This window comes from Promicromonospora sp. CA-289599 (assembly GCF_050936155.1).
Lineage (GTDB): Bacteria > Actinomycetota > Actinomycetes > Actinomycetales > Cellulomonadaceae > Promicromonospora.
The window spans coordinates 1,080,859-1,138,529 of the sequence record NZ_JBNJNI010000001.1; the positions used below are offsets into that span (position 1 = coordinate 1,080,859).

General features: G+C 72.5%; 50 protein-coding genes (2 of these 50 only partly in view). 22 read left to right on the forward strand and 28 right to left on the reverse strand.

Going from position 1 to position 57,671, the window contains the following annotated elements:
- A protein-coding gene (leuS, locus tag ACQEVI_RS04785) for a leucine--tRNA ligase (protein ID WP_432905789.1) crosses the window boundary here: on the reverse strand, positions 1-151 show its 5' portion. Its footprint begins 2,801 nt before the window's first position; the window shows 151 of its 2,952 coding nt (coding positions 1-151); it begins with the start codon at positions 149-151; its stop codon lies beyond the left edge, outside the window.
- A gap of 138 nt (positions 152-289) precedes the next feature.
- On the opposite strand from leuS, the gene ACQEVI_RS04790 reads away from it, so the two are divergent.
- Complete coding sequence (locus ACQEVI_RS04790; RefSeq protein ID WP_432895238.1) at positions 290-1,600, forward strand: alkaline phosphatase family protein; 1,311 nt, start codon at positions 290-292, stop codon at positions 1,598-1,600.
- A gap of 89 nt (positions 1,601-1,689) precedes the next feature.
- Here ACQEVI_RS04790 and ACQEVI_RS04795 read toward each other — a convergent pair whose 3' ends face one another.
- From ACQEVI_RS04795 to ACQEVI_RS04810, 4 genes are all read right to left on the reverse strand, one after another.
- Complete coding sequence (locus ACQEVI_RS04795; RefSeq protein WP_432895240.1) at positions 1,690-2,349, reverse strand: vitamin K epoxide reductase family protein; 660 nt, start codon at positions 2,347-2,349, stop codon at positions 1,690-1,692.
- 46 nt (positions 2,350-2,395) lie between these two features.
- A complete protein-coding gene (locus ACQEVI_RS04800) occupies positions 2,396-3,625 on the reverse strand; it encodes an MFS transporter (protein ID WP_432895241.1) in 1,230 nt (409 codons plus the stop codon).
- A gap of 79 nt (positions 3,626-3,704) precedes the next feature.
- Positions 3,705-4,400, reverse strand: coding sequence for a metal-dependent transcriptional regulator (locus ACQEVI_RS04805; RefSeq protein WP_432895243.1), 696 nt, complete (start codon positions 4,398-4,400; stop codon positions 3,705-3,707).
- 9 nt (positions 4,401-4,409) lie between these two features.
- Positions 4,410-6,089, reverse strand: coding sequence for a metallophosphoesterase family protein (locus ACQEVI_RS04810; RefSeq protein ID WP_432895245.1), 1,680 nt, complete (start codon positions 6,087-6,089; stop codon positions 4,410-4,412).
- A 385-nt stretch (positions 6,090-6,474) separates the two neighbouring features.
- Between ACQEVI_RS04810 and ACQEVI_RS04815 the strand changes: the two genes are divergently transcribed.
- Positions 6,475-7,026, forward strand: a complete 552-nt coding sequence (locus ACQEVI_RS04815; protein WP_432895247.1) for a hypothetical protein — start codon at positions 6,475-6,477, stop codon at positions 7,024-7,026.
- Positions 7,027-7,031: 5 nt separating this feature from the next.
- Here ACQEVI_RS04815 and ACQEVI_RS04820 read toward each other — a convergent pair whose 3' ends face one another.
- Both ACQEVI_RS04820 and ACQEVI_RS04825 read right to left on the reverse strand, forming a co-directional pair.
- A complete protein-coding gene (locus ACQEVI_RS04820; protein ID WP_432895249.1) occupies positions 7,032-7,901 on the reverse strand; it encodes a Ku protein in 870 nt (289 codons plus the stop codon).
- A 77-nt stretch (positions 7,902-7,978) separates the two neighbouring features.
- Positions 7,979-8,302, reverse strand: a complete 324-nt coding sequence (locus ACQEVI_RS04825) for a glutaredoxin family protein (RefSeq protein ID WP_432895251.1) — start codon at positions 8,300-8,302, stop codon at positions 7,979-7,981.
- A gap of 101 nt (positions 8,303-8,403) precedes the next feature.
- On the opposite strand from ACQEVI_RS04825, the gene ACQEVI_RS04830 reads away from it, so the two are divergent.
- From ACQEVI_RS04830 to ACQEVI_RS04840, 3 genes are all read left to right on the forward strand, one after another.
- Positions 8,404-10,932 carry an ATP-dependent DNA ligase gene (locus tag ACQEVI_RS04830; RefSeq protein WP_432895253.1) on the forward strand — a complete coding sequence of 843 codons (2,529 nt, stop codon included), beginning with the start codon at positions 8,404-8,406 and terminating at the stop codon, positions 10,930-10,932.
- 90 nt (positions 10,933-11,022) lie between these two features.
- Positions 11,023-12,024, forward strand: coding sequence for an SMP-30/gluconolactonase/LRE family protein (locus ACQEVI_RS04835; protein WP_432895255.1), 1,002 nt, complete (start codon positions 11,023-11,025; stop codon positions 12,022-12,024).
- 104 nt (positions 12,025-12,128) lie between these two features.
- Complete coding sequence (locus tag ACQEVI_RS04840; RefSeq protein ID WP_432895257.1) at positions 12,129-13,052, forward strand: NADP-dependent oxidoreductase; 924 nt, start codon at positions 12,129-12,131, stop codon at positions 13,050-13,052.
- Between the two features lie 16 nt (positions 13,053-13,068).
- Here the strand turns inward: ACQEVI_RS04840 and ACQEVI_RS04845 are convergent, their stop codons facing one another.
- From ACQEVI_RS04845 to ACQEVI_RS04855, 3 genes are all read right to left on the reverse strand, one after another.
- Positions 13,069-13,494 carry a VOC family protein gene (locus ACQEVI_RS04845; RefSeq protein WP_432895259.1) on the reverse strand — a complete coding sequence of 142 codons (426 nt, stop codon included), beginning with the start codon at positions 13,492-13,494 and terminating at the stop codon, positions 13,069-13,071.
- A gap of 149 nt (positions 13,495-13,643) precedes the next feature.
- The gene (locus tag ACQEVI_RS04850) at positions 13,644-14,486 is read right to left on the reverse strand and encodes a siderophore-interacting protein (protein ID WP_432895260.1); all 843 of its coding nucleotides are present in this window, start codon (positions 14,484-14,486) and stop codon (positions 13,644-13,646) included.
- Positions 14,487-14,505: 19 nt separating this feature from the next.
- Positions 14,506-15,894 carry an MFS transporter gene (locus ACQEVI_RS04855; protein ID WP_432895262.1) on the reverse strand — a complete coding sequence of 463 codons (1,389 nt, stop codon included), beginning with the start codon at positions 15,892-15,894 and terminating at the stop codon, positions 14,506-14,508.
- 159 nt (positions 15,895-16,053) lie between these two features.
- Between ACQEVI_RS04855 and ACQEVI_RS04860 the strand changes: the two genes are divergently transcribed.
- From ACQEVI_RS04860 to mqo, 7 genes are all read left to right on the forward strand, one after another.
- A complete protein-coding gene (locus ACQEVI_RS04860) occupies positions 16,054-16,689 on the forward strand; it encodes an N-acetyltransferase family protein (RefSeq protein ID WP_432895264.1) in 636 nt (211 codons plus the stop codon).
- Positions 16,690-16,764: 75 nt separating this feature from the next.
- Complete coding sequence (locus tag ACQEVI_RS04865; RefSeq protein ID WP_432895266.1) at positions 16,765-17,982, forward strand: GNAT family N-acetyltransferase; 1,218 nt, start codon at positions 16,765-16,767, stop codon at positions 17,980-17,982.
- 88 nt (positions 17,983-18,070) lie between these two features.
- Positions 18,071-18,289, forward strand: a complete 219-nt coding sequence (locus tag ACQEVI_RS04870; RefSeq protein ID WP_432895268.1) for an SCO4848 family membrane protein — start codon at positions 18,071-18,073, stop codon at positions 18,287-18,289.
- A gap of 96 nt (positions 18,290-18,385) precedes the next feature.
- Positions 18,386-18,937 (forward strand): TetR/AcrR family transcriptional regulator, encoded by a 552-nt coding sequence (locus tag ACQEVI_RS04875; protein WP_432895269.1) that lies wholly within the window; start codon positions 18,386-18,388, stop codon positions 18,935-18,937.
- Positions 18,938-18,965: 28 nt separating this feature from the next.
- Positions 18,966-19,619, forward strand: coding sequence for a pyridoxine/pyridoxamine 5'-phosphate oxidase (locus ACQEVI_RS04880; protein ID WP_432895271.1), 654 nt, complete (start codon positions 18,966-18,968; stop codon positions 19,617-19,619).
- A gap of 103 nt (positions 19,620-19,722) precedes the next feature.
- Positions 19,723-20,391: a maleylpyruvate isomerase family mycothiol-dependent enzyme gene (locus tag ACQEVI_RS04885; protein WP_432895273.1), complete on the forward strand. Its 669-nt coding sequence runs from the start codon at positions 19,723-19,725 to the stop codon at positions 20,389-20,391.
- A gap of 112 nt (positions 20,392-20,503) precedes the next feature.
- A complete protein-coding gene (gene mqo / locus ACQEVI_RS04890) occupies positions 20,504-22,003 on the forward strand; it encodes a malate dehydrogenase (quinone) (protein WP_432895275.1) in 1,500 nt (499 codons plus the stop codon).
- Here mqo and ACQEVI_RS04895 read toward each other — a convergent pair.
- From ACQEVI_RS04895 to ACQEVI_RS04925, 7 genes are all read right to left on the reverse strand, one after another.
- A complete protein-coding gene (locus ACQEVI_RS04895; RefSeq protein ID WP_432895277.1) occupies positions 21,987-23,306 on the reverse strand; it encodes an MFS transporter in 1,320 nt (439 codons plus the stop codon). The genes mqo and ACQEVI_RS04895 overlap by 17 nt on opposite strands.
- Before the next feature lie 61 nt (positions 23,307-23,367).
- Entirely contained in the window at positions 23,368-23,952 is a 585-nt protein-coding gene (locus ACQEVI_RS04900; RefSeq protein WP_432895279.1) for an ArsR/SmtB family transcription factor, read from the reverse strand.
- A gap of 57 nt (positions 23,953-24,009) precedes the next feature.
- On the reverse strand, positions 24,010-24,726 hold the full coding sequence (locus ACQEVI_RS04905) for a nucleotidyl transferase AbiEii/AbiGii toxin family protein (RefSeq protein ID WP_432895281.1): 717 nt from the start codon (positions 24,724-24,726) through the stop codon (positions 24,010-24,012).
- A 59-nt stretch (positions 24,727-24,785) separates the two neighbouring features.
- Positions 24,786-25,484, reverse strand: a complete 699-nt coding sequence (locus ACQEVI_RS04910) for a type IV toxin-antitoxin system AbiEi family antitoxin domain-containing protein (RefSeq protein ID WP_432895283.1) — start codon at positions 25,482-25,484, stop codon at positions 24,786-24,788.
- Between the two features lie 173 nt (positions 25,485-25,657).
- Positions 25,658-27,154: a hypothetical protein gene (locus ACQEVI_RS04915; RefSeq protein ID WP_432895285.1), complete on the reverse strand. Its 1,497-nt coding sequence runs from the start codon at positions 27,152-27,154 to the stop codon at positions 25,658-25,660.
- Complete coding sequence (locus ACQEVI_RS04920) at positions 27,135-28,661, reverse strand: hypothetical protein (protein WP_432895287.1); 1,527 nt, start codon at positions 28,659-28,661, stop codon at positions 27,135-27,137. The genes ACQEVI_RS04915 and ACQEVI_RS04920 overlap by 20 nt, the downstream gene beginning before the upstream one ends.
- Entirely contained in the window at positions 28,658-30,124 is a 1,467-nt protein-coding gene (locus ACQEVI_RS04925; protein WP_432895289.1) for a condensation domain-containing protein, read from the reverse strand. Before ACQEVI_RS04925 ends, ACQEVI_RS04920 begins: the two co-directional genes overlap by 4 nt.
- A 180-nt stretch (positions 30,125-30,304) precedes the next feature.
- Here ACQEVI_RS04925 and ACQEVI_RS04930 point away from each other — a divergent pair, with 180 nt between their 5' ends.
- Complete coding sequence (locus tag ACQEVI_RS04930; RefSeq protein WP_432895291.1) at positions 30,305-31,747, forward strand: hypothetical protein; 1,443 nt, start codon at positions 30,305-30,307, stop codon at positions 31,745-31,747.
- A 20-nt stretch (positions 31,748-31,767) separates the two neighbouring features.
- Here ACQEVI_RS04930 and ACQEVI_RS04935 read toward each other — a convergent pair whose 3' ends face one another.
- Positions 31,768-33,087, reverse strand: coding sequence for a glycosyltransferase (locus tag ACQEVI_RS04935; protein ID WP_432895293.1), 1,320 nt, complete (start codon positions 33,085-33,087; stop codon positions 31,768-31,770).
- A 38-nt stretch (positions 33,088-33,125) separates the two neighbouring features.
- Here ACQEVI_RS04935 and ACQEVI_RS04940 point away from each other — a divergent pair, with 38 nt between their 5' ends.
- Entirely contained in the window at positions 33,126-34,601 is a 1,476-nt protein-coding gene (locus ACQEVI_RS04940) for a hypothetical protein (RefSeq protein WP_432895295.1), read from the forward strand.
- A 16-nt stretch (positions 34,602-34,617) separates the two neighbouring features.
- On the opposite strand, the gene ACQEVI_RS04945 is transcribed toward ACQEVI_RS04940, so the two are convergent.
- Positions 34,618-35,046 carry a hypothetical protein gene (locus tag ACQEVI_RS04945; RefSeq protein ID WP_432895297.1) on the reverse strand — a complete coding sequence of 143 codons (429 nt, stop codon included), beginning with the start codon at positions 35,044-35,046 and terminating at the stop codon, positions 34,618-34,620.
- Positions 35,047-35,222: 176 nt separating this feature from the next.
- Here ACQEVI_RS04945 and ACQEVI_RS04950 point away from each other — a divergent pair, with 176 nt between their 5' ends.
- A complete protein-coding gene (locus tag ACQEVI_RS04950; RefSeq protein WP_432895299.1) occupies positions 35,223-37,043 on the forward strand; it encodes a cholesterol oxidase substrate-binding domain-containing protein in 1,821 nt (606 codons plus the stop codon).
- 1 nt (position 37,044) lies between these two features.
- Here the strand turns inward: ACQEVI_RS04950 and pntB are convergent, their stop codons facing one another.
- The 3 genes from pntB to ACQEVI_RS04965 are packed head-to-tail and all read right to left on the reverse strand — an operon-like array spanning position 37,045 to position 41,415.
- Positions 37,045-38,466, reverse strand: coding sequence for a Re/Si-specific NAD(P)(+) transhydrogenase subunit beta (gene pntB / locus ACQEVI_RS04955; protein WP_432895301.1), 1,422 nt, complete (start codon positions 38,464-38,466; stop codon positions 37,045-37,047).
- Positions 38,463-40,097, reverse strand: coding sequence for a Re/Si-specific NAD(P)(+) transhydrogenase subunit alpha (locus ACQEVI_RS04960; RefSeq protein WP_432905792.1), 1,635 nt, complete (start codon positions 40,095-40,097; stop codon positions 38,463-38,465). Before ACQEVI_RS04960 ends, pntB begins: the two co-directional genes overlap by 4 nt.
- A 52-nt stretch (positions 40,098-40,149) precedes the next feature.
- Complete coding sequence (locus ACQEVI_RS04965; RefSeq protein WP_432895303.1) at positions 40,150-41,415, reverse strand: cytochrome P450; 1,266 nt, start codon at positions 41,413-41,415, stop codon at positions 40,150-40,152.
- Between the two features lie 335 nt (positions 41,416-41,750).
- Between ACQEVI_RS04965 and ACQEVI_RS04970 the strand changes: the two genes are divergently transcribed.
- Positions 41,751-42,512 carry an IclR family transcriptional regulator gene (locus ACQEVI_RS04970; protein ID WP_432895305.1) on the forward strand — a complete coding sequence of 254 codons (762 nt, stop codon included), beginning with the start codon at positions 41,751-41,753 and terminating at the stop codon, positions 42,510-42,512.
- Between the two features lie 70 nt (positions 42,513-42,582).
- Here ACQEVI_RS04970 and ACQEVI_RS04975 read toward each other — a convergent pair whose 3' ends face one another.
- Positions 42,583-43,509 (reverse strand): diacylglycerol kinase family protein, encoded by a 927-nt coding sequence (locus ACQEVI_RS04975; protein ID WP_432895307.1) that lies wholly within the window; start codon positions 43,507-43,509, stop codon positions 42,583-42,585.
- A gap of 9 nt (positions 43,510-43,518) precedes the next feature.
- Complete coding sequence (locus tag ACQEVI_RS04980; protein WP_432895309.1) at positions 43,519-45,153, reverse strand: FAD-binding oxidoreductase; 1,635 nt, start codon at positions 45,151-45,153, stop codon at positions 43,519-43,521.
- 64 nt (positions 45,154-45,217) lie between these two features.
- Between ACQEVI_RS04980 and ACQEVI_RS04985 the strand changes: the two genes are divergently transcribed.
- Positions 45,218-45,808, forward strand: a complete 591-nt coding sequence (locus ACQEVI_RS04985) for a TetR/AcrR family transcriptional regulator (RefSeq protein ID WP_432895311.1) — start codon at positions 45,218-45,220, stop codon at positions 45,806-45,808.
- Between the two features lie 44 nt (positions 45,809-45,852).
- On the forward strand, positions 45,853-47,454 hold the full coding sequence (locus ACQEVI_RS04990) for a glycerol-3-phosphate dehydrogenase/oxidase (protein ID WP_432895313.1): 1,602 nt from the start codon (positions 45,853-45,855) through the stop codon (positions 47,452-47,454).
- Here ACQEVI_RS04990 and ACQEVI_RS04995 read toward each other — a convergent pair.
- The 3 genes from ACQEVI_RS04995 to ACQEVI_RS05005 all read right to left on the reverse strand — a co-directional run bounded on the left by ACQEVI_RS04995 (position 47,451) and on the right by ACQEVI_RS05005 (position 51,869).
- Positions 47,451-48,191 carry a phosphatase PAP2 family protein gene (locus tag ACQEVI_RS04995; protein WP_432895315.1) on the reverse strand — a complete coding sequence of 247 codons (741 nt, stop codon included), beginning with the start codon at positions 48,189-48,191 and terminating at the stop codon, positions 47,451-47,453. The genes ACQEVI_RS04990 and ACQEVI_RS04995 overlap by 4 nt on opposite strands.
- 117 nt (positions 48,192-48,308) lie before the next feature.
- A complete protein-coding gene (locus ACQEVI_RS05000; RefSeq protein WP_432895317.1) occupies positions 48,309-50,726 on the reverse strand; it encodes a glycosyl hydrolase family 95 catalytic domain-containing protein in 2,418 nt (805 codons plus the stop codon).
- Between the two features lie 78 nt (positions 50,727-50,804).
- Complete coding sequence (locus ACQEVI_RS05005; protein ID WP_432895319.1) at positions 50,805-51,869, reverse strand: LacI family DNA-binding transcriptional regulator; 1,065 nt, start codon at positions 51,867-51,869, stop codon at positions 50,805-50,807.
- A gap of 97 nt (positions 51,870-51,966) precedes the next feature.
- On the opposite strand from ACQEVI_RS05005, the gene ACQEVI_RS05010 reads away from it, so the two are divergent.
- The 4 genes from ACQEVI_RS05010 (at position 51,967) to ACQEVI_RS05025 (ending at position 57,182) form a co-directional block, all read left to right on the forward strand.
- Positions 51,967-52,896, forward strand: coding sequence for a carbohydrate ABC transporter permease (locus tag ACQEVI_RS05010; RefSeq protein WP_432895321.1), 930 nt, complete (start codon positions 51,967-51,969; stop codon positions 52,894-52,896).
- Positions 52,897-52,899: 3 nt separating this feature from the next.
- On the forward strand, positions 52,900-53,823 hold the full coding sequence (locus ACQEVI_RS05015; protein ID WP_432895323.1) for a carbohydrate ABC transporter permease: 924 nt from the start codon (positions 52,900-52,902) through the stop codon (positions 53,821-53,823).
- 87 nt (positions 53,824-53,910) lie between these two features.
- The gene (locus ACQEVI_RS05020) at positions 53,911-55,254 is read left to right on the forward strand and encodes an ABC transporter substrate-binding protein (protein ID WP_432895325.1); all 1,344 of its coding nucleotides are present in this window, start codon (positions 53,911-53,913) and stop codon (positions 55,252-55,254) included.
- 110 nt (positions 55,255-55,364) lie between these two features.
- The gene (locus tag ACQEVI_RS05025) at positions 55,365-57,182 is read left to right on the forward strand and encodes a glycoside hydrolase family 35 protein (RefSeq protein ID WP_432895327.1); all 1,818 of its coding nucleotides are present in this window, start codon (positions 55,365-55,367) and stop codon (positions 57,180-57,182) included.
- Positions 57,183-57,311: 129 nt separating this feature from the next.
- Here the strand turns inward: ACQEVI_RS05025 and ACQEVI_RS05030 are convergent, their stop codons facing one another.
- Positions 57,312-57,671, reverse strand: partial view of a carbohydrate ABC transporter permease gene (locus ACQEVI_RS05030; protein ID WP_432905795.1) — the 3' end only. 561 nt of this gene lie beyond the right edge of the window; 360 of the gene's 921 nt are visible here — the last part of the coding sequence; its start codon lies beyond the right edge, outside the window — the gene reads right to left on this strand; it ends in the stop codon at positions 57,312-57,314.

Here is a 57,671-nt window from a genome sequence, read left to right on the forward strand (position 1 = left end):
CCGTAAGTCGCCCGTTCGGGTTCGCCGCGTGGAAGGTTCCGCGCTCCTCCCAGACGTCCTGCCAGCGCAGCTCGATCTGCTGCGCGAGGGTCGGGGTGTAGCGGAAACGGGGCTCGTCCGGAGACGTGGTGCGCTCGGGTGCGTCGGGCATGGTCACCCGCCCGAGTCTACCGACCGACGGGGTCCCCGCCCTTCGCTCGTCCACAGGGTGAAGGTTCATCCGACATTCGCTCGCACCTCCCCCGAAGTTCCCTGCTCGAGTGCTCGAATTGCCCGCATGATGCCCTCGTTGCGAAAGATCCTCGCCGCCAGCATCGCCGCCACCGTCGTGTGGACGGCCCCGACCGCCATCGCCGCGCCGTCGCCCGCGGACGACGCCGGCTCCACCTCCTCGACCGCGGGCCACGGCAGGGCGGACCACGTCGTCTTCCTCGCCCTCGACGGGTTCGACGTCGAGTACCTCGACCTGGTCCGCTCCGGAGCAGCGCCGATGCCGAACCTGCAGGGCCTCCTGCGCCGGGGCAGCGTCACCACCTCGACCGGCGTGATGACGTCGATCACCAACCCGTCGTGGTCGTCGGTGGCGACCGGCGCCTGGCCGGAGACCCACCGCAACACCGCCTACTGGTTCGACCCGGCCGCCGGCACGGCCAGGGGCCAGCAGCGTGACCTCGCCGTGCAGACCATCGCCCAGTCGATCCGCGAGCAGGGCGGCACCGTGTTCTCCGCGCAGTGGTTCATCCTGCAGAACTACGGCGTCACCTACGGCGACCCGGACGGCCTCTACACCCAGCCGGGTGGCGACTGTGCCCGCCGCACCGACGACGCCGTCGCCGTGCTCCGCGGCGAGCCCGTCAGCTCGGGCGGGCAGCTGGTGACCACCAACGGCATACCCGAGCTCATGACCGTCTACTGCGACACCCTCGACGCGATCGGGCACGAGGGCGGCGCCGCGGATCCGCGCATCCCCGGCGCCCTCACCGAGATCGACCGGCAGCTCGGACGCATCGTGCAGGCCACGAAGGACGCCGGGACCTACGGCCGCACCGCGTTCGTCATCACCGGCGACCACGGCATGACCACGTTCGACCAGGGCTTCGGCGCCGAGGCGCTGGCCGCGATCGAGGCGGCGGGCTTCGCTCCGCAGATCCTGACCAGCGGCCAGTCGCCGGCCCCGGGTACCGACGTCGCGATAGTCGTCGGCGGCGTCGCGGACGTGCGGATCATCGGCGAGCGTGCGGGTGACCCGGTCGCCGTCCGGCAGCTGCAGGCGTCGCTGGAGGCGCTGCCGCAGGTGCGGAACGTCTTCGACGAGGCCGACCAGCGCCGGATGCACATGAGCCCGAACTACGGCGACCTCGTCGTCGAGCCGGAGCCGGGCTGGTCGTTCGGCGCCACGCCCGCCGGGCCTGCCGGTCGGCACGGCGCCACCACGGAGCTGCACGTTCCGCTGGTGCTGGCGGGTGCCGGCGTCCGGCCGGGCGCGCACCCCTGGCGGCCGCGCCACATCGACATCGCGCCGACGATCTCGGCGCTGCTGGGCTACGCGCCGCCGTCGGGCAGCGAGGGCAGGACGCTGCGCGAGTCCCTGAGGCGCTGACACGACGCGAGCCCCGGGCCCTGTCGTCCGGCAGGATCTCCCGGGGCTCGCTTGCGCAGCCACCGCGATGGTGCGGCCTGCGTGTCAGCTCAGAACGAAGCGACCAGGTCGTCGCCCACAGCGAGCATCAGCCACGCCACGGCCGCGATGTAGCCGATGATCAGGATGATGACGTGGTTGCCCACGACCGCGTCCCGCAGACCGGCGCTCACGGGCAGGTCACCGGACCGCACGCCTCGCACGATCTGGTACCAGAGCAGCGGCCACATGATAGTCCACACGACCATGCAGTAGGGGCAGAGCGCGACGATCACGTAGAAGCTCGTGTACATCAGGAAGAAGACGAGCACCTGGCCCAGCACGGTCCCGACCAGCAGCGACAGCCAGTACCAGCGCGGCAGGCGCGTGCCGAGCAGCAGCATCACGCCTGTCGTGATGACGACGGGGAACGCCGCGACGCCGAGGTACGGGTTCGGGAAGCCGAGCAGCGCGCCCTGCCAGGAGTCCATGGCGGCGCTGCAGGTTACGAAGAGGTTGATGCTGCAGGACGCCGTCCGCTCCGGCTCGACGAACCCGAGGTACTTCTCCCAGGCGAGCGCGAACGAGGCGATGAACCCGATGCCTCCGAGCACCACCAGGAGCAGGCCCATGGTCCGCGCGCCGAGCGGCGGGCGGTCCTGTGCCGCAACGTCGTTCTGGTCGCTGATCGAGCTGTCCGACGACGTCGTGGTCGCCCCGTTATCGGTCACGCGCCCAACGCTACCGGCGAAGTCTGGGACATTGCTGAAATCGAGGTCACCGAACTGTCTCGGCCGGCTGGTGGGCGACCCGCTGCCGGCCGAACGCCAGGATCAGTGCGAGCCCGAGAACGGTGACCACCGCCCCGGCCCAGGCGGGGGCCAGGTAGCCCCAGCCCGCGTCGATCACGACGCCACCCAGGAACGCTCCTGCACCGTTGGCCACGTTGAGCCCGGCGTGGCACAGAGCCGCGCCGAGCGACGGCGCGCCGGGAGACAGGTCCATGAGCCGGGTCTGGAAGGCGAGGCCCAGGATCTGCGACGTCACACCGAGCAGGAACAGCGAGACCAGGGCGGGGACCACCCACCCGCCGGTCAGGGCGAACAGCACCAGAGAGGCGGCGGTCGACACGAAGCCGATCACGACGGCGCGCAGCACGCCGCGGTCGGCCAGCCGGCCGCCGATCTGCATGCCCACGGTCATCCCGACGCCGAACAGCGCGAGCACCCAGGGCACCGCCCCACCGGGCAGCCCGGTCACGCCGGTCATCGTGGGGGCCACGTAGGTGTAGACAGCGAACATGCCGCCGAACCCGATGGCGCCCGTCACGAACGCGAACCACAGGGGCACGTTCCGCAGCGTCGCCAGCTCGGTGCGCACCGAACGCCCCGGCCCGCCTGCGGCGTCCGGCACGAGCCGCCACAGCCCGAGCAGGGTCGCGATGCCGAGCGCACCGATCAGCAGGTAGGACGTGCGCCACCCGAACGTCTGGCCGACCCAGGTGGACAGCGGGACGCCGACGATGTTCGCGATGGTCAGGCCCGTCATCATGGTCGCGACGGCACGTCCGCGCTGGGCCGGACCCGCGACCGCGGCGCCCACCGCCGCACCGACGCCGAAGAACGCGCCGTGCGGCAGCCCCGCGAGGAACCGGCCGACGACGAGCCAGCCGATGTCCGGCGCGGCCGCGGACAGCACGTTCGCGAGCGTGTAGGCGCCCATCAGCACGAGCAGCAGGCGCTTGCGCGACATCCGCGCCGCGGCGACGGTCAGCAGCGGCGCTCCGACGACGACGCCGAGCGCGTACGCCGTGATGGTGTGCCCCACCTGCGGGTCGGTCGCGCCGAGGTCGGCACCGACGTCGGGCAGCAGGCCCATCGCGGCGAACTCGGTGGTGCCGATGGTGAAGCCGCCGACGGCCAGCGCGACGAGCGCGGGCGCCGCGCGGCGCATCGAGCTCACGCCGGGCGTCTCGTCGGGCGCAGGCTGGGAGGGGCTGGTCGCCATGGGGTCTCCAGGAGTGTCGTATCGATTCGGGGGACCGTCGGCGACACCGGCGACGAGCAAGAGGGGAACGGAGAGGAGACTACTCCTGCGTGACCCACACGCGGGAAGCCGCCAGCAGGCCGAGATCGGCCACCCGCTCGGAGTCGTCGGCCACCTGCCAGGACACCGCCACCGTGCCGGCGAACTCACGCCGCGTCGTGACCTCCACCCGCATGTCCAGGTCCAGACCGAGCTCGGCGAGATAGCGCAACGCCTCGGGGTCGGCGTCGGAGATGCGGACCACGATGCCGGCGTCACCGGTGTGCATCGACGACAGGGGCACGGCGGAGGGTCGCACCACCGTGCCGTCGGCGGCAGGGATCGGGTCACCGTGCGGATCACGCGACGGGTTGCCCAGCCGGGCGGCCATGCGTTCGACGAAGACGTCCGAGACCGCGTGCTCCAGCACCTCCGCCTCGTCGTGCACCTCGTCCCAGCCGTAACCGAGCTGGTCCACGAGGAAGGTCTCCAGGAGCCGGTGCCGGCGCACCATCACCAGCGCGAGACGGCGCCCGTCGTCGGTCAGGCGGATCGCGCCGTACCGCTCGTGCTCCAGCAGGCCCTGCCCGGACAGGCGGCGCACCGTCTCCGAGACCGTGGAGGCGCCCACACCCAGCCGGTCGGCGAGATGCTTGGTGGTCACCTTCTCGTCCGACCACTCCTGGGCAGACCACACCGCCTTCAGGTAGTCCTGGGCGACGGGCGTCAGCTCGGCCGGGTCGGTTGTGATCTCCACACGCCAAGCCTAGTTGTCCGGCGCGGACGGCGACGGGGACGACCCGATGCCGGACAGCACACCACCGAGGCCGTCCCCAGGAACCTCGTCGGGCAGCGGGACCGTGGGCGGCATCGGCTGCCGCTCGCCCACCACCGCCTCCCCCTCCGTGGTGACCTCGACCAGCTGCCAGTCCACGAACTGACGACGCTCGGGGTCGAACCGCAGCACGGTCATCTCCGACGAGTCCCGCAGCGGCCCCACCGACGTGTTGCCCTTCGTCGCCCCGCCCGTGCTCGCGTTCACGTACCGCACGCCGTACCCCACGACGTCCGGCCCGATCCGCTTGTGCATGTGCCCGGAGATCTGGAACGGCACGCAGCCCGACTCCAGCGCCGCGTCACCCACCGAGGGCTGGTGGACCAGCAGCAGGTCGACACGATCCTCCGCGGTGAACCCGCCGAGCCCCGGCTCCCCTGCCGCCTCGCACGCCACGTCGCGCAGCCGGTCGCCGGCCTCCTCCGGCGTCTCCTCCCGGGCCATCACCGTCCCGCCACCGATCCGCGTCTCCAGCGGGTCCCGGTCGCCGAGGATGCGCACACCCTCTACCTCGACCACGTCGCCGTCCAGCACGATCTGGCGGTTCGCGAGCTCCGTCGCGGTCGTCAGGCGGGAGTCGTGGTTGCCGTCAGCGACCACGAACGGGACCCCGTCGGGCACGGCGGACGCGAACGAGTCCACGCACACCGACTCCACGCTCGTACCGTTGATGGTCGTGTCCCCGGCATTCAGCATGACGTCCGGCCCCAGCCGGTCGGCCAGATCACGGATGAGCGGCGTCATGCCTGTGTTGCAGTGCAGGTCCGAGACCAGCAGGAACGTCACGTAGTCAGGGCCCTGCGGGCTGGCCGAAGCGGAACCCGTCGGTACCGGACCGGTTTCCTCCGCCTCCTCCTGCTGCGCGACCCGCGCGTCCCACGTCTCGTTCAACCGCTCACGCGCCCCCGCGTAGAACACCTCGTTCGCCTGATACGTCTCGACCAGCTGACCGCTGTACGTGTCGATGACGCTCGCCAGCCGGCCCGTGATACGCGCACCCTCCAGCGCCGTCCCGGCGAACACCGGCGAGGCGGGCAGCGCGGCCCTGTCCTCCGGCCCTGCGCTCGCCGTGACGGTCACGGCCACGAGCGCGGCGACGAGCACCCCGCCGGTGATCTTCCCGGTGCGCGGGGCGAGCGTCCGGCCGAGCTCTTGGCGTCGAGCGGGCCCGAGCAGGGCCCGCAGGCCGAACCCGGCCGCGACCAGCACGACTGCCGCCACGCCCGTGCCACGGACCGCGTCCCAGATCAGCGCCCACGCGACGGTCCGCACCGTCTGCTGCGGGCTGTCGAAGAACTGGAGGTACCCGTCGAGGTCGCCCACGAGCGCGTCGAAGCTGGCGGTGTCCACCGCCGAGAGATCGGCGGGGATCTCGTGCACGGTGATCCGCACCCCGAGCGTGAACGGCAGCGGGGAGTCGGTGACGACGGTGCCGAGCGGGCCGAGGTCGGCGACCAGTCCGTCGTCCGCGGTGACCGAGTACGTGGCCTCGTGCGGGCCGAGGCTCAGGTCTGCCTGCGCGGTGGTGATCCCGAACGTGAGGGCAACGAGGGCTGCGGCTACGCCGGTCAGGGTCCAGCGCAGCCAGAGGGGCGGTTTGGTACGACTCATCGGCTCTACCTTGTCATGGGGCGCGGTCATGGGGCGCGCCCGCCGGCGGCTTGCCTGGCACACGGCTGGCTGATGGTCCGGTGGGTCGATGGTCCGGTGGGTCGATGGTCCGGTGGGTCGATGGTCCGGTGGGTCGATGGCGGACGGCGTCGGGCAGCCAGCGGTAGGCAGCCGACGACGCCGAACCGAAACTTGATGTTGTTCCCCGGCGCCGAACCGATGCGGACGAGTCGCTGGGCACCCACATCGACTCGGAACTTGCGGCTCGGCATCCAGCCTGACGATCAGCTTGCGGTTCGGCGGCGTGTGGTGGCGGCATCGACGGGCAACTTGCGGTTCGGCGGGTCGGTGACTGGTCTGCCGGGGCGGACGGCACGATGGCCCGGTGTTCACGCTCCGATCCGTCTGGCGGCCGACCGCACCTGTGGCGCGCGTGTGGTCGGTGCTGGCCGACCCGCGGTTCACCTGGCCCGACTGGTGGCCGGGTCTCACCGCCGCGGCGACCCGCCCCGTCGTCGGGCCGGACGGGCTGGCTGCGGCCGGGACCTGGGCTGACCTGCGGGTTCGGAGCCCGCTCGGGTATTCGCTACAGTTCCGGCTCGATCTGAGGCAGACGACGGCGCCGTCGGACGGCGAGCCGGGTCGCGCGCTGCTCGACGTGTCCGGTGACCTGGCGGGGAGTGCCGAGGTGACCGTGCGGGCCGTAGGAGACGGTGGGGGTGGTTCCGGGGTCTCGACGGGCTCGACCAGCGGAGGGTCGACCAGCGGAGGTCCGACCAGCGAGGGGTCGACCGAGGTTGAGCTTCTCTGGCTGGTGTCCCCGGTCCCCGCCTGGTTCCGCGCCACGTCGCGGATCGCCCCAGGGCCGCTGTCCTGGGCCCACGCCCACGTGATGCGGGCCGGCGAACGGGGCCTGGCGGCACGGCTGCATGGCTGACCCGGTCAGCCGGCCTTCTGGGGCTTCGACCCGGATTTCGGCTTCGAGGCAGTCTTCGACGCCGAGGCCGGTCGCGAACCGGACTTCGACTTCGACTCCGCGACGCTGCGCTTGAGCGCCTCCATGAGGTCGACCACGTCCGCGCCCTCGCCGTCCTCCTCGGCTGCCTCGCCGAACGTCGCCGCCGTGTCGACGGACTCGCCCGACTCGAGCTTGGCCTCGACGAGCTTGCGCAGCTGCACCTGGTACTCGTCCTCGTAGTCCTCGGGCGTGAAGTCCGCCTCGAAGCTGCTGACGAGCTGCGCCGACATCGTGAGCTCCTTCTCGGAGACCTTCGCCGGCTCGTCGAGGGCCGGGAACGCGGCCTCGCGGATCTCGTCGGCCCACAGAAGGGTCTGCAGCACGAGCACCTCCTCGCGCACGCGCAGCGCGGCGAGCCTGGTGCGCTGACGGAGCGCGAACTTCACGACGGCGGTGCGGTCGGTCTCCTCGAGCGTGCGGCGCAGCAGCACGTACGCCTTCGTGGACTTGGAGTCGGGCTCGAGGTAGTACGTCCTGTCGAGCATGATCGGATCGATCTGCTCGCTGGGCACGAACTCCACCACCGAGATCTCGCGGTCCCGTTCGGCCGGGAGATCTGCGAGGTCCTTCTTGGTGAGCACCACCGTGCGCTCACCGTCGTCGTAAGCGCGGTCGATGTGCTCGTACGGCACCACCTCACCGTCGATCTCGCACACACGCTTGTACCGGATACGTCCGCCGTCGGCGTCGTGTACCTGATGCAGCGGGACGTCGTGGTCCTCGGTCGCGCTGTACAGCTTGACCGGAACGTTGACGAGGCCGAAGGTCACGGCACCCTTCCAGATCGCCCTCATCCTTCTATAGTGCGCCCCAAGCGCACCACATGCCCAGGTTTCGGTCTGGGCCGACGATCGCCGACCGTCGCCGACGGTCAGAGACCCGCGCGGTCCAGCTTCGCGCACAGCTCCGCGTTGGTGGGCTCCACGAGCTGCTCGCCGTCGGGGAACACCAGCACCGGGATGGTCTTTCGCCCGGTCAGGGCCTCGGCCTCGTCCGCGCGGGCGGGGTCGGCAGCGAGGTCCACGTAGACGTACTTCACGCGGCGGACGTCGAGCACCGCCTTGCTGCGACGGCAGTCGCGGCACCACTCGGCACCGTAGACGGTGAGCTGCTGCGGTCGGGCGATCGAAGAGGTGTCCCCTGCAGTCGCCATGGGCGCTGCCAACACGTCGATCACGAGGCTGTCCGAAATCACTCGCCGGAGCCTAGCGGAGTAACCGTCACCGTCACGACCCTCCGGTACGTGATCTCGCATACCCCTGGGCGCGAGTCCGTGGCCGGCTGCACGATGGTGTGATGGCGTCCACACAACAGACGGTCATGGTCGAGGGGCACCGCCTGCGGCTGAGCAACCTCGACAAGGTGATGTACCCGGCGTCGGGCACCACCAAGGGCGAGGTGCTGCACTACCTGACACAGGTCGCGCCGGTGCTGCTGCCGCACGCCGCCAACCGGCCGGCGACCCGCAAGCGGTGGCCCGACGGCACCGGCGGGCAGATGTTCTTCCAGAAGAACCTCGACGCCTCGACCCCCGACTGGGTCAAGCGCCGGTCGATCCAGCACAAGACCTCCGCCAACGACTACGTGCTGGTCAACGACCTCGCGACCCTCACATGGCTTGGCCAGACCGCGACCCTCGAGCTGCACACCCCGCAGTGGCAGTTCGGCCGCACGGGAGCCCGCCTGGACCCCGACCGCCTCGTGCTCGACCTCGACCCCGGCCCCGGAGCGGGCCTCGCCGAGTGCGCGGAGGTGGCCCGCTGGGCCCGCGAGATCCTGCAGGGCATGGGCCTGGAGCCCTACCCGGTGACGTCCGGCTCCAAGGGGATCCACCTGTACGCGGCCCTGGGCAAGGCGCAGGACACCCGCCTCGACTCCGACGCCGTCTCCGCCGTCGCGCACGAGCTCGCGCGCTATCTCGAGGCCGAGCACCCGGACCTCGTCGTCAGCGACATGAGCAGGAAGCTGCGGTCGGGCAAGGTGCTGGTCGACTGGTCGCAGAACAACGGCAGCAAGACCACCATCGCGCCCTACTCCCTGCGCGGACGCGAGCAGCCGTGGGTGGCCGCGCCCCGCACCTGGGAGGAGCTGGAGGACCCCGACCTGGCCCAGCTCACGCCCGAGGAGGTGGTGGCGCGCATCGAGGCCGACGGCGACCTCCTCGCGCCCCTTCTCGAAGGTCACCTCTCAGCGCTGGAGCCGACGACGGAGCGGCTGGCCACCTTCGAGAAGCTGGGGACCTACCGGGCCAAGCGGGACCCGGCGAAGACTCCTGAGCCGTTCGGGCCGGACGGACAGGTCTCGACAAGCTCGACCACCGGACGGACAAGCTCGACCACCGATGCGCCCACCTTCGTCATCCAGGAGCACCACGCCCGCCGTCTGCACTGGGACTTCCGCCTCGAGCACGACGGCGTGCTGGTCAGCTGGGCACTCCCCCGCGGCGAACCCACCGACCCGGCCAAGAACCACCTCGCCGTGCAGACCGAGGACCATCCGCTGGAGTACGGCTCCTTCGAGGGCACGATCCCGGCCGGCGAGTACGGGGCCGGAGAAGTCACCATCTGGGACTCCGGCACCTACGAGCTCGAGAAATGGCGCGACGACGAGGTGATCGTCACCCTCCGCTCCGCCGAGCGCGGCGCCCGGCGGCTGGCCCTGATCCGCACCGGCGGCCGCGACGGCGACGCCGAGAACAACTGGCTCATCCACCTGACGAAGTCCCAGCCAGGCTCCCCCGCACCGCTGGGTGCTGGATCTTCGCCCTCCCCCACGGGTCGAACGGGGCGAAGAGCCAGCACTCAACCGGGCAAGGACGGGAGGGTGCGGCGGCCCATGCTCGCCACCAACGCCGCGCCCGGCGAGCTCACCGAACCCGACGACTGGATGTTCGAGATGAAGTGGGACGGGTTCCGCACCCTCGCCCACGTCCAGGACCCCGAGACCGTGCGCCTCATGAGCCGCTCCGGCCAGGACCTCACGGTCACCTTCCCTGAGCTGGTGGCGCTCGCGGGCCAGGTCGACCCGTCCCGGCTCCCCGTCGTGCTCGACGGCGAGATCGTCGCCCTCGACCGGGACGGCCGCCCCGACTTCCGCCGCCTCCAGCAGCGCGCCAACCTCCGCAAGGAGCACGACGTGGCGCGCGCCAGGGCCCGCGTCCAGGTCGACCTCATGCTCTTCGACGTCCTTCAGGCTGACGGCGACGACGTCACCCGCGAGCCCTGGACCGCACGGCGCGAGCTGCTCGAGTCCCTCGTCACCCCCCACGCCCCCATCCACCTCCCACCCGTGTTCGACGGCGACCTCGACGCCGCCATGCGCACCTCCCGAACCCTGCGCCTGGAGGGCGTGGTCGCCAAGCGCCGCACCTCCACCTATGCGGAACGCCGCTCGCGGGAATGGCTCAAGCTCAAGCACAGCGCGATGCAGGAGGTGGTCATCGTGGGCTGGCGCCCGGGCCGGGCGAACGCCTCGGTGCTGGGCTCGCTGCTCATGGCGGTGCCCGAGCAGGGCGCGGACGGCGACGGCCTGCGCTACGTCGGCCGCGTCGGGACGGGCTTCACCGAGCGCGAGCGGCGGGAGATCACCGCCCGGCTGCGGGCGATGGAGCGCAAGACGCCGAGCGCGGCCGGAGTGCCGAAGGAGGACGCGTCGGACGCGCGCTGGGTGACACCCCGGCTGGTGGGCGAGGTGACGTACGCCGACTGGGTGGAGGGCAGCGACGGCGCATCGGGCGAGCGGCGGATGCGGCACTCCGTGTGGCGCGGCTGGCGGCCGGACAAGTCGCCGGACGAGGTGGTGGCGGAGCCGCCAGGGCAGGCGTGACGCGGCGCCGCTTGGCACACTTTTACTGACAATTCCTATTCTTCTGCGGGCCACCGACGTACCGTGTTGCGCGACGGACGGAGGACACGGATGTTCAGCTACCCCAAGCGTCTGGCCGCCCCTACGGCCATCCTTGCCGCGATCACGCTCGCGGCCGTCCCGGCGACAGCGGTCGCCGCACCCGGAGCCGCCCCCAGCGACTCCACCGCACGCCAGCTCGCGCCGCAGCCCGCCCACGGCCTGCGCGACCCCTTTCCCCAGATCGAGCTCCCGGACCGCATAGAGCTGCCCGACGGCTTCCGGCCCGAGGGGATCACGACGGCGGGCCCGGCCGCGTGGTTCGGCTCGCTCGCCGACGGCGACATCTACCGCGCCGATCTCCTGACCGGTGAGGGCGAGGTGATCAGCCAGGGACCCGGCTCGCCGTCGGTGGGGCTCACCGTGGACGCGCGCGGTCGCCTGTTCGTCGCGGGCGGCCCGGGCGGCGGCGCGCGCGTCGTCGACGGGCGCTCGGGCGAGGTCCTCGCGACGTACGACTTCGGCGGCGGCTTCGTGAACGACGTCGTCGTGACCCGCGACTACGCGTACTTCACCGACTCGCAGCGCGCCGTCGTGCACCGGCTGCACCTCGGACCGCGCGGCCGGCTCACGGACACGCACGACGAGCTGGCGCTGCACGGCGACTGGGAGCAGGTCGACGGGTTCAACGCCAACGGCATCACCACCGCGCCCGACGGCAAGAACCTGCTCGTCGTGAACTCGACGACAGGCGACCTGTTCCGGGTCGACCGGGACAACGGGCATGCGGACCGGGTGGACCTCGGTGACGCGCGGCTCACCAACGGTGACGGGATGCTCCGGACCGGTCGCACGCTCTACGTCGCGCAGAACACCAGCAACCAGGTGGCGACGGTGCGACTCGACCAGGCGGCATCGAAGGGGCGGGTGGTGCAGACCCGCACCAGCGACGACTTCGACACGCCCACCACGATCGCCCGCTTCGCGGGTGCGCTGTACCTGCCGAACGCCCGGTTCACCACGACCCCCGAGGACGACACCGAGTACTGGGTGACGCGGCTGCCGCTGCACTGAGTGACGGGCACTGAACGAACCGGGCCCTGTGCACGCGGGCCCTGTGCCCCGGCCCGCCCGGCGGTCGCGGAATAGCCGCGTCCGCCGGGCGGGTTGTCGCTGGCATGCGAGCCATCACGTATTCGAAGTTCGGCAGTGCCGACGTCCTCGAGCTCACCGACCAGCCCGACCCGCACATCGGCCCCGACACCCTGCTCGTCCGGGTGAAGGCGGCGTCGGTGAACCCGGTCGACTGGAAGATCCGCCAGGGCTACCTGGAAGGTCTGATCGACACGGTGTTCCCGGCGGTCCCGGGCTGGGACGTCGCGGGCGTCGTCGAGCAGGTGGGCCTGGACACCGCTGAGTTCCAGGTGGGCGACGAGGTGTACGGCTACGTACGCAAGGACACCGTGCAGGGCGGCACGTTCGCCGAGCTCGTCGCGGCGCCCGTGCGCACGCTGGCCCGCAAGCCAGCGGAGCTGAGCTTCGAGGAGGCGGCAGCGGTGCCGCTCGCGGGCCTCACCGCCTATCAGGCGATCCAGCGTGCGGGGGTCGCCGAGGGGCAGACGGTGCTGGTGCACGCCGCGGCCGGCGGCGTCGGCGCGTTCGCCGTGCAGATCGCCAAGGCGCTCGGCGCGCGCGTCATCGGCACCGCGAGCGAGGGCAACCACGAGTTCCTGCGCACGCTCGGCGCCGAGGCCGTCACCTACGGCGACGGCCTCGTCGACCGGGTCCGCGCCATCGCGCCCGACGGCATCGACGTCGCCCTCGACTTCGTCGGCGGCGGGGCGGTGGCCGCGAGCGCCGAGCTCCTGGCCGACGGCGGCACGATCGCGTCGATCGCCGACCCCACCGCCCGTACCGAGCACGGCGGGCACTACCTCTGGGTGCGCCCGTCCACGGCGGGTCTCGACGCCCTCACCGCGCTCTTCGACGCCGGCGAGCTGACCGTGGAGATCGCGCAGGTCTTCGACCTGGCCGACGCCGCGGACGCGCACCGGGCCAGCGAGACGGGCCACACGCGCGGCAAGGTGGTCGTCCGGGTCTGACGCCGGACGCCGGGGCTCATGCGTCGGCCGCTCCGGTCGGCGCCGGCTGTGCGGCGGCCTCGGCCTCCGAACGCAGGACGCAGAACTCGTTGCCCTCGGGGTCGGCAAGGGTCACCCAGCCGCTGCCGGGGCCGTACTGACCGCGGTGGTCGCCGAGCACCGTTGCGCCGTGCGCGACGAGTCGTTCGATCTCGGTGTCCCGGAGGTCTACCCGGGGGCGCAGGTCGAGGTGGAGCCGGTTCTTGGCCGACCTGCCCTCCGGCACCTCGATGAACAGGACTGACACACCCTTGCCGGCCGGGTCCACGATCATGCACTCGTCGTGGCCGGGCAGGTTCGGGTCACCGGGTACGTCCTCGTAGCCGAGCACCGGTTTCCACCACTGGGAGAGCGAGTAGGCGTCGGCGCAGTCCACGGTCACGTGCGAGATGAAGGAAGTCACGCCGGGACCCTGACACACCCGCCCGCCCGCACCAACCCTTTTCCCCCGCCCCCGGCCGGCCCTCCTCAGGACTCGAGTGGTCGGCAGAACGTCAGGTGGTCGGTACCTCGAAATGCCGACTACCTGACATTCTGCCGACCACCCTCGGCTCAGCCCGGGGAAGAGCGGCCGTGCCGCCAGTAGCCCACGAAGTCCACCTGTGCCTTGGGTACGCCGCGCTCGTTGACCAGGTGCCGCCGCGCGCCGGTCGCCAGCGACGACTCGCCGACGGTGAACGCGTACACGTCGGCGACCGGCCCGGCCGGCTCGAGCTCGTGCAGCTCCGCGAGCGCGGCCTGTCCCGGGACGGCGTGCGCGTCGGACCGCACCACCCACCGGACCTCGACGCCGGACGGCGCCCGGAACTCCTGCTTGTCCCCGGCTGTCGGCACCTCGATGAGGGCGGTGCCGCGGGCGTCGTCCGGAAGCGACTCGCAGATGCCGGCTACGGCGGGCAGCCCGGACTCGTCGGCCACCAGGAGCATCCAGCCGTGCGGGTGGTTCGCGTCGAAGGTGATGCCCTGATCGAGGATGCCGACGCGCATCCCCCGGTCGGCGGCCTGGGCGAAGCCGGCCCCCGGACCCGAGGCGTGCTCGGGGTCGCCCGGGGTCTCGTCCCCTGCTGCGTGCAGCACGAAGTCGACGTCTATCTCGTTCAGGTCGGGCCGCGCGGCGCGGACGGTGTAGTTGCGCACCCAGGGGCGCTGGGCCTTCGGGGTGGTGAGGTATTCCGCGTACCAGAGCCCCGAGGTCCGCTTGGGCAGGCGCAGCATGTCCTGTCCGGCGCGGGGCAGGAAGAGGCGGAACCACTGGTCGTAGCCCGCCGGCGTGAGGTGGGCGAGATCGTCACCACCGAGCGTCACGCGCATCATGTTCGGCGTGACCCGCTTGGTGTTGACGACCTCAGCCATCACGACATGCGGATCGACCGCTTTGCGCCCCTTGAATGCCATGCGCTGAGGTTAGGCACACCTAAGTCGGTTTGACCAGTGTCTGGTTCGGATCTACCCCACGTGCGTTCCGGATCCCCGCCAGGGACAGCAGCCCGCCGACCACGAGCAGGGCCGCGGCCACGAGGAGCGCGCGGTGGAACGAGGCGACGTCGAGCACGCCGCCGGTGATGATGCCCGCGAACGCCACGGTGAGCAGCCCGGCGACCCGCGAGACCGCGTTGTTCACCGCGGAGCCGATGCCGGCGTCGTGGGCCGGGACGGCGCCGAGGATGGCCGCCGTCAGGGGCGCCACCGTGATCGAGAGGCCGAGGCCGAACACGAGCTGACCGGGCAGCACCTGGGTCGGGTAGAACGCGGTCTCGTCCATCGAGAGCATCAGGAGGAACCCGGCCGCCGCGACGATCGGGCCCAGCGTCATGAACAGCCGCGGCCCGTACCGGCCGGCGAGCGTGCCGAACCAGGCCGACAGCAGGATCATCGCGAGCGTGGTCGGCAGCTGGGCCACCCCGGACCACGTCGCGGAGTACCCGGCGACCTGCTGCAGGAACAGCGTGAGCACGAAGCCGCCCAGCGAGAGCGCACCGTAGATCGCGAAGGTCGCGAGGTTCCCCCACGCGAAGTTGCGCGCCTCGAACAGGCGCAGCGGCAGCATCGGGTCGGCGGCCCGCCGCTGGTAGAGCACGAACGACACCAGCATCACCGCACCCGCGAGGACGGACACCAGGATCACCGGCGAGGTCCACCCGAGCCGCTCCCCCTCGATGAGCCCGAACACCACGCCCGCGAGGCCGAACGCGGCCAGCGCGGCTCCCGGGACGTCGACCCGCCGGCCGGGCTCGCCCTCCGCGGCGGGCACCCCGCGCAGCAGCCAGAGCGTCACGGCGATGACCGGAACGTTGATCCAGAACACCCAGCGCCAGGAGGCGAGATCGACGAGCATGCCGCCGACGAACGGGCCGACGATCATCGCCGCGGTCGTCCACGACGTCCACCGGCCGATCGCACGCGACTGCGCCTCGCCGCCGAACGTCGCGACGATCAGGGCCAGCGAGCTCGGGACCAGCAGGGCGCCCGCCACCCCCTGCAGCGCGCGGGCGATGACGAGGACGGGACCGGTGGGGGCTATCGCGCACAGCACCGAGGCGACAGCGAAGCCCACGAGCCCGGCCGCCAGCACCTGGCGCCGTCCGTAGACGTCGGACACCGAGCCGGCGACGAGCATCAGCGCGCCGAGCGTCACCAGGTACGCGTCGACGACCCACTGCTGCAGGGCCAGGGCCTCCACGCCCTCACCGCCGAGCTCTCCCGCGATGGCGGGCAGCGCGACGCTCACGACCGTGCCGTCGAGGAACGACACGAACGAACCGAGGATCGCGACGAGGAGCACCCGTCTCTGGAGCGTGGTCACGAGCCACACGCTATGCCCAGCCACCGACAGACAGACATCCGGACGCGGCTTCGCCTACGGCGCGCCGTACTCGCCGCGCGAGGCGTACCCGCTCGGCCCACGGTCGTCAAGCCCGCGCTGCGATCATCGCGTCCGGCCTGTTCAGGGCAGGATCCGTCCATGGACAGCATCGTCCGCGTCGCGACTCCAGACGACGCCGCAGCCTGCGCCGCCATCTACGCCCCGTTCGTCGCCGACTCGGCGGCGACCTTCGAGACCAGCCCGCCGGACTCCCGCGAGATGACGCGCCGGATCGAGCGGTTCTTCGGCCGCGAGACGTGGCTCGTGCTCGAGGCGGACGGCGTGTTGGCCGGCTTCGCGTACGCCAGACCGTTCGCGGACCGCCCGACGTTCCGGTGGACGCTGGAGACCAACGTGTACGTCGCCGCAGACCACCAGCGGCAGGGCGTCGGTCGCACCCTGTACAGCGCGCTCCTCGCGCGGCTCGCACGCCGCGGGTACCACCGCGCGATCGCGAGCATCGTGCTGCCGAACGACCCGGCCATCGCGCTGCACGAGGCGGCGGGCTTCCACCGCGCGGGCTCGTTCGAGAAGATCGGCTGGAAGCTCGGCCAGTGGCACGACGCGGTGCTCTTCCAGCGCGACCTGGTGCCCGACGACGGCTCCGCCCCCGGGGACCGCCGAGCCGACGCGGAGCTGCCGGGGCTGCTCACACCGGAGCCGCTCGAGGTGACGCGCACGCCGCTGTTCCGGCCCCACCCCGCGGAGGATCTGGTCACCTACTTCGGCGACTGACAACCTGGAGCCGGTCCGGAGCTCAGCCTCGAATTCGGATGGATGCGCAAGAGCCCAATGTCTAGGGTCGCCTCCATGAGCCTCACCGTGCGACCCGTCAAGTACGCCGACCAGCCGGACTACACCCGCCTCGGCGGAGAGGCGTTCGGCACGCCGGGCGACGGCCGTCCGGTCCCGACGCGCGAGGAGTGGGAGGCCGCAGGCTTCCGCGAGTGGGGTGCGTTCGACGACGACGGCCTGGCCGCACGCCTGCGCGTGTACGGGTTCACGTCGTGGTTCCACGGCGCACGGGTGCCGACAGCGGGCGTCGCCGGGGTCGCCGTCGAGCCCGAGCGCCGCGGATCCGGCCACCTCGGCCGGCTCTTCGACGCCGCGCTGGAGCAGGCGCGGGAGCACGGCGAGGTGATCTCCACGCTCTACCCCACGGCGCCGGGCATCTACCGCGGGCTCGGCTACGAGGTGGTCGGCTCGTACGACGACGTCGACGTCCCCCTGCTGAACCTGAACCGCGTCGCGGCACCCGAAGGGGTGGTCACGCGCCGGGCGGGCATCGCCGACTTCGATGCGATGGTCGCCGTCCACCACCGGTGGGCCGCCGCCCAGAACGGTCCGGTGTCGCGGGCGGAGAAGCCGTTCTGGACCCCGCCGGAGAAGTTCTTCGCCGACTACACGGGCGTCACCCTCGCGATCGACACGACGGAGGGCACGGCGGGCGAGGTGATCGGCTTCGCGAGCTGGATCCGCGGCGAGGGCTACACGCCCGCCACCGCCCTCATGGAGGTCGACGACCTCATCGCCCTGACGCCCGATGCCGCCCGCGCGCTGTGGCGCACGCTCGGCAGCTTCTCGACGGTGGTCGGCACGGCACGGGTGTCGACGTCGGGCCTCGATCCCGCCTGGCTGGTGCTGCCCGACCTGACCTCCACGGTGCACTCGGCCCACCCGTACATGCTGCGGATCCTGGACGTGGCCGGGGCATTGGGCGGCGTCCGCTCGCCGCTGGAGGGCGCCCGCGTCCCGTTCGCGGTCCGCGGCGCGCGGGATCTCGACGGAGCGTGGACGCTCACGGTGTCCGACGGCGTCACGCACCTCGAGCGCGACGCCCTCACGATCGAGGACGCGCACCACCAGCGACCTGTGCTCAGCCCGAACGGGCTGGCGCTGCTGTACGCGGGCGCGCAGTCCGCGGCGAACCTGCGGCTGGCGGGCCACCTGACCGGTGCCCCGACCCACGACACGGCCCTGACCGCCCTGTTCCCGCCACGCCAGCTCCACGTCCGCGACTACTTCTGACCCGGACGGCTGTTGACCATGCACTTGCTGCCAGGACCGGGGCATCCTTGGCAGCAGGTGCATGGTCGATCGCCGTCATACTGGGGCCGTGGATATCCCGGTTGTCTGGTCCGTCGTGCTCATTGCCACCGCCGCCTGGAACCTGCTCATCTGGCCGCGGTTCTGGCAGCGCATCGCCGCCGACCCCCGGTCGCGCGACGCCGACGGGCGGGCGACGAGGTTCCTCACCGTGCACAGCGTGCTGATCGCGGTCTCGCTCGCGCTCGCCCTGGCGGTCGGCGTGCTGGGCGTCATCACCCTGTTCTGAGCCACTACCCGTAGGACGCCCAGGTCACGCACCTGACCTGGGCGTTCAGGGCTCTCTTGGTTGCGCACCATACCTGGAGGTAGGTATGGTGCGGCGATGAGCACGCCGACCGCACGCGACCGCCTCATCGACGCCGCGCAGGACCTCTTCGCCGTCCAAGGGGTCGGGCCGACGAGCCCCCGCGCGGTGCTGGCGGCCTCCGGCGTCGGACAGGGCAGCCTCTACCACCACTTCCCCACCAAGCACGACCTCGCCGTGGCTGCCGTCGGCGCGACCGTCGACCAGCTCCTCGCCCGGGCGATGACGACGCTGGGCAGCGACTCCCCCGCGATCCAGCGGCTCGTCGCCTACCTCGAGCGGCCGCGCGACGCCCTGGCGGGCTGCCGGATCGGCCGCCTCACCGCCGAACAGGCAGTGCTGGACGACGACGGCCTGCGCGACGTGCTCGCCGCCTACTTCGTGCGCCTGCTCGGCGTCCTCACCACGATCTTCCGCGAGACCGGGCTGCCCGACGACGTCGCCCGCGACCGGGCGCACGCCGCCCTCGCGATCATCCAGGGCGGCTACGTCCTGGCCCGCGCCACGCAGGACCCGGAAGCCCTGACCGCCGCGGTGCGCGGCTTCGTCGGCCTGCTGACCGACGGCTGACCAACCGGCTGACCAACAAGGAGGACACGTGACCTTCCGCGAGCGCCTGCGCGCCCTGCCCACCTTCGCCCGGCCGGGACTCCCGGCCTTCGACCCGGACGCCGCGCCGCCCACGCCGCACGAGCTGTTCGTGACCTGGATGGACGAGGCGATCGAGGCGGACCTGCTCGCGGCGCACGCCATGACGCTCTCGACGGCCGAGCCGTCGGGGCGGGTGCATGCGCGGACCGTGGCGCTCAAGGACGTGACGGCGGACGGCTGGTGGTTCGCCTCGCAGTCCTCGGGTCCCAAGGGCCGCGACCTGGCGGCCAACCCGCATGCGGCGCTGACGTTCTTCTGGCCCGAGCTGGGCCGCCAGGTCAAGGTGACGGGCAGCGCGGCGTCGGCGGGCGAGGAGGCGAGCCGTGCGGACTTTCTCGCGCGACCCGACGCCTCGCGGGCCGCCGGGATCGTCAACCGCCAGAGCGAGCCGCTGGCGTCCCGGGAGGAGTACGTGCGGGCCTTCGCGGAGGCCCTCGCCGTGGTCACCGCCGACACCGAGCTGACCGCCCCGGAGTGGACCGCGTACGTGCTGGCCCCGACGGAGGTCGAGTTCTGGCAGGCGCCCGACGACGGCCCGCACACCCGTCTGCTGTACCGGGCCGAGGTCACCGGCTGGGCCCGCGGCCTCCTTTGGCCCTGACCCCACCCGGCCCACCAACTTGTCAGACGTACAGGTCACCCGGCTGACCTCCACGTCTGACAACCCGATCCGATCGTATGACTTCCTTGGAGGGACCAACACCGTGAGCACCACCAGCACCGTCTCGCACGCCCTCGCCGATTCCGACACGGGCCTCGGCACGCTGATCTCCGCCGTCGGGCACCTGACCGACGCTGACCTCGCCGCGCCGTCGACCCTGGAGGGCTGGACGCGCGGGCACGTGCTGTCCCACGTCGCGGCGTTGGGCAACGCGCTGCGCGGCCAGGCGCAGGCCGCCGAACGCGGCGAGGTGGTCCCCGTGTACGCGAGCCAGGAGGCCCGCGACGCCGGGATCGAGGCGGGCTCGGGCCGCACGGTGTCCGAGCACCTCGCGGTCCTCGGCGCCCTGCGCAACGACCTGGCGAGCGCCTGGCCCGAGCCCGGGTCGCCGCTCTGGGCCGCTCCCAGCGGGTACCGCGGCGGCCCCCTCTCGGGCTGCGTGCTCGCCTGGTGGCGCGAGGTGCGGATCCACTCGGTGGACGCCCTGGCCGGCACGTCCCAGGAGGTCGGGTACGAGACGTGGGACGACACCCTGTGCGCCCACCTGCGCGAGTTCCTGGCGGTGCGGCTGCCCGACGGCGTCGCCGTCGACAACATCGCCGGTGACCCGCGGGACGTCACGGCGTGGCTCGCCGGGCGTACGCCGGCGAACCCGCTGCCGGGCGAGCTGCCCGAGCTGGGGCCGTGGCCGTCCGCGGTCCCCGCTCGCTGAGCGGGAGGTGCGGCGGCGGGCGCTGTGAGCGTGAGGGAGGTCACGGATCGCATCACGTGATTCACGCCACAGCGCTCGTTCAACTTTTCACAAGCCCGCTAATGTACCTGTCGTGACTTCTTATCTCCAGACAGCCCCGCGTCCCTCCGAAGAGGTCGACGTCGCGCTGATCGGCGGGGGGATCATGAGCGCCACCCTCGGCGCGCTGCTCACGATCCTCGAGCCGACCTGGCGTATCGGAATCTACGAGCGCCTGGACGAGGTGGCACTCGAGTCGTCGAACCCGTGGAACAACGCGGGCACCGGCCACGCCGCACTCTGCGAGCTGAACTACACGCCCGAGCGCAAGGACGGCTCGGTCGACATCTCCAAGGCGGTGAAGATCAACGAGCAGTTCCACACCTCCCGCGAGTTCTGGAACCACCTCCTGACCGCCGGCCTGATGGAGGGCACCGACTTCATCAACGTCACGCCCCACATGACGTTCGTGCGCGGCGCCGAGAACGTCGACTTCCTCCGCCGCCGCTACGAGGCGCTCAGCGCGCACCCGCTGTTCAGCGACATGGAGTTCAGCTCGGACCCCGAGGTCATCGGGCAGTGGACGCCGCTGATGACCCAGGACCGCGACGCCGACGAGCCGATCGCGGCCACGCGCGCCGCCGCGGGCACCGACGTCGACTTCGGGTCGCTGACCAAGAAGCTCGTCGAGTTCGCTACGGCGCACAACACCGAGCTGCACCTGAACCACGAGGTCCGGGGCCTGAAGAAGCTGCGGGACGGGCGCTGGCGCCTGAACCTGCACGACCGGTCCTGGAACGCGGGCACCCGCCGTCGTACCGTCCGGGCGAAGTTCGTCTTCGTCGGCGCGGGCGGTGGCGCGCTGCCGCTGCTGCAGGCTTCCGGCATCAAGGAGGCGCGCGGGTACGGCGGCTTCCCGATCTCCGGCGAGTTCCTGCGCACGGACAACCCGGCCATCGTGTCCCAGCACCAGGCCAAGGTGTACGGCAAGGCCGACGTCGGCGCGCCGCCGATGTCCGTGCCGCACCTGGACACGCGCATCGTGGACGGCAAGAGCTACCTGATGTTCGGCCCGTACGCCGGGTTCAGCCCCAAGTACCTCAAGAAGGGCAAGTACCTGGGCCTGATCACGTCGCTGCGCGCGCACAACGTGTTCTCGATGCTGGGCGCCGGCGTGAAGAACCTCGACCTGACCAGCTACCTGGTGGGTCAGGTCGTGGCCGCGCCGGAGACCAAGTTCCACGAGCTGCAGCGGTTCATGCCGACCGCGCAGCCGGGCGACTGGGAGAAGATCACCGCGGGCCAGCGCGTCCAGGTCATCAAGTGGGTCAAGGGCAAGGGTGGCGTGCTGGAGTTCGGCACCGAGGTCGTCGCAGCCCAGGACGGCACCATCGCCGGCCTGCTGGGCGCGTCCCCGGGTGCGTCGACCGCCGTCGCCGCCATGACCGGGCTGCTCGAGCGCTGCTTCCCCGAGCGGTACGCCGAGTGGAAGCCGCAGCTCACCTCGATGATGCCGAGCCTCGACGGCGGCGCGGACTACGACGCCGCGGAGCTCACCGGCGGCATCGACCGGCGGGTCACCGCGGGAGCCTGACCGCCGCCGCCGAACGGGACGGCTGGCCGCCCAGCCGTCCCGTCGGCAGCTCCCGCATCCGCGCCAGGGGCGAGAGCAGCACGCCCCAGCACGCGAGGCAGTGCACGGCCGCCATCACGAGGATCGTCTCGCGGACGCCGATCTCCCCGCCGAGCCAGCCCGCGACGACGCCGGCCGCCGGCATGGTGCCGAAGTTCACCACCTGCATCACCGTCATCACCCGGCCGCGCAGGCCGGCCGGCACGTACCGGAGCCGCCACGCGTTCCGGATCACGTTGCCCGCCACCACGAACAGGCCGGTCAGGAAGCCGCCGGCCGCGGTGATCACCGCGCCCGAGCCCGGCAGGCCCGCGCCGACGAGCAGCGCGGCGGGGCCGCAGAGCACCAGCAGTGTCGTGGAGGCCCGGCCGCTCCCGAGGAACCTGCTCAGATACGGGGCGACGACGGCGCCCACCACCCCGCCTCCACCCGCCACCGCGAGGACAGCGCCGACCCCTGCCTCGGTCAGGTGCAGGTCGCGCACGAGGAACAGGACCAGGAGCGCCCCGTACCCCGTGAGCCCGAAGTTGGACAGTCCGCCGATGCCCACGAGCCACGGGATGTAGCGGTCGCGGCGCACCAGGTCCACCCCCTCGCGGATGCGCGCGAGCAGGGGTTCGGCCGGGCCGTCGGGCACCTTCGCCGGACGGGGCAGCCGGATCCGCCACAGGCACACGGCGGACCAGAGGAAGGTCGCGGCGTCGAGCGCGATCCCGGCCGCAGCCGTGAGCCACTGGGCGAGGAGGCCGCCCAGACCCGGCCCGGCCACCTGCGCGGCGGACTCCGTGCCGAACAGGCGCGAGCTCGCGGACTCGAGCTGTTCGGCGGGCACCACCTCGGGCAGGAACACCTGGTACGCGGTCCGGAAGAACACCGTGCAGACCCCACCCACCAGACCCACCACAGCTATGTGGGTCAGCGTGAGGACCTCGAGCGCGAAGGCCAGCGGCAGGCTCCCGAAGGCGGCGGCGGACACGAGGTTCGCGACGATCATCACCCGCCGGGCCGGGAGCCGGTCCACCCACGCGCCCGCCGGCAGGCCGATCACCAGCCACGGCAGCCACGTCGCGGCCGCGATGAGCCCCATCCAGGTAGGACCGGCGTCGAGCTGGGTCACCGCGAGCAACGGGAGCAGCGTCGAGCTCGTCGCGTTGCCGACGAGGCTCACGCCCTCGCCCAGCCAGAGCAGGCCGAAGGCTCGGTTGCGCCCGAGAGGCCGCGCGGCGGAGGCGGTATCGCGGGGAGGCGCTGTCGACGTCGTCATATCGACAGGCTAGACGTACAAGACTTCTTGTACAAGTGTCCTTGTTCAGTTGAGGACTGGGTCAGGGCTGCGAGGGGAACGCTCGCGCGAACAGGAAGACGTGCTCACGCCCCTCCATGCCGTCCGAGGCGTCGACCGCCCGGCTCCGCTCCTTCCAGCGTCCCACCACCGCGTTGATCTCGTCGCCGAGCTCGCTCAGCTCGTCCGGGGTGAGCCGCAGCCAGGAGTCCGTGGCGAGCTCGGCCCGGCCCCACTCCTCGTTCGTCTCGGAACGCTCCAGCCAGGCGCGGGCCCGCTCGACCTGACGCGCCAGCATGAACTCCTCCGCGGCCACCGCCTGCCGCTGGCTCTCGGCGTCCTGCGGCAGCGTCGACCGGCCCCAGGTGATGGACCGCGCCGCACGGCGCCACCAGCGCTCCCGCCCGTCGCGCGCCAGCTCCGGTGCCTCCTCGACGAGCCGGGCGGTCGCCAGCACCCGCATGTGATGGCTGATGCTCCCGACCGCCAGCCCGGTGCGCTCGGCCAGCGCCGACGCCGTGGCGGGCCCCTGCGCCGTCAGCGAGTCGAGCAGGCGGGAGCGCGCGGGGTTGGCCAGGGCGGAGACGGCCCTGGCCTCGGTGAGCGTACGGACGTCGTCGGAAGCCATGTAGGCAGGGTAGGACGGCGCCAACGGCGGCGTCGCCCCGCGGCGACCAGTCCCGGCCTAGTCGTCCAGCCGCGCAAGCAACAGCTCGATCACGGCCTCCGCTGCATCCGGGACCGAATAGCCGGCCGGGACGGTGACAAGCAGGCGGTCCAGGTCCGTGGCGAACGTTGGATCGCCGACCTTCCGACGAAGATTTGCGATCGCCTGTGCAGATGTGAGGCCGTCCGGGCGGTAGGGTCCAACGCTCGCGAGGATCTCGTCAGGCAGCAACGCCATCTCCGTCAGAGCCAGCCACAGGTCGAACAGGTCCCGGCCCTTCGACCTCTGGTACAGCGCACGAATCTTTGTCGCGACGAGCTCCGCCGGGTGGAACGTCAGGATCTTGGCGCTTCCGGTCCACCACTCCGAGTCGACTGAGTGTTCCAAGCGCTGCAGCGCTCGGGCCGGTGACCGCTCATGTGTGTTCACCTCGATCTTGAGCCGCAGTGGAACCCCGGAGTCCGATACGGCGCGCCAAAAGACCTTCGGGTGCTCCGAGACACGTGTCCGAACCTCGAAGCCCAGGCCCTGGCCCGCCTCGGTCAGCGCTGCCATCAGCGGCTTGATCCCGCCCTGCGTCCTGCGCACATAGTCCAGGTCTTCGCTGTACCGATAACCGGTGACCAGATGCAGCTTGTGCAACGCAGTGCCTCCGCGAAAGACCAGCTCCTCGCCGAGATACTCGTGCTCGGCGATCACGCACATGGCACGGGACAGCAGCAGGTCCTGTTCCACCTGATCGACTGTCGGCCAAGGGTGCGACACGGACCAGGCGGTAATGGCAGAACGAGGGATCACAGGTCGGGCTCCACAGTGGTGTTCAGGCGGACGTTCCAGCGGCCGTCGAGTGGACCGACCTTTCCTCGGGTCGGGTCCAGACGCGCCTGCCCCCCGGCTCGTTCACGCACGGCATCCGCGACCGGTCCGAGAGCCGTGTCTCCGAACCGTTCCAGCAACCAGCCGATGCGTTGCAGGGCGGCAGCCGGATACTCGCGCGCGACCTCCACTAGAGTGCCAGGGTCGAAGCTGTCCTGCTCGGCGAGTTCCGCAATAACGGTGGCGGCGTTGTCCATTCCGGCCGCCGCCTGCACATCGGCAGCGATGTCGAGCATCGTCGTGTGCACCGTGGAGATCTGCACGACACCAGTCCGCGTGACCCGACGCTCGATCGGGACCCGCATCACCGCAGACCTCGTGAGGAACTCGAACCGGGTCCGTCCGACCTGACGGCCTCTGAGGCCCTTCGAGGTCGCCACCTGGAAGACCTGCGGGGCCTGGTGTGCCGCCCCGTGCAGCTCCGCTGCAGCCAACCAGCCGACGTAGTACCGAGCGTCGGCGTAGTCCATCATCGCCGCCACGATCTCTATACCGGGCGGCGCACCCCAGGTGCGGAACTCCGGCGGTACAGGGACCCAGAGACCACGCATCGGCGATACCCATTCACCACGCTGTGCGGGCACGCGAAGGCGGACCCTTACCTGCTCCTCAGGCACAGCGAGGATGGTGGCGACTTCGGTCGCCGTCAGGTGTGTCACCCCCCGGGCCAATGCCCAGTCAGCAAGCTTGCTTGCCTTAGGCACCACGGACCGCGCTGCGCCCTCCATAACACAGAACGATACACTTTATGTATCTTTCCGCAGAATCACGGGCGCACCCGTCGTGTTGCTCAGCCCGTAGCCAGCTCCGTAAGTCGTGCCGCCCAGCGGTCGAGCAGAGCGTCGATCGTCTCCACCGCGACGTCGGTGCGCGGCATGCGCGCCCGGACCGCCACGCCGTCGTCGGTGCGGGACACCCAGATCTGCAGGTCGTCGGCCCGGGTCGCGGCCGAGACGTGGTGCGCCCGCCGTTCGGCGGCCGCCGCGTGGCCGGGGAGCCGGCGATAGTCCAGATAGGACATCTGGAAGATGTCTCGCCGCGGGAACCGTAGGGGCTGCGGCAGCGTCTCGACGAGCTGTTCCAGCGGGACCGCGGACAGCGCCCGCGCGGCCCGCAGCGCCTGGCCTGTGGCGGCGAGCGCCATGTCCGTGACGACGCCGGTCCCTGCTCCGGTCGAGGCCCAGGCTCCCGCCGGCACCGGGGCGTCCACCTCGATGCGCAGCGGCACCGTGGTCGTGTGCCAGCCGACGGCCCGACGCGCCGACTCGTCGGCTCGGGTATGCACCGGCAGGAGCGTCTCCAGCACGGTGGGGCCGCCGAGGTCGGCGACGGCCCGGGCGAACGTGGCCAGCACGGCGGCCGACGTCGATGCACCGGCCCCTGCGGCGCGTCCGGCGACGGCGTCCGCGGTTGTGGAGTCAGCCAGGGAGCGGACGACGGTGCGTTGGGGTGCCCGCTCGCCGTCGGGCACGCCGAGCGGGAGGGGGAACACGGGCAGCGCCCAGCCCTGGTCGCGGAGGAATCCGTGCCAGGTCGCGAGCCGCGGGTCGTCGGCGCCGACAAACACCGGGCCGACCGGGTCGTTCGCCGGCAGGGTCAACGCGTCCGGCAGGGTCAACACGTCCGGCAGGGTCAACACGTCCGGCAAGGCCGGCGCGTCCGCGGACGGCGCCGCAGCCACGGCCCCGGCGCCCGCCGCGACCGCTCCGGCCATGGCGAGGACAGGCGCCGCGTGCCGGGCATGCTCCGCGTAGAGCGTGGCAAGCTCCTCGACGACCACGGTCGTGGACCACGCGTCGGTGTGCAGGTGGTCCATGCCCAGCACGATCGTGGAGCGGTCCGGGCGGCTGATCCCCGCAGGCAGGAATGCCGGGTAGCCGAACGGCGCGCACCGCCGGCCGAGCTCGGCGACCAGGTGCGCGCGGGTGGCCTCGACAGTGCGGGTGGCGGGTCCGTCGTGGCGCTGCCAGACCAGGCTGCCGGGCTCGTGCTGCACGAGGCCGACGTCAGTGCCCAGCCGCCGAACCGCCTCGACTCGCAAGCCCGGGTGACCGACCACGAGGTCCCGGAAGGCTGCCTCCAGGGCATCGACGTCGACGGGCCCGTCGACGTCGAACGCGGCGGTGATCCATACGCTCGGCTCGCCGCGCTCCGCCCCGAGGAGGTGGTTGCGCTGGTTGAAGGTGATCGGCGCGGGCTCGGGCACCAGGCCTGCTCCCGGCGTGACGTCCCAGGTGAGGACCTGGCCCGGCGCGGGCTCCCAGAGGTCAGCCGAGAGAACCCGCACCGGTCGCCTCCAGGCGCTCGTCCCGGACGCCGCCGGCCGCCGAAGGCCCGCCGACCGCCGCCTCGAACGTGGCGGCCAGCTCGGCGATGTACCGGTCGACGGCGGCCTGCGCCGCCGGCGCGTCCGGACTCTGCGTGACGAGATACAGCCGCTCGTGGTCCCGGTTCACCCACAGCGACGCGTTGGCGGTGCAGCCCTCCCCCGTGAAGTGCAGGCCGTTGTCGTAGGCCGGTCGGCCCGCGCCCGGGAACCGGCGCAGGTCCAGGTAGCTGATCAGCTGCGGGCTGCCGAGCGCGTCGGGGTCGAGCACGCCGTCGGCCAGCATGACGCCGAGCGCGGCGTGCACCGGGACCTTCGCCACCTTCCTGGCCTGCCGGAACGCCGCGTCGGCGGCTTGCAGGACCGCGGTGAACGGTGCCGGCCCGCCGTCGTCGGCCACGGGGAACGTGACCGGGGCGAAGTTGCACAGCCAGCCCTGGGTGGTCTCGAAACCGGGCCCGCGCGTGCCGACCACGGTGACGCCGAACCAGTCGGTGGCGCCGGTGAGCCGGGCGTCGGTGAGCGCGATGCCCGCGAACACCGCACCGGTGAAGCGGGCGCCGTGGGCGGCGGTGAGCTCGTCCAGGCGGGCGAGGCCTGCGGCGTCCAGCAGGGTCGCCGATCGGATCCGCACCGGGGCGGTCTCGCCGGGTGGCAGGCCGAGGTCCAGCGCGAAGCCGGGTAGGCGGCCGCCGTGCGCGGCGACGGCGTCGGCCCACGCCCGGATCTCCGGGGCGTCCGCGGGAGTCGCTGCGGCGAGGGCGTGCTCCGCCTCGGCGTGGGCGAGGAAGGAGCCCGCGGTGTCGGGGTCCGGTCTCGACAGGCTCGACCCGCGCGGACCGCTCGACGAGCGGGACGGGTCCAGCTCCTCCGCGTACAGCTCCTCGAGCTCGCTGAGCACCATGAGCTGTGACGCCCCGTCCGTGAACGCGTGGTCGCACCCCCAGAACAGGCCGAACCCGTCGTCGGCGACCACGGCCCCGAGGGCGAACGGCGCCCAGGCGTCGGGGCGGCAGACGGCGACGAACGTCTCGGTGAGGTGCGTGGTCACCCAGTCGTCCCACGAGCCGCCCGGCCGCGGCGCGAACGCGGGCACCGCGACCGGCTCGAAGGCGACGGCGTCCGCCGGTACCAGGTGCCGCACGGGCGTACCGCCGGCGGCGCACGCGTCGACGTCGAACCAGGTGCGCAGGCCCTCGTGCCGCCGAACCAGCCGGGTGAGCGCGCGGGCCAGCGCCGCGCCGTCGAACACGCCGTCCAGGTAAGTGGCCGTGCCGGTCCAGGCGCGGTGCCGGCCGCCGGACGCCCGGCGCGCCGCATAGGCGCGCAGGTGGTCGCCCTGGAGGAACGACGGCGGTCCGGGGTCCACCGGAGCCGACGCCGCGGCGGCGCGCGCCTGCTCCGTCGGCCGCACGTGCAGCACCTGGCCGGGCCTCGTGGTCCACGTGCCCATCGTGCCGAGGATCATGCGACCGCCTCCCGCAGGCTCGCCGTGCCGAAGGCCCGGAAGCAGTCGCGGAGCTCCGCGACCAGCGCGTCCATCGCGGCGTGCGCCTCGGGGGTGTCCGGGTACCTCGTGGAGACGTTGAGCCCGTCGTGGGTGCGCAGGAACCACAGGTAGAGCTCGTCGGTGCCGTACGCGGGGCTGCGCAGGGTCCGTGCCTCCCAGGTGCTCCAGCGTTCGGCGCCCGGCACGAACCGGGTGTCGACGTACGACACGGCGAAGTGCGGGCCGTCGGTGATGCCGCCCAGCTCGGCGATGCGCGCGAACGAGTACCGCACCAGGGGTTTGCCCGCGGAGACCGCCGTGTGCACGCGCTCGATGGTCGCGGTCAGGGCGTCGCCGTCGATGACGGGGGTCTGCTCGCCCTGGCCGGCGGAGACCGTACGCAGCACCGGGTCCACGCCCCCGAGGTCGAGGTCCACGGGGCACAGGCCCACGTACCAGCCGACGGCGGCCGCGTGCTGCGGCGCGTACCGGGTGTGCATCGGCAGGACGAACCGCAGCCGGTCGGGCCCGTGCACCCGCCGCGCGGCCTGCGCGAACGCGGCGAGCACGCCGGACTGGGCGGAAGCGCCGCGGGCGCGGCTGCGGGCGCTCAGGTCGTCGGTCTGGTCCGCCGTGGCGAGCCGGTACGACCGGGACGCCTGCGGGCGGGCCGCCTCGGCGGCGTCGAGGGCCGGGCGGGTGACCCCGGTGCCGTAGCGCGGAAAGGTCACCTCGGGGCCGAGGAAGTCGAGCCAGCGGCGCACCGGCTCGCCGTCGGCGGCCAGCGTCATGGCGAGCTTGCGGTCCTCGGCGGAGAAGTCCACGTGGGAGCCGACCTCGAGGGCGCGCAGGTCGGCGTCGGGCACGCCCTGGCGGGCGGCGTCGTACAGGGAGACGATCTCCTCGAACCACAGGAGCTGGGAGTACGCGTCCATCACCGAGTGGTCGGCACCGAACGCGAGCACGAAGTGGTCGGCGCGCTCCGGCCCTGAGTCCGGGTCCGGGGCCGCCGGGACGACGCTCGCCAGGACGCAGTGCGGCCAGGCGGTCGGCGAGACGTCGGCGAGCAGGCTCGGCAGCAGCGCGGTCACCTGGTCGGTGGTCAGGTCGCCGACCACCAGGTCCCGGATCGCGACGGCCTCCGCGGGGGCGGTCACCCGGCGCCAGCCCTGACCGGCGTCGCGGGTGACGGTGGCCCGGAGCACCTCGTGGCGGCTCATCCACGCGTGGATCGCGCGGCGCAGCGGCTCGGCCTCGTACGGGCCGGGCACCCGCAGCACCGACCCGATCCACGAACCCGGCGCGGAGTCGCGCAGGTGCGCCTCGTGCCCCGGGGACAGCTCTCTGGGGTCCTGCAGCCAGCGGCCGGCGTCGGCGCGCGGCGTCCATGACGTCACGGTCCCGGCCGGCAGGTCGTAGGCCGAAAGCTCGGTGTATTCCATGCGTGCGGATCCCTAGATCGTTCTGTGGGCACGGCCAGCACGACGTCGGACGAGTTCCGCGGACCCCTTGCGGCGACAGTTATACCGGATATAGCGGGTGAAAGTCAGCCTCATGGGTATGGTTCACCCGAACTATGACGGTTACCCCAGAACGGGACCGGCCCGAGACGGAGGACGAGCGTGCCGAACCAGGCGTCCGCGCTACGGCTGCAGTTTGCCGACGACATGTTCCTGCGCAGGCACGACGGCGAAGCCAGTCCGGCCGTCAACCAGGTGCTGTGGCGCCTCGACGGTCCGTACGACGCGGGCCGTCTGCGCGAGCTGGCCGAGGGGCTCGCCGCCGGGTCCCTGCACCGGCGGGTCGTGCGCGCTCGGGTGCCCGGCGCCCGGCACCGGTGGGCACCCGCGGGCACGCTGCCCGCGCTCGACCTGCAGACGACGACCGTCGCCGAGAGCGCCGTCGGAACCTGGGCGCAGGCGCAGGCCGACCTCCCCCTCGACCCCGCCCACGGCCACTCCTGGCGGCTCGCGGCGGCGGACGTGGTGGCGGACGTGGTGACGGACGTGGTGGCGGACCCCGCAGCGGGTGCTGGTGGGGGCGGCTCCGTCGTCGGCGGCATCGTGTCCCTGACCTGCGCACATGCCGTCGCGGACGGCGCCGCGCTGATCGACGCCCTGGTGCGCGCGTCGACGCACGCCGCCCCGATAGTGGTCCCGGCGCCCGAGCGCGGGACGCGAGCGCTGCTCGCGGATGCCGCCGACGCCGCCGCACAGGCCGCGGCCGTCGCGCGCTGGGCGCAGGCGCGGACGCGCCAGGCCGCACGCGGGCGGCGGACGCCGCCCGCCACTCCGCAGGCCGGGCCTGGTACGCCGTTGGTCGAGCCTGTCGAGACCCCGGTTCCGACAGGCTCGACCAACGGGGGTTCAACCAGCGAAGGCGGGGACCGCTGGCGGGCCCCCGTGCTGCATCTCGAGCTCCCGGCCGACCAGGTGGCGCAGGTCGCCGCCGAGCACGGCGGGACGCCCAACACGTGGTTCGTCGCGTTCCTCGCCCGCCTCGTGCACGCCACGGGCCGGTTCCCGGGCGAGCCGGTACCCGTCGCGCTCCCGGTGTCCACGCGGGGCGAGGACGACCCGCGCGCCAACTCCACGAAGATCGCCCGGGTCACGATCCCGGCCGACGTGCTCGCCACGCGCGACCTCGGCTGGGTGCGGGCGGCGACCAAGGAGGCGTACACCGCCGTCGGCCGGGCGGAGCCTGGCGTGTCGCCCGTACCGCTCGAGCTGGTGCAGATGCTGCCCGACACCGTCGTGAGCAAGCTGCCGCAGCCGCCCGTCGCCGCCGCGCTGGCGTCCAACCTCGGCACTCCGCCCGACGGTTACACGCAGGCGCCCGGCGGCGCGGTCCGTGCGGTGGCCACGCTGTCGCACTACCAGGGGGCCGGCGCGGCCGAGCTGCGTGCCGCCGGTGGTGGGCTGGTCGCCTTCTGCACGACGGTGGGCCACACGACGGTGCTCAGCGTCGCCGGCCTGGACCCCGACCGCGTGGCCGATGCCGACGCGCTGCGCGACCTGGTGCTGGCCGAGGCGGACGTCTGGCAGATCCCGGCGGAGCCGTGGTGACGGTGCGCCACGGCACAGCCTCAGCCGGAGAGAGCGCCGGAGAACACGCCGGAGACAGCGTCGGCCGCCGCGGCGACCGCCCGGTCGGCGGGCACGAGCCGCGCGCCGAGCGCTACGGCCCGGGCAGCGGTCGCGTCGTCGAGCACCTCGGCGAGGGCCCCGGCGAGCACGCCGGGCTGTGTGAGCGTGCTCGCGCGGCGCGCGACCCCGACCCCGGCGCCCCGCAGCAGGTCACCCCACATGGGCTGGTCGGCCGAGTACCAGCCGACGACGGCGGGCAGCCCCGCCCGCAGCACCGCACCGGTGGTGCCCGCACCGCCGTGGTGCACCGCCGCGCGGCAGCGGGGCAGGACCGCCGCGTGGTCGACGGCGCCGACCACGCGCACCCGCCTCTCGTCCACGCCGGAACCGGGGACGCCGCCGTCGGCCGCCGAGAAGTCGTTCCAGCCGGCACTGACCAGCGCCCGCACCCCGAGCTCGGCGCACGCGGCGTCGACGGCGGCGAGCAGCGCGAGCAGGTCCGCGACGGGCATCGAGCCGAATCCGACGTAGACGGGCGGGTCGCCGTCGTCCAGCCAGGCCGCGAGGCCCTCCTCGAGATCGGCACCGGAGCCGGCCTCCCCGAGGCGGGCGCGGGCGTCGTCGTCCAGGGCGAGGAAGCCGGTCAGCGGACGGCGCGGACCCCACTCGTCCGCCAGGCCGGGGACGAGCGCCGGGTCATAGGCCTGGACCTCCACGACTCCGGCGTCGCGCAGCCTGGTGGGCAGGTGCACGCGGGCCCTGCCGAGGCCGAGCTCGCCGCGCTGGTCGTTCTCGGCGCGCCGGGTCAGGTCCCAGCGCACCCGCTCCCCCAGCGCCCAGGCGGCGCGCGTGGCGCCCGGCCCGCGCAGCCCGCTCACGGGCGACACGACCCGGTTGGCCCGGACCGGGCAGTAGTGCAGGGCGGCCATGCCGAGCCCGCGCCGCTCGGCGACGGCGGCGGCGACCTCCTGGCCGAGCAGGCCGGTCACCACCGTGTCGGCGCGGCCGACGTCGTCCAGCAGTGCCAGCAGGCCGGTGCGCAGCTCGTCCCAGCCCGCCGCCGCGACGGCGCGCAGCGCGCGCACCCGCCGCACGGGGTGAGGCGAGCGCATATCGCGCCGCACCAGGTCCGAGCCCAGCAGGGCCGCCGAGTCGATGCCGAGCGGCACCGGGTCCAGGCCCAGGCGTTCGGCGAGCGGCACGAGGTTGGGCGCGACACCGGTGACCACCTCGTGCCCGCGGCGGCGCAGCTCCAGACCTACCGCGAGCGCCGGCTGGACATCTCCTCGACTGCCCACCAGGGCCAGGACGTGACGCACGCGCGCACTCTACTCACCCGCCACCCACCGGAGGCCCCGTGACCAGCCCAGGGACCAGCCCAGCGACCACCACCGACGGGGCGGCCAGCAACCGCCTCACCTACGACGACGACCTCTTCCTCCGCACCCGCCGCGTGCTCGGGGTGGCGGTGGTGAACCAGACCGTCTGGCGTCTGCCCGCGCCGCTGGACGCCGCCGCCGTGCGCGTCCTGCACAGCGGCCTGGCCGACGGCCCGCTGCAGCGGGTGGTCCGGCCTGGCCGCCTCCCCGGCGCCCGGGCGCGCTGGTCGGCCTCCACGGTGTCGCTGGATCCGACGATCGAGTCCACCCCCGTGCCCGACGACGCCGTGCTCACCTGGGCGGACCGGCAGGCGCAGGCGAACCTGGACCCCGAGCACGGTCCCACCTGGGCCCTCGCGGCGGCGCCGACGGCGAGCGGCGGGAGCGTGCTCAGCTACATCACGTCACACGTGGTCGCCGACGGCGGGATGCACATCGGCGCGTTCCAGGCAGCGGTCGCGGCCGCCACGGTCGCAGCGGGCAAGGCCGCCATCGGCCGGACGGCCCCGGACGTGCGGCCCGCGGGCGCCGCGGGCGTGCCCGGGTCGCCGTCCGCCCGCAGGCTGCCCAAGGAGGGCGAGCGCATCCGGACCGGTCTCGTCGCCGACCTGCGCGACGCCACCGGGCAGGCGCGCGCGGCAGTGGACGGTCTGCGGCAGGCGGCCAGGCAGGGACCGGTGCCGCCGGTGCTCGCGCAGCAGTCGGCGGACCGGCCCCGCCCCGAGCCGCGCACCGACGACACGCAGCCCGCCAACCCGCCGGTGGTCGTCGTCGACACCGATGCCCCGACCTGGCACCGCACCGCGCACGCGGCCGGCGGGACGGCGAACAGCCTGCTCATCGCCGTCTGCACCGAGATCCTGCTCGCGGCCGGTGCCGCGACCGCGGGCATGCCGGTGCGCGTCTCCGTACCCGTCAGCCTGCGCGGCAAGGACGACCTGCGCTCCAACGCGACGTCCGGCGTCTCGATCGCCGTGGACACCACGGTGACCCCCGCGCCCGAGCGAGCCGGGGTCGTGACCGACATGGCGCAGATCCGCGCGAGCGCCGCGGCCGAGTTCCGGGCCCTGACGTCCGGCACCCGGGTGGACACCCTCGGTCCGCTGAAGCCGCTCATGCAGATGGTGCCCGACGCCGTCGCGAGGCGTGCCGCGCGAGACGCCACCGCGCCGCTGTGCCTGGCCTCGAACCTGGGCCGGCTGCCCGCGACGTTCGCCGCACCGCTGGGCACCTCGGCCTCGAGCGTGCTCATGCGCGGGGTCACGCAGGGCCTGACCCGCGGTCGCCTGCGTCAGATGCGCGGCGGCCTGGACTCCTGGTGGTCCGAGCACGACGGCGTGGCGACCCTGGTGGTCCTGGGCCTGGACGACGACAACCTGGGCGAACCGGCCCACATCCGGGCGGCGATAGAGAGCGTCTACGCCCGCCACGGCCTGCCGGCCCGCTTCTGGTAGCGGTCGGACGGCGGGGTCACGCCGTCATGTGGACCGGGGGGTGGCCGTTGGTTCGTGGTACCGGCTTGGGTGCGGGCTTCGGAGCCCGCCGGAGCGTCACCAGCACGCCGGCCGACGCCGCCGCGAACACGAGCACGCCGAAACCCGTGGCCCAGGCGTCGAGGTCGGCGGTCAGCGCGAAGGCGACGATCGCCGCCACGGGGACGACCAGGCCGATGAGCACCGAGTACCGGGCATGGAGGAGCACCCGCGCCGTCCGCGCGACGAACCAGCTCACGACCGCCCAGGTGAGCAGCGTGAGCGTGGTGCCGACGACCGACGCGAACACCTCGCCGGCGTTGTGGGCCCCGGCGGGCGGCCCGAAGTAGAAGAGCTCAGTGGTCGCGACAAGCACCAGGAACCCCACGATCGCGACCGTTCCGGTCACGAGAGAGCGTTTCAACACGCGGCCTCCGCACTGAGGATCTGCACCGGACTCTCCTGGCGCGCCCTTTATACCAAGTCGTTGCCGCGCGATGTCAGCGCGTCACCGTCAATTCACCCACAGAAGACCACAGGAAAGCAAAATGTGCGGCTCCGCCAACCCTGGTGTCGCACGTCGGATAATCGTACATTTGCGTCATGTCCGATCAGTCGGAACGTCTCCTCGGTCCTGCACCTTCCGCCGAACCCGCCGAACCCGCCGGAGCCGCCGGACTCTCCCGCCGTGGTGTCCTGCGCGCCGCGGCCGCCGGAGCGCTGAGCCTCCCGTTCGCGGCCGCCCTCGCGTCCCCGGCCACCGCCGTCACCATCCCGGCCGCCACCGCCGCCGGGGTCCCGAGCGCCGCGCCCGAGCTCCCCGCCGGGCTCATGCCCTACCGCTCCCCCTACATCAACTGGGCCGGCGAGATCACCCACGGCGGGCTCTGGGCCTGCGCGCCGCGCACCGGACAGGACCTCGCCCGCCTCGCCAACTGGGCGCGCGCCAACGGCTGGCGGCTCCGCGCCCGGGGCAAGTCGCACACCTGGTCGCCCCTGACCATCACCCAGGGCACCGAGCCGGACGCACCGATCCTGCTGCTGGACACCACCGTGCACCTGACGCACATGGAGCTCACGGCCCCGCCCGCCGGTGCTCCCGGCGCCGTCCGGGCACAGCCCGGCGTGACCATCGAGACGCTGATGGCGTTCCTCGCCGACCACGGGCTGGGGGTCACCAACACTCCCGCACCGGGTGAGCTGACCCTCGGCGGCACCCTCGCCATCGACGCCCACGGCACCAGCGTCCCGGCCGACGGCGAGACCGCCCGCCCTGGCCACACCTACGGCAGCCTCAGCAACCTCGTCCTGTCCCTCACCGCCGTCGTCTGGGATGCCGACGTAGACGCCTACGTGGTCAAGACGTTCCACCGAGGGACCGACGAGGAGTGCGAGGCGCTGGCCACCCACCTCGGGCGCGGCCTCGTCGCCGAGGTGGTGCTCCAGGCCGGCAAGGAGGTTCCGCTGCGGTGCCAGAGCCGCGTCGACCTCACCGCCGACGAGCTGTTCGCCGCCCCGGGCAGTGCGCTCGCCGCGCGCGGGAACACCTTCGCCGACTTCATGGCCGGGTCCGGGCGGGTGGAGACGATCTGGTTCGCGTTCACGGACAAGCCCTGGCTCAAGGTGTGGAGTCTCAGCCCCGAGCGCCCCCGCACGTCCAGGCGGGTGTACGCCCCGTACAACTACCCGTTCAGCGACGTCATCCCGACACCGGTGTCCCGCCTGGTCGGGCTGATCGTCGGTGGTTCATGGCATCTCGCACCCGTGCTCGGCGCCACGCAGTACACGGTGGCGGCGACCGGGCTGACCGCGACCCTCGCGACGGACCTCTGGGGTCCCGCGTACATGCTCCAGTTCTACCTACGTCCCACCACGCTGCGAGAGACCGCCAACGGGTACGGGATCCTCACCAGCCGCGCCGACGTCCAGCGTGTCGTCTCCGAGTTCGCCGCCTACTACGAGCAGCGGCTGGCGGCCTGGGCCGCCGAGGGCAGGTTCCCGGTCAACGGGCAGGTGGAGATCCGGGTCAGCGGCCTCGACCAGCCCGGCGACTCCGCGGCGCCGGGCGCACGTCCGCCGCTGCTGTCCGTCGTCCGCCCGCACCCCGACCACCCGGAGTTCGACTGCGCTGTATGGGTGGACGTGCTGACCCAGCCCACCTCGCCCGGAGCCCACGAGTTCTACCGGGAGCTCGAACAGTTCCTGATGAGCACCTTCGACGGCGGCTACGCGCTCGCGCGCGTCGAGTGGTCGAAGGGCTGGGCCTACACGGACGACGCGGCCTGGGCCGATGACGACGTCATCGAGTCGGCGATACCCGCCTCGTACGGCGCCGGGCAGTGGTCGGAAGCCGTCGCCGTCCTGGACCGGCTGGATCCGCACGGGGTGCTCGGCAACGAGTTCACGGACCGGCTGGTGCGCTGAGTCACAGCGCCGCCACTATCAGCTCCACCTGGTCCTTCGCGTCCCCGAAGAGCATCGCGGTGTTCTCCCGGAAGAACAGGGGGTTCTGCACGCCGGCGTACCCCGTCGCCATGGACCGCTTGAACACGACCACCTCGCGCGCCCGCCACACCTCGAGCACCGGCATGCCCGCGATGGGCGACGCCGGGTCGTCCTGCGCGGCCGGGTTCACCGTGTCGTTGGCGCCGATCACCAGCACCACGTCGGTCGCCGGGAAGTCGTCGTTGATCTCGTCCATGCCCAGCACCTGGTCGTAGGGCACCTTCGCCTCGGCCAGCAGCACGTTCATGTGGCCGGGCAGCCGGCCGGCCACCGGGTGGATGCCGAACCGCACGGTGATGCCACGCGCGGCGAGGCGGGCCACCAGATCGGCCACCGGGTACTGCGCCTTCGCCACCGCCATGCCGTAGCCCGGCACGACGATGACCGAGCGAGCGGAGGTCAGCCGGTCGGCGACCTCGGCCGCGGTCGTCTCCCGGTAGGAGCCCGGTTCGACGGCGCCGCCCTCGACGGCGGTGCCCGGCTCCGCGCCGAACCCGCCGAGGATCACGCTGACGAACGACCGGTTCATCGCCCGGCACATCAGGTAGCTGAGGATCGCACCCGACGAGCCGACGAGCGCACCCGTGATGATCAGCAGGTCGTTGCCCAGCATGAACCCGGCAGCGGCGGCGGCCCACCCGGAGTACGAGTTCAGCATCGAGACGACGACGGGCATGTCGCCCCCGCCGATCGCCGCCACCAGGTGCCAGCCCAGCGCGAGCGCCACCACGGTCATGAGCAGCAGCGGGACCAGGCCTGAGCTGCCCCCTGTGCTGCCCGCCGCGACGAACCACCAGAGCAGCGCCCCGCACGCGACGACGGCGGCCAGGTTGAGCCAGTTGCGGCCGGGCAGCATCAGCGGCGACGACCGCAGGCGCGCCGACAGCTTCCCGAACGCCACCACTGAACCCGTGAACGTCACCGCTCCGATCAGCACGCCGAGGAACACCTCGACGTGGTGCACGGTGGTGCCCGCGCCGGTCGTGCGGGGCTCGGTCAGGTAGGACCCGTAGCCGACGAGCACCGCCGCGGCGCCGACGAAGGAGTGCAGCAGCGCGATGAGCTCGGGCATCTGCGTCATCTCGACGGTCCGCGCCCGCCAGGTGCCGACGGCCGCGCCCACGAGGAGCACGAGGAGGATCAGTCCGGCGGTCACGCCGACGGGCCGTTCGGACCGGTCCAGCGCGAGCGCCACCGTCGCCGCCAGGGCGAGCCCCATGCCGGCCATGCCGAGCAGGACGCCGCGCCGCGCGGTCTCCTGCTTCGACAGGCCCGCCAACGACAGCACGAACAGCACCGCCGCCACGAGGTAGACCGCCTGGACCACCGACTCGACGGTCATCGCCTGCTCCCCTCGGTGGTGTCGCCCCTGCGGAACATCCCGAGCATGCGGTGGGTCACGAGGAACCCGCCGAAGATGTTGATGCTCGCGACCGCCGACGCGAGCACGGCCAGCGTCGTCACCACCGGGTTCGACGAGCCGATCTGCAGCATCCCGCCGACGAGGATGATCCCGGAGATGGCGTTGGTCTGGGACATGAGCGGGGTGTGCAGGGCGTGGCTGACGTGCGAGATCACGTAGAACCCGACGACCACGGCGAGCGCCAGCACCGTGAAGTGCGCCGCCTGGTCGGCGGGTGACGCCGCCACGGCGAGCGCGGCGAGCGTCGCGGCGAGGCCGATCAGCACCGCCCGCACGGCGGGGTGGGCCGGCTTCCCCGTCGGTCGGGCCCCGCCCCCCGTTGGCCGAGCGTGTCGAGACCGTCGCGAGGTCTCGACGGGCTCGCCCGACGAAGCGGGCTTTCCCTGGACAGGCGCCGACACCGCTACCGGCGGTGGCGGCCACAGCACCTCGCCGCCGGCGGCCACGGTCATGCCGCGCACGACGACGTCGTCCGGGTCGAGCGCGAGGCGGCCGTCCCGCCCGGGCGTGCCGAGCTGGACCAGGTTGGCGACCGCCGTGCCGAGCAGCTCGGAGGTGTGCCGGGGCATGCGGTCGGGCAGGTCGGTCCAGCCGAGGATCACCACGCCGTTGTCGCTGACCACCCGCCTGCCCGGGACCGTCAGCTCGCAGTTGCCGCCGCCCGGCGCCGCGAGGTCGACGATCACGCTGCCCGGCCGCATGTTCGCGACCATCTCGGCGGTGATGGTCGTGGGCGCGGCGCCGCGCACGAGCGCCGTCGTGATGACGATGTCCGCGGCGGCCGTCTCGACGGCGTATGCCCGCTGCGCCGCCGCCTCCTGGTCCGCGGTGAGCGCGGCGGCGTAACCGTCGGCGCTGACCTGCTGCGCGGCGTCGTCGGCCCGGACGACCGTCGCGCCCATGGACTCGATCTGTTCCGCGACCTCTGGTCGGACGTCGAAGGCGCGCACCTGCGCGCCGAGGCTGCCCGCCGCGCCGATGGCCGCGAGCCCGGCCACGCCCGCGCCGATCACGAAGACGTTGGCGGGCGGGGTGGTGCCCGCCGCGGTGACCTGGCCGGAGAACATGCCGCCGAACTCGGCAGCCGCCTCGACCACTGCCCGGTACCCCGCGACGTTCGACAGCGCGCTCAGCACGTCGAGCGACTGCGCCCGGGAGATGCGCGGCACGGCGTCCAGGGCGAGGGCCGTGACGCCGCGGTTCGCGAGCGCGCGCACGAGGTCGGGGCGTGCGGCGGGAGCGATCTGGGCGATCAGCACCGCGCCGATCCTGAGCCCGTCCGGGCCTCGGGCGCCCGGCCGCAGCCCGGCGGGGCCGGGTGTGGCCAGCGCGTCCGGCGCCCGCGTGATCGCCACGATGTCGGACGCCCATGCCTCGGCGTCGGACACGACCGCCGCACCCGCCGCCTCGTACGCCGCGTCGGGGAAGCCCGCGCCCGCTCCGGCGCCTGCCGAGACCGCCACGTCGTAACCGAGGCCGACCAGCCGGGCGGTCGTCGTCGGGGTGGCGGGCACGAGCGGCCCGCCGTCGTCCGGGATACCGATGCGCATGTGACCCTCCTCGCTCACGTGCGCAACCTACCGCCTACCGCCAGCACACCTGTTATGCCGAGTTCACCGGTGGCTGGAACGTGACCGGAAGACTCACCGGCTGGCGGATCCACAGGGTCTGGTCCCAGGCGACGTCGGCGGCGGGGATCCGCAGGACGATGTCGAGCCTGCGCAGGATCGTCTCGACGGCGATCCGTGCGACGACGCGCGCCGTGCGGGGCGCCGGGCAGGCGTGCGGGCCTGTCCCGAACGACACGTGAGCGCGGCTGCCCACGTGGTCCCAGGGGTCCCCGGTGTCCATCCGCGGGTCCGTGTTCGCGGCGTAGATCGCGAGGACGATCGGGTCGCCGGCCGCGACGAGCTTGCCGTCCAGCACCACGTCCTGCCTGGCGAACCGGGGCAGGGTGTTGATGGTCGGCGTGGAGCGCCACAGCACCTCGTCCATGGCGTTGTCCAGGTCGATGCGGCCACCGTGCAACCGGCCGGAGAACCGGGAGTCGGCGAGGGCCAGCAGCAGGGTCTGCGCCACCCACGCCGTCAGGGTCAGGTTGCCCGCGAAGGCGACGGTCAGCAGGGTGTGCGCCACCTCGACGTCTTCCCGCATGTTGGGGTGCGCCACCAGGGAGCTGGCGAGGTCCCGCTGGGGAAGCCTGCGACGGGCGGCGACGAGGTCGCCGAGCATCCGGTCGACCTCGGCCACCGCGGGTGCGGCATCGGCCCCGCCGCCGGCGACCCGGCGCGTCAGGTCGAACAGGCGCTGCCCGTCCTCCGGGTCGAACCCGATCATGTCGGCGACGACGAGGAACGGGATCACCGACGCGTACTCGAGCATCAGGTCCGCGCGGCCGCGGTCCTCGAAGCGGTCGATGAGCAGGTTGCACAGGGAGCGCGTCTTCGAGGCGGTGATGCCCTCCGAGAGCTGCTCGAACGCGTCGTCGAGGGGTTCGCGCAGGCGCTGCCGCAGCGCGCCGTCGGTGTGGTTCGCGGCGAAGCGCTGGTGCGACGTGAGGATCGGGCGCAGGCCCGACGTCACGGGGAGGCCACCTCGGGCGTGGCCGTTCCAGGTCTGCGGGTTGGTCGCGAAGACGTGCTCGTTGCGCATGATGTCGTAGACGAGCCGCTGTCCCATGACGAGCCAGGCGGCCACGCCGGGCTCCAGCTCGACGGGAGCGACCTCGCCCCACTCGCGCTCGAGCTCGTCGTAGAACACCCGCGGCTCCGGCATGCCCGACGCGTGGACCAGTGGCTTCAGGTTCGAGATCTCGCTGAGCCGGACGGGCTTGGCGCTTCGCCATGGATGGTCCTGCGTGCTGCGCATGTCATCGAGCAATGGGGCCGGCCCTCTCGTGGTGGGACTCAAGGTGGGAAGCTGACCCGAGCTGCCGGGCCGAAGACCCGAGGGTACTTGCCGGATATCATCCAATTCAGGTAAATTCATGGATTCGCCGTATCTGTGCAGTCGTCGTTGATCGCCCAGGGTGATCCCGCCCGTGTTCCCACCATGCATCGTGACCTCGGCCACGCCCGTGGCTACGATGTCTGCGAGGGCACACACACTGTCGCACCCTCGATCCACCCTGTCGAGACTCCATCCGGACGGGATCAGCAGTCGAACCGACCGTCGGCATCCCCACCGACGAGCAAGGGGGGCACGTGGCACTCGACGCCGACCGGGAACGCCCGGACGACCTGGTGCAGAGCGTGGCGCGCGCGTTCCGCGTCCTGGAGGTCGTCACCCGGACTCCGGGCCTGCCGGTCAAGGCGATCGCACGCCGCAGCGGGCTCAATCTCTCGACCACGTACCACCTGGTGCGCACGCTCGCGTACAAGGGCTACGTCACCCGCCTCAAGGACGGCACGTACGACGTCGGCGACCAGGTGAGCCAGCGGTTCTACGAGCAGCTCGGCTCGCTCGGCCGCGGACCCGGCACCCGTGAGGTGCTGCGCCACCTCGCCCAGACCACCGGCTACAGCGCGTACCTCGGGCGCATCAGCGCCGGCCGGGTGGTCGTCGTCGACTACTCGGAGGCCCCCGGTTCCCCGTACCTCGAGGACCTGGAGCGCGGGCTCGACGTGTCCGCGCACGCCACAGCGCTCGGGAAGGCCCTGCTGCTCGGCATCTCCCGCCGGGAGCGCTACGACCTGGTGCTCGAGGCCGGGATGCGCAAGTTCACCGCACGCACCGCCGGCGACATCACGGCGCTCGACGCACAGCTCGCGCGCATGCGGCCGGACAACGTCGTCGAAGAGCACGGCGAGTTCCGCGACGACATCACCTGCGCCGCGCACCTCGTCCCCCGCCGAGCAGGCGACGACGCCACCTGGGCCGTCGGGCTCAGCATCCCCGGCGAGGCGGTGCCGCAGCAGGCCCGCCGCGAGCTGAGCCTGGTCGCCGGAGACCTCGCGACGGTCTGACCTCCCAGTCCTCCGTTGAGTGCGTGATATCTGCCCTCTCGACGGCCGTCTGAGGGCAGATATCACGCACTCAACGGGGTGGGTGAGGGACGCACAGGGTGAGAGAGTCGCGGTTTGTTGACAGCGTGAGCGGGAGCTTGCCGGCCGGCTCGCCGTCCGCGTAGGCGACGAGGCCCGCCGGGGACTCCAGCCGGACCACCGGTGCGCGCAGCGTGGTGACGTCGGGCCGACCGACGTGCTTGCCCGCCTTGATGAGGGCATCGAACGCGAGCACCTTGAACCGGCCGACGGCGTGTACCAGGGTCACGTCCAGCAGCCCGTCCGCCGGGTCGGCGTCGGGACAGATCGGCACGCCCCCGCCGTAGTACCGGGTCAGGCCGATCGCGAGCATGTACCCGTCCTGCTCGAGCGCCGGTGCGCCCGTCCGGCGCAGCCGGTAGGCGAACCGGCGCAGCCGCAGCCACTCCAGGTAGACGGCGACCTTGTAGCGGGCCGGGCCCGTCGGCCAGGTCATGCGGTTCGTGCGCTCGTTCGTCAGCGAGTCCAGCCCCGCGCACAGCACCGTGACGAAGTGCCGCACCGTGCCGTCGTCGGCGGTGACGGTGCCCGTGTCGACACGACGACGGGCACCGTCGAGCGCGAGGTCGGCGGCGGCCGCGGCGTCGTCCAGCGGGATGCCGTGCTCGCGGGCGAGGTCGTTGCCCGTGCCGCCGGGGATCACCGCCAGCGGGACACCGGACTCCAGTACGGGCGCCAGCACCGACGAGACGGTGCCGTCCCCGCCGGCCACCACGAGCACGTCGGGGCCCTCCTCGACCGCTCGCCGGCCGAGCGTCGCCGTCTCCTCCTCGCTGGCACCCTGGTAGACCCGGACGTCGGCGCCCCGGGCCCGCAGCCGCTCGATCGCGACCTGGCCGCTGTCGGCGCCGACACCGTGCCCCGAGACGGGGTTCACGAGCACCGCGATGTGCCCGGCCCTGCCGACCTGCTCAGTCATGGCGGAAACCTACCGGAGCCGACGATCGACGAGGGCTCCCGGATTCATGATCCCGGCGGGGTCAAGCTCCGCCTGCACCGCGCGGAGCATGCGCAGACCCGCCGAGCTGATCTCGTGCTCCAGCCACGGCGCGTGGTCCGCGCCGACGCCGTGGTGGTGGCTGATGGTGCCGCCCGCCGCCATGATCGCGTTGTTCACCCGGGACTTCACCCGCTCCCACCCTTCGAGCGGCTCGGTGCCGAGCCCGGCGATCACCGTGAAGTAGAGCGAGGCGCCCGTCGGGTACACGTGCGAGATGTGGCAGAGGATGCGGTTCCGCGCCCGCTCCCCCGCGAACCCCTCGGCGAGCGCAGCGGTGACCGCCGTCTTGAGCGTGTGCAGGTTCGACCACGTGGTGGCCGTCTCCAGCGTCTCGCAGAACACGCCGTGGGCCAGCAGCGCGTCGCGGAGGTAGGGCGCCTTGAACCGGCCGTGGTCCCAGGACGCGGCGAGCCTGGGATCGGCGGGCTCGCCGCCGGCGGCCCGCAGCACCCGCGCGGTCGCCTCGCGCCGGTCCGCCGCCAGCTCGGCCGGCCCTTCGTGCAGGACGACGGCGGTGCAGCCCTTGGCCAGCGCCTTCCCGATGTTGCCGACCTGGGCCAGGGACACCGCCGTCTCGTCCTCGTCGGACAGCCGGATCACCGTGGGTCCGGTGCCGAGCTGCGCGACGCCGCGCAGCGCGTCCGCGCCGGCCGCGAAGCTGCCGAAGGTCCAGGCGTCGAACAGCCGCGCCTCGGGCGTCGGGTGGACGCGGAGCCGCACCTGGGTGATCACACCGAAGGTGCCCTCGGAGCCGAGGAACCAGCGCATCAGGTCCGGGCCGGCCGCCGAGCCCGGCGCCCTGCCGAGGTCGAGCGTGCCCGTCGGCGTGACCACCCGTAGCCCGGTGACCATCGTGTCGAACCGCCCGTAGCCCGCGGAGTTCTGCCCGGAGGAGCGCATGGCGGCGAACCCGCCGAGCGTCGCGAACTCGAAGCTCTGCGGGAAGTGGCCGAGCTCGAAGCCGCGTTCCGCCAGGAACGTCTCGGCGACGGGCGCCGTGGTGCCGGCCAGGAAGGTCGCCTCGTGGGCGAGCTCGTCGAGCGCCACCAGCCCCGAGAGCCGGTGCAGGTCGAGGCTGACCACGCCCCGGTGCGGCCCGGCGTCGGGCGCCAGACCGCCCGTCACCGCCGTACCGCCGCCGAACGGCACCACCGCGAGGCCCCGCTCACCCGCGACGGCCAGCACGGCTGCCACCTCGTCCTCGGTGCCGGGCAGCACGACGGCGCCCGGCGCCACCTGCACGGCCTGCCGGCGCCGGAGCAGGTCGGGCGTGGACTTGCCGCCCGCGTGCAGCAGCCGTACGTCGTGGCCTGCGTCGACGTGGTCGTCGCCGACCGCCTTGGCCAGCGCCGCCAGGTCGTCGTCGGCCAGGGGCGGGGTGCCGATCGTGACCTCGGCGAGGCGCGGCGCCGACGGCGCCTTCGGCAGGCGCCCGAGCACCGCGGCGAGCAGCAGCTTCACGCCGCTGGGGAGCGCGCGCGCACGAGCCGGGTCGCCCCAGCCGTCCCAGCGCATGTAGACGCGCTCGTGTTCCGGGCTCTCGTTGTCCGGCAGCGTGCTCACGCGTCCTCCGTGTGGTGTGGCGGTCTGGCCTACCATCCTGACGCGCGTTACAGTTTGACACAAGATGACAATTCGTAACGATGGTCAAGAGGGCGGCACCGACCGCACCGAGGAGCGCCTGCTGCACCACGCCGCCGAGCTGGTCGCGACCCGCGGTATGCGCGGCCTGTCGATCACGGAGCTAGCCCGCGCCGCCGGTGTCTCGCGCCCCACGGTCTACCGCCGCTGGGAGTCCGCCGACGAGGTCCTGCGCGCCCTCATCGCCCACCGCATGCAGCTCGTGATCAACGCCGTCGGGCCGCAGGCGGCCGATCGCGCGGCGATCGTCGGCAAGGTGGTCCGGTTCGGGGACCTGTTCCATGCGGACGCCCTGTTCGGGCGACTCCTGAGCAACGAGCCGGAGGTGTTCACCCGCTACGCGTTCCAGCGGATCGGCCGGTCGCAGCGGGTGGTCCTCGAATGGCTCGCCGCCGCCATCACGGCCGGTCAGCAGGGCGGCACCGTCCGGGCCGGGTCCGCGACCGACATGGCGGTGATGGTCCTGCTCATCTCCCAGTCCGTGGTGCTCTCGCACAAGACGGTCAGCACCGTCATCGACGACGACGCCCTGCGCACCGAGCTCGCGCGCGCCCTGGACGGGTACCTCCGCCCCTGACCCGGACGCCGGGCACGCGGCGTCTCCGACCGGAAGCAGGACCGATGCAGCGCACCGCCCTCACCGCCCGCCGCCGCCGGCGCGAGCTGGACGAGCTCTCCGCCGAGACCGTCGACCTGCTCGTCGTCGGAGGCGGTGTGACGGGCACCGGGGTGGCGCTGGACGCCGCGGCGCGCGGCCTGTCGGTAGCCCTCGTCGAGGCGCGCGACCTCGCCTGGGGCACCTCCCGGTGGAGCTCCAAGCTGGCGCACGGCGGGCTGCGGTACCTGGCCACCGGCGACGTCGGGGTGGCCCGCGAGAGCGCGCGCGAACGGCACGTGCTGATGACCCGCACCGCGCCGCACCTGGTGCGGGCGTTGCCGCAGGTGCTCCCGCTGACCCCCGGCACGGGGCGCCGACGCGGGCTCACCGTCGGCATCGGGTTCGGCCTCGGCGACCTGCTGCGCCGCGACGCCGGGACGTCGTCCCTCGTGCTGCCCGGACCGCACCTCGCCCGGCCGGGCGAGGTCGCCCGGCTGGTGCCCGCCGTCGCGCGCGAGCGCCTGCACGGCGCGTGGATCGCGCACGACGGTCAGCTGGTCGACGACGCCCGGCTCGTCGTCGCGCTCGCCCGCACCGCGGCGGGGCGCGGGGCGAAGATCCTGACGCGCGTGCGGGCCATCGACCTGCGCGCGGACGGCGCGACGCTCGAGGACACCCTCACCGGTGCGACCCTCACCGTGCGGGCCCGCGTGGTGGTGAACGCGACGGGTGTCTGGGCCGGCACCGTCGACCCGTCGGTGCGGCTCCGGCCCAGCCGCGGCACGCACGTCGTCGTCCCCGCCGCCCGGCTCGGCAGCCCGACGGGCGCCCTCATGGTGCCGGTACCCGGCTCCGGATCGCGGTACGTGTTCGCGCTGCCCGCCCAGCTCGGCCGGGTGGTCATCGGCATCACCGACGAGGAGGCGCCCGGCCCGGTCCCGGACGTCCCGGTGGCCACGCGGGCAGAGATCGACTTCCTGCTGGAGACCGTGTCCGGCGTCCTGTCCCGTCCCCTGCTGCCCGACGACGTCGTGGGCACCTTCGCGGGGCTACGGCCCCTTGTCGACACCGCCGGGTCGAGCGACGGCCCTTCCGCCGACGTCTCGCGCAAGCACCTCGTGGAGGTGTCCCCGTCGACCGGCGCGGTGAACGTGCTGGGTGGCAAGCTCACCACCTACCGCACGATGGCCGAGGACGCCGTGGACCTGGCGGTCAAGCACGCCGGGCTCACCGCGGGGCCGTGCTGGACGACCGCGCTGCCGCTGGTGGGTGCGCCGTCGTTGGTGGGGCCGGGGATCTCGACAGGCTCGACCAGCTCGTCGAACGGGACAGGCCCGACCCACGGGATGGGGTCCCTCGTCGCCCGGTACGGCACCGAGGCCGCGGACGTGCTGGCCGCCGCCGTGCTGCCGGGTTCGGCGTCCGCCGTCGGACAGGGCATCACCGGTGCGGGGCACCTGGACATCACCCGTGCCGAGATCGAGTGGGCGGTGACGCACGAGGGTGCGCTGGACGCCGACGACGTGCTGGACCGGCGCACGCGCGTCGGGCTGGTCCCCGCGGACCGCGCGGCGGTGCACGACATCGTCGAGCAGCTGGTCACGGACACACTGCGGCGACTCTAGCCCGGCGGCGCGGGTAGGTGTTCCCTGCGGCGGCGCGGGGAGCGGAGCACCGACAGCGACACCATGCAGGCGATGAACCCCAGCAGCCATCCGCCGGGGATGTCGCTCAGCCAGTGGTAGTCCAGCCACGACATGAGACCGCCGGCGACCGCGACGACGACGCCGATCACGGGGATCATCCTGCGCAGTCTGTGGACGCTCGGCCGGAGCCCGCCGTGGGCGTACAGCAGGCAGAGGATGAAGAAGCCGGTGAAGAACGTGTTCGACGCGTGCCCGGACGGGAACGCCTGACCGCCGGCGTGCAGCACGTCCATGTTGTGGTGCGGGCCGGTGCGGCCCAGGCCGAACTTGGTGCCGTAGCCGATCAGCGCGATGGTCACGAGGCCCGCCAGCACGGCGAGCACGGGGGGCCGGGTGGCGAGCTTCCAGAACGAGCCGGGGCCGCCCTGCTTCCAGGCGACGTAGAACGCGGTGCCGCCCACCATGGGGATGGTGAAGAGGCGGTCGCCGGTGATGTTCGCGACGACGTCGAGGAAGATCTTCACCCAGCCCGTGGGGTGGTGCCCGTCCACGTAGTAGTGGAACTGCCAGTCCCAGGCGATGAACGGGCCGCGCACGACCACCTGCCAGATGAGGAACGCGAAGACCACCGCCGCGATGGCTGCCGCGACCATCGAGCTGCGCCAGGTGGGAAGGGTCGACGGGTCGAGCGGAGCCTCGGTTGACGGTGACTCCACGCGCGTTCCACCCCTGCCTTCTGATTGCGCCATCGTGCCGATCCTACGGGTTTCAGGGTGAATGTTCGGTGCCAGGAAGGTGTCCAGCAGGCGCTGTGCGTAACGATCCCGGCACGTTCACGCCTGCCCCTGGATGACCGTATACCGCTCGCCCACGATGGCGTCCCAGGCCAGGCGCATCCGGTCGGACGGCGCAGGCCCGACGGGGAGCGTCGCGACAGGCGCCCCCGACGCGTCCCGGACCCCGACGGACGTGCCCAGCGTCACGTCGAGGATCACCCGGTGGCCGCCCGCCGTGACCGTCGCGCCGGTCAGCGCGCCGTCCCGCCAGGCGACGTCGACCACGTGCCCGCCGCGGCAGCGCAGCCCGCGCGCACGACCCGTGGACCAGGACGGCGGCAGCGTCGGGAGCAGGCTCACGGCGTCGTCGTGGCCCTGGACCAGGAGCTCGGCCATACCCGCCGTGCCGCCGAGGTTGCCGTCGATCTGGAACACCCAGCCCTCGGGCAGCCATTCGGCCGGGTGCAGGTCCAGCAGCGACGCCGAGCTGAGGTCCTCGATGAGGATCGCGAGCGACCGCTCCGCGAGCGCCGGGTCCCGCAACCGTGCGGCGAGGCACAGGATCCAGGCCTGGCTCCAGCCCGTGTAGCCCGAACCCTGGTCGAGCCGGAGCGTCAGGGCCGTGCGCGCGGCCTCGAAGTGCTCGGGCGTGCGGGTCTCGGTGATGCGAGTGCCCGGGTACAGGCCGTACAGGTGCGACAGGTGGCGGTGACCCGGCTCACCCGGTATCCGCTCCGTCATGTACTCGAGCAGGTCTCCGCCCGGACCCACCTGGACGGGGCGCAGCCGGTCCAGGGCGTCGCGCGCCCGGGCGGTGAGGTCGTCGTCCGACGGCCGGCCGGGCTCCGCGACGGTGGCGTGCTCGGTGAGGGCGAGGTACCGGCCGAGCACCTCGGCGGCGAGCTCCTGGTCCATGGCGCAGCCCGCGTCGACCGCGTACTCCTGTCCGTCGACGACGAACGTGTGCTCCGGGGACGACGACGGGCTCACGACGAGCGCACCGTCGCCGTCGGCGACCAGCATGTCGAGCGTGTGCTCGACGGCCGCACGGTGGACCGGGAGCGCCGCCGCGACGTCGGCCTGCGGGTGCGGCCCCGCACCGAAGTCCAGGTGGTCGCCCAGGTGTGCGGCGAGCCAGGGCAGCGCGGACGGCCAGCTCGACCACTTGGGCTCGCCGGCGACGGGTGCGGTGAACTGCCAGAGGTCGGTGTTGTGGTGCACCGCCGAGCCGCGGGTGCCGTAGAAGTCGCGCGCGGTGCGCCGTCCGGCGTCGGCGAGGTCCGTGACCAGGCCGAACAGGGGTTCCGCGAGGTCGGCCAGGCCGGTGGGCTCGGCCGGCCAGTAGGCCATGGGCAGATTGACGTTGGTGGTCCAGTCGCAGCTCCACGGCGGCGTCGGGTCGGCGTTCCAGATGCCCTGCAGGTTCAGGGGCTGCGTGCCGGGCCGGGAGCCCGCGATCATCAGGTACCGGCCCAGGTGGAAGTACCGCTCGGCGGCCGCGGCGGCCGGGTCGCCCGAGGCCGAGAGGTCGAGGTCCACCCGGTCGTAGTACGAGCGGTGGTCGAGCTCGTGCTCGACACGCAGGTCGGCGGTGGTGCGCCGGCGCGCCGCCTCGACGCGGGCACCGGCCACGGCGGCCAGCGAGCCGACGTCGGCGCTCGGCCGCTCCGCCGGCCCCCGGAAGCCGGACTCCGCGGCGACGATCAGGCGGGCGCCGTCGGCGGTCTGCTCGACGCAGGCCACGAGGGCGAACCCCATCCCCGCGGGCACCGTACCCGCGGCGTCCGGGCTGTCGTCGGGGTACCGCACCACCTCGTCGGGCCCCGGGGTGACGAGCACGGGCACCCGGCCGGTCACGACGGTCCACGCCGCGCCGTCCCGCACCTCCCGCTGGATGACAAACGGATGCGCCCCCTCCACCCCGACCGTTGAGTGCGGGCTATTCGCCCCCTCAAGGGCCTCTTCAGGGGCGAATACCCCGCACTCAACGGCGGTGGCGACCAGGACCGCGGCCGGGGCCGAGACGAAGACGTCCAGGCCCGGGTGCGCGCTGGCGTCAGGTGGCGCGTAGCGCACCGAGGCCACGGCGCGGCGCAGGTCCAGGGTGCGCCGGTAGCCGGTGACGTGCTCAGGGACCGGGCCGTACGCCCAGGTCAGGCGGGCGAGCGGCTGGTACGACTGGACCCAGCGGTCCGAGAGGTTCGCGCGCGCGAGCCGGTCGGCCTCCGCGTGGTCGCCCGCCGCGATCGCCTCCCGCAGCCGCACCACGGTCTCGGGATCGGGCGGGTCGACAACGGCCGTGGCCGGCCCACCGGACCACAGGGTGTCGAGGTTGAGGTCGAACACCTCGGAACCCACGCCGCCTCGCAGCGCGGCCCCGAGCGTGCCGTTGCCCACGAGGAAGCTGTCGATGAACGTGCCCGAGGGCTCGTCCAGCTCGACCAGGTGCCGCCCGACGGCGTCGTCGCTGCTCATGTCGGCAGATCATGCCAGGTCGCCCCTCCCCTCGGACGACAGTGCACGGACGACAGCGCAGGGACGACACCGCACGGCCTACGCCGGCGGGGGCGCCGTGCTCTGCCGGACCAGGAGCGACACGGGGACCACCTCGTGCAGGTCCTCGGCGTCGGCGTCGTCCTCGATCTCCCCGGACCGCACCTGCTGCAGCAGCCGGGCCACGAGCCGCGTGCCGATCTCGTCGAAGTCCTGCGCCACCGTCGTCAGGGGCGGCCACAGGTAACCGGCCAGCAGGACGTCGTCGAACCCGACCACCGAGACGTCGCCCGGTACGGCGCGCCCGGCCTCGTGCAGCGCCCGGAGCAGACCGGCGGCCATCTCGTCGTTCGCGCAGAACACCGCGGTGACCTCCGGGTCGGCGGCGAGCCGGCGTCCGGCGTCGTACCCGGAGGCTGCCGTCCAGTCCCCCTCGACGAGCTCGGGAACCGGGCTGCCCGCGGCCACCAGCGCGTCCCGCCAGGCCTCGGCGCGCAGCTGGGCGGGTATCGAGTCCGCGGGCCCCGCGACGTGGTGCACGGTGCGGTGCCCCAGGTCCAGCAGGTGCTGCGTCGCGCTGCGCGCGCCGTCGCCCTGGTCCGCGCCGACGGCGGGGTGGTGACCGACGAACCGCGAGTCCGACACGACCACGGGCAGCCGCGGCGGCAGCGCCAGGGTGTCCGGCGTCGCGGTCTCGGCGCGGATGATCACCAGGCCGTCGATGGCCTGGTGCGAGAGCCGGGTCGCCGCGGCGGAGACGACGTCGGACGACGGGCTCTCGACGTCGATCAGCGTCACCGTGTAGCCCTCCCTGCGCGCCGCCTCGACGACCGCCTCGACCGTCCGGGACTCGCCGGTCCGGGCGAGCCGGTGGGCGATCACGCCGATCGTCCGGAAGCTGCCGTACCGCAGCGCACGCGCTGCGGTGTTGGGCGCGTAGCCGAGCTGCGCCATCGCGGCCAGCACCTTGTCGCGCGTGACGGGGCGCACGTTGTCCAGACCCATCGACACGCGTGAAACGGTCTGCGTCGACACACCCGCCAGCGCGGCTACATCGGCCAGGGACGGACCTCTGCCCTCCACGGCATCCACCTCCTCGTGTTGCACCAGCGCACCGGCGCGCATTTGACACCTCGGTAACTCACGAGCACCCTAGTCCGGGTCACCATGTTTACGTCAACACGACGCCATGCTGACCCCACTCGTGAAGGAGCGACTACTCTTGACCACGCTCGCATCGCCTCCGGCCGTGCCCAAGAACGTGCCCAGGACCATGGGACGGATGCGACACCGCAACCGCTGGACCGGCTGGGGCTTCGTCGGACCGTTCATGATCGTGTTCGCCCTGGTGTTCCTGGCGCCGATCGTCTACTCCCTGTACCTGAGCCTGTTCCAGACCAAGCTCGTGGGTGGCACGTCGTTCGTCGGGCTCGACAACTACGCCCGGGCGCTCAGCGACCCGCAGTTCTGGGACGGCGTCGGCCGCGTCACGCTGTTCCTCGCGGTCCAGGTGCCCGTGATGCTCGGCATCTCGCTGCTCGTCGCCCTCGCGATCGACAGCGGCCGCCTCTACGGCCGCGACTTCTTCCGGCTCACGATCTTCCTGCCGTACGCGGTGCCCGGCGTCGTGGCCGCCCTCATGTGGGGCTTCATGTACGGCGACCGGTTCGGCCTGGTCGGCAACGTCAACGACCTGCTCGGCACCAGCATCCCGGACCCGCTCGCCTCCGTCCTGGTGCTCCCCGCGATCGGCAACATCGTGACCTGGGAGTTCGTCGGCTACAACATGCTGATCTTCTACTCGGCGCTGCGCGTCGTGCCGGCCTCCCTCTACGAGGCGGCGGAGATCGACGGCGCGGGCCCGTGGCGGGTGATCTCCGCGATCAAGCTCCCCGCGATCCGCGGCGCTCTCGTCGTGGCGACCATCTTCTCGATCATCGGCTCGTTCCAGCTCTTCAACGAGCCGAGCATCCTGCAGGCGCTGTCACCCAACTACATCTCGACGCACTACACCCCCAACCTGTACGCCTACTCGCTGTCCTTCTCCGGCCAGCAGTACAACTACTCGGCCACGGTGGCGATCATCATGGGCGTGCTCACGATGCTCGTGGCCTACGTGGTGCAGCTGCGCGGCATGCGCAAGGAGGCCTGAGCCATGAGCACCAACGCCCTGCTGACCGCGCCCACCGTGCGGAAGCCCCGACCGCGCATCAGGAACCGCCGCAGCTCGCACGCCCGGCCGACGCGCAGCATCCTGCTCACGGTCCTCACCGCGCTCGTCGGCATCTACGCCCTGATCCCGCTGGTCTGGCTGCTGATCAACGCGACCAAGACGCAGCCGGACCTGTTCAGCTCGTTCGGCCTGTGGTTCAGCGACGACTTCGCGCTCTGGGACAACCTGGTGGGCGTCGTCACCTACGACGACGGCGTGTTCGGCCGCTGGTTCCTCAACACCCTGATGTACGTGGTGCTGGGCGCGGGCGGCGCGACCCTGCTGGCCCTGCTCGGTGGCTACGGCCTCGCGAAGTTCAACTTCCCGGGCAAGCGCGCCGTGTTCGCCGTCGTCATCGGCGCGGTGGCCGTGCCCGGCACCGCCCTGGCGGTGCCCACGTTCCTCATGTTCGCGAACATGGGCCTGACCAACACGCCCTGGTCGGTGATCATCCCGTCGCTCATCTCGCCGTTCGGGCTCTACCTCATGTGGACGTTCGCCGCCGACGCGGTGCCGGACGAGATCATGGAGGCCGCCCGGATCGACGGCGCCAGCGAGGCCCGCACCTTCTTCCAGGTGGCCCTGCCGATGCTGGCCCCCGGCATCGTGACGGTGCTGCTGTTCACCGTCGTCGCGACCTGGAACAACTACTTCCTCCCGCTGATCATGCTGCGCGACCCGGACTGGTACCCCCTGACCCTGGGCCTGAACGCGTGGAACCAGCAGGCGACCACGGCGGGCGGCGAGGCCATCTTCAACCTCGTCATCGCCGGCTCGCTCCTCACGATCCTGCCGCTCATCGCGGTCTTCCTGCTCCTGCAGCGCTACTGGCAGTCGGGTCTCGCCGCCGGCAGCGTCAAGGAGTGAGCGTCCCCCGCACGGCCATCCCCGCACGGGCACCCCGCACGACCACAGAGACTCCGTTCGACTGACGATGATGTGAGAGGAACCACCATGACCATCCGCCACCACCGCGCAGTAGGTGCGCTCGCCGCCGCGAGCGCCCTGGCGCTCACCCTTACCGCGTGCGGGTCCGGGTCCGCCGGCGGCGACGCCCCCGCCGAGGAGGTGTCTGCCGAGGACATCTCCGCGGCGCTCGAGGAGGGCGGCGACCTGCTGGTCTGGGCGTGGGAGCCCACGCTGGACAAGGTCGTCGAGGACTTCGAGGCGAAGTACCCCAACGTGAACGTCGAGATGGCGAACGTCGGCACGGGCAACGACCACTACGTCGCACTGCAGAACGCGATCAGCGCGGGCTCGGGCGTACCCGACGTCACGCAGATGGAGTACTACGCGCTGCCGCAGTTCTCCATCGGCGAGTCGCTGGCCGACCTGGCGCCCTTCGGCGCGAGCGAGCTGGAGAGCTCCTACTCCCCCGGCCCGTGGGGTGCGGTGACCAGCGACGACGCCGTGTACGGCCTGCCGATGGACTCGGGCCCGATGGCGCTGTTCTACAACGCCAAGACGTTCGAGGCCGCCGGCGTCGAGGTGCCGGCCACGTGGGACGAGTTCGCCGACGCCGCGAAGAAGATCCACGACTACGACTCGAACACGTACATCACGTCGGACAGCGGCGACGCCGGGTTCGCGACGTCGATGATCTGGCAGGCCGGCGGCCACCCGTTCCAGGTGGACGGCACGAACGTCACGGTGGACCTCGCCGACGAGGGCTCGGCCAAGTGGGCCGACACGTGGCAGGGGCTCATCGACGACGGCCTCCTCTCCGACGTCCCCGGCTGGTCCGACGAGTGGTTCCAGGGCCTGGGCAACGGCGAGATCGCCGCGCTCGTGACGGGTGCCTGGATGCCCGCGAACCTCGAGTCCGCCGCTGCCCCGGCGTCGGGTGACTGGCGCGTGGCTCCCATGCCGCAGTGGACCGAGGGCGAGAACGCGACCGCCGAGAACGGCGGCTCCGCGCTGTCGATCACGGAGGCGAGCGAGAAGAAGGCGCTGGCCTACGGCTTCCTGGAGTACGCGAACGCGGGCGACGGTGTCGCCACGCGTCTCGAGGGCGGCAACTTCCCGGCCACGGTCGCGGACCTGAACGACCCGGAGTTCCTCGCCGTGGAGTCCGAGTACTTCGGCGGGCAGAAGATCAACGAGGTGCTCTCCGCCTCGGCCCAGGGCGTCGTGCCCGGCTGGCAGTACCTGCCGTACCAGGTCTACGCGAACAGCGTGTTCCCGGACACGGCCGGCCAGGCCTACACCGGCTCGACGTCGCTGGCCGACGGCCTGAACGCCTGGCAGAAGTCGATCGTCAGCTACGGCAACGAGCAGGGCTTCACCGTCAGCGAGTGATCCGCCCGGCCGAGTGATCCACCCGGCAAGCAACCGGTGACGACGGCGGGGGCCTCCCCCGCCGTCGTCACCGTTTTCCCCAGTCACGACAGCACCCGAGGAAACCACACATGCCCACGTTCGAGATCGGACCCGAGGACTTCCTGCTCGACGGCGAGCGGATGCAGGTCGTCAGTGGCGCACTGCACTACTTCCGCGTCCACCCCGACCAGTGGGCCGACCGCATCCACAAGGCCCGGCTGATGGGCCTGAACACCATCGAGACGTACGTCCCCTGGAACTTCCACGCTCCGGAGCCCGGGGTCTTCGACCTGGACGGACGGCGCGACCTGGGCCGGTTCCTCGACCTGGTGGCCGCTGAGGGCCTGCACGCGATCGTGCGGCCGGGCCCCTACATCTGCGCGGAGTGGGACGGCGGCGGCCTGCCGGCCTGGCTGCTGGCCGACGACACCGTGGGCGTGCGCCGGCACGAGGCGGGCTTCCTCGACGCGATAGGCAAGTACTACGCGAGCCTGCTGCCGCTCGTGGCGGAGCGTCAGGTGACGCGCGGCGGACCCGTCCTCATGGTGCAGGTCGAGAACGAGTACGGCGCCTACGGCGACGACCCGCTCCCGGAGCGGCAGAAGTACCTGCGCGCCCTGGTGGACCTGGTGCGCGGGCAGGGCATCGAGGTCCCGCTGTTCACCTGCGACCAGGCGAACGACGAGATGCTGGAGCGCGGCGGCCTGCCGGAGCTGCACAAGACCGCGACGTTCGGGTCGCGCACCACCGAGCGGTTCGAGGTGCTGCGCAGGCACCAGCCCACCGGCCCGCTGATGTGCATGGAGTTCTGGAACGGCTGGTTCGACTCCTGGGGGCTGGAGCACCACCTGGCGCCCGCCGAGGCGAACGCCGCCGACCTGGACGACCTGCTCACGGCCGGCGGCTCCGTCAACCTGTACATGTTCCACGGCGGCACGAACTTCGGGCTCACGAGCGGCGCCAACGACAAGGGCATCTACCGGCCCATCGCGACGTCGTACGACTACGACGCACCCCTCGCGGAGGACGGCACCCCCACGGCGAAGTACCGGGCGATGCGCGACGTGATCGCGCGGCACCTGCCCGTGCCTGACGAGGTCCCGCGGGACCGGCAGCCGGCGCCCGTCCTGGACGTGGCCCTGACGGCACACGTCCCGCTCGCCTCCGCCGTGCCGTCGCTGGTGCGCGGCGACCTTGCCGTGTTCGATCACGCGCCGACGATGGAGGAGCTGGGCCTCTGGTCGGGCTTCGCGGTGTACCGCACCACCATCAGGCCCGACGACGCCGTCCTGGCCGTCGACGAGGTGCGCGACCGCGCCGTGGTGCTGCTCGACGGCGAGCCGGCCGGTGTGCTCGACCGCGGGTCGCACACGTTCGCCGTCGCGCTGCCGGCCCGGGCGGGCGAGCTGACGCTGCTGGTCGAGAACCAGGGGCACGTCAACTACGGGCCGCGGATCGGTGAGCCCAAGGGACTGATCGGGGCCCTGCGCACCGCGGTACGCACGCTGGACGAGTGGACGGCGGGCCCGCTGCGGGTCGAGGACGCTCCGGAGCTGCTGCGGGTGGCGCTGGACACGGCCGATGACGGGAGCACGGCGGCGTCCGACGTCGGCCCCCTGACGGGGAACACGGCCGCGGCCGCGGCGGGCCTGCACCGGGGCACGTTCGACTCGGTCGCCGGGGCGGACCACTTCCTGCGCCTCGACGGCTGGACCAAGGGCCTGGCCTGGGTCAACGGCGAGCTGCTGGGCCGCTACTGGAGCCTCGGCCCCACGCACACGCTGTACGTGCCGGGCCCGCTGGTCCGCGAGTCGGGCAACGAGCTGGTCCTCCTGGAGCTGCACGGCGCGGCCGGCAGGCGCGCAAGCTTCGTCCCGGCCCCGGCCCTGGGCATCACGGAGCAGTAACCCGGTCCGGCCCGAACGTAGGCCTGGTCGCTCTACGGCGCCGAACGTAGGAACGGTCGCTCTCCCGGAACTGGGAGAGCGACCGTTCCTACGTTCGGCATCCTGGACGACCAGGCGTCCGTCCGGGGCTCAGCCCTTGACCGAGCCGAGCATCACCCCCGAGACGAAGTACCGCTGCACGAACGGGTAGACGCACAGGATCGGGATGATCGTCAGGATCATCGTCACGGACTGGATGTTCGCGCTGATGGCCGCCGTCGTCGTCCCCGCGGCCGCCGCCCCCTCCGACGCCGTGGTCGACGCGCCCGCGATGAGGTTGCGCAGGAAGAGCGTGACCGGGAAGAGCTCCTGCTTGTCGAGGTAGAGGAACGCCGCGAACCAGTCGTTCCAGTACGCGACCGAGTAGAACAGGACCATCGTCGCGATGACGGGCTTCGACAGCGGCAGGACGATCCGGCGGAAGATGCCGAACCAGCCCAGCCCGTCGAT

What these genes read in the sequence shown, in the direction of transcription:
- ACQEVI_RS04835 (WP_432895255.1), top strand. Translation starts at nt 11,023, where the DNA reads ATGTTCAGCTACCCCAAGCGTCTGGCCGCCCCTACGGCCATCCTTGCC.
- ACQEVI_RS04850 (WP_432895260.1), bottom strand. Translation starts at nt 14,486, where the DNA reads ATGGCATTCAAGGGGCGCAAAGCGGTCGATCCGCATGTCGTGATGGCT.
- ACQEVI_RS04985 (WP_432895311.1), top strand. Translation starts at nt 45,218, where the DNA reads ATGACAATTCGTAACGATGGTCAAGAGGGCGGCACCGACCGCACCGAG.
- ACQEVI_RS04860 (WP_432895264.1), top strand. Translation starts at nt 16,054, where the DNA reads ATGGACAGCATCGTCCGCGTCGCGACTCCAGACGACGCCGCAGCCTGC.
- ACQEVI_RS04900 (WP_432895279.1), bottom strand. Translation starts at nt 23,952, where the DNA reads ATGGCTTCCGACGACGTCCGTACGCTCACCGAGGCCAGGGCCGTCTCC.
- ACQEVI_RS05000 (WP_432895317.1), bottom strand. Translation starts at nt 50,726, where the DNA reads ATGAGCAGCGACGACGCCGTCGGGCGGCACCTGGTCGAGCTGGACGAG.
- ACQEVI_RS04895 (WP_432895277.1), bottom strand. Translation starts at nt 23,306, where the DNA reads ATGACGACGTCGACAGCGCCTCCCCGCGATACCGCCTCCGCCGCGCGG.
- ACQEVI_RS04830 (WP_432895253.1), top strand. Translation starts at nt 8,404, where the DNA reads ATGGCGTCCACACAACAGACGGTCATGGTCGAGGGGCACCGCCTGCGG.
- ACQEVI_RS04875 (WP_432895269.1), top strand. Translation starts at nt 18,386, where the DNA reads ATGAGCACGCCGACCGCACGCGACCGCCTCATCGACGCCGCGCAGGAC.
- ACQEVI_RS04865 (WP_432895266.1), top strand. Translation starts at nt 16,765, where the DNA reads ATGAGCCTCACCGTGCGACCCGTCAAGTACGCCGACCAGCCGGACTAC.
- pntB (WP_432895301.1), bottom strand. Translation starts at nt 38,466, where the DNA reads ATGACCGTCGAGTCGGTGGTCCAGGCGGTCTACCTCGTGGCGGCGGTG.
- ACQEVI_RS05015 (WP_432895323.1), top strand. Translation starts at nt 52,900, where the DNA reads ATGAGCACCAACGCCCTGCTGACCGCGCCCACCGTGCGGAAGCCCCGA.
- ACQEVI_RS04810 (WP_432895245.1), bottom strand. Translation starts at nt 6,089, where the DNA reads ATGAGTCGTACCAAACCGCCCCTCTGGCTGCGCTGGACCCTGACCGGC.
- ACQEVI_RS04965 (WP_432895303.1), bottom strand. Translation starts at nt 41,415, where the DNA reads ATGCGCAGCACGCAGGACCATCCATGGCGAAGCGCCAAGCCCGTCCGG.
- ACQEVI_RS04990 (WP_432895313.1), top strand. Translation starts at nt 45,853, where the DNA reads ATGCAGCGCACCGCCCTCACCGCCCGCCGCCGCCGGCGCGAGCTGGAC.
- ACQEVI_RS04975 (WP_432895307.1), bottom strand. Translation starts at nt 43,509, where the DNA reads ATGACTGAGCAGGTCGGCAGGGCCGGGCACATCGCGGTGCTCGTGAAC.
- ACQEVI_RS04820 (WP_432895249.1), bottom strand. Translation starts at nt 7,901, where the DNA reads ATGAGGGCGATCTGGAAGGGTGCCGTGACCTTCGGCCTCGTCAACGTT.
- ACQEVI_RS04925 (WP_432895289.1), bottom strand. Translation starts at nt 30,124, where the DNA reads ATGGAATACACCGAGCTTTCGGCCTACGACCTGCCGGCCGGGACCGTG.
- ACQEVI_RS04960 (WP_432905792.1), bottom strand. Translation starts at nt 40,097, where the DNA reads ATGCGCATCGGTATCCCGGACGACGGCGGGCCGCTCGTGCCCGCCACC.
- ACQEVI_RS05005 (WP_432895319.1), bottom strand. Translation starts at nt 51,869, where the DNA reads ATGCGCGCCGGTGCGCTGGTGCAACACGAGGAGGTGGATGCCGTGGAG.
- ACQEVI_RS04920 (WP_432895287.1), bottom strand. Translation starts at nt 28,661, where the DNA reads ATGATCCTCGGCACGATGGGCACGTGGACCACGAGGCCCGGCCAGGTG.
- ACQEVI_RS04840 (WP_432895257.1), top strand. Translation starts at nt 12,129, where the DNA reads ATGCGAGCCATCACGTATTCGAAGTTCGGCAGTGCCGACGTCCTCGAG.
- ACQEVI_RS04800 (WP_432895241.1), bottom strand. Translation starts at nt 3,625, where the DNA reads ATGGCGACCAGCCCCTCCCAGCCTGCGCCCGACGAGACGCCCGGCGTG.
- ACQEVI_RS05025 (WP_432895327.1), top strand. Translation starts at nt 55,365, where the DNA reads ATGCCCACGTTCGAGATCGGACCCGAGGACTTCCTGCTCGACGGCGAG.
- ACQEVI_RS04950 (WP_432895299.1), top strand. Translation starts at nt 35,223, where the DNA reads ATGTCCGATCAGTCGGAACGTCTCCTCGGTCCTGCACCTTCCGCCGAA.
- ACQEVI_RS05020 (WP_432895325.1), top strand. Translation starts at nt 53,911, where the DNA reads ATGACCATCCGCCACCACCGCGCAGTAGGTGCGCTCGCCGCCGCGAGC.